This is a genomic window from Leptolyngbya sp. FACHB-671, from assembly GCF_014695745.1.
In the GTDB taxonomy this organism is placed as follows: Bacteria; Cyanobacteriota; Cyanobacteriia; order Elainellales; family Elainellaceae; genus JAAUTN01.
Genome location: NZ_JACJOV010000171.1, coordinates 1 through 51328, shown reverse-complemented (window position 1 = coordinate 51328; position 51328 = coordinate 1). Strand labels below are relative to the sequence as shown.

General features: G+C 47.7%; 32 protein-coding genes, 1 tRNA gene and 1 pseudogene. 15 read left to right on the top strand and 19 right to left on the bottom strand.

Translation table 11 applies throughout. The annotated features are described in order from the left end of the window. The first annotated feature begins 519 nt into the window (after window positions 1-519). A complete protein-coding gene (locus H6F93_RS33175; RefSeq protein WP_190641089.1) occupies window positions 520-927 on the top strand; it encodes a response regulator in 408 nt (135 codons plus the stop codon). A gap of 506 nt (window positions 928-1433) precedes the next feature. Here the strand turns inward: H6F93_RS33175 and H6F93_RS33165 are convergent. Continuing rightward, on the bottom strand, window positions 1434-2186 hold the full coding sequence (locus H6F93_RS33165) for a Rad52/Rad22 family DNA repair protein (RefSeq protein WP_190690580.1): 753 nt from the start codon (window positions 2184-2186) through the stop codon (window positions 1434-1436). A 285-nt stretch (window positions 2187-2471) separates the two neighbouring features. Between H6F93_RS33165 and H6F93_RS34435 the strand changes: the two are divergent. The 3 genes and pseudogenes from H6F93_RS34435 to H6F93_RS33150 all read left to right on the top strand — a co-directional run. Continuing rightward, window positions 2472-2564: pseudogene (locus H6F93_RS34435) on the top strand (IS6 family transposase); the annotation flags it as partial. A gap of 440 nt (window positions 2565-3004) precedes the next feature. Beyond that, window positions 3005-4780 carry a hypothetical protein gene (locus H6F93_RS33155; protein WP_190690575.1) on the top strand — a complete coding sequence of 592 codons (1776 nt, stop codon included), beginning with the start codon at window positions 3005-3007 and terminating at the stop codon, window positions 4778-4780. A gap of 566 nt (window positions 4781-5346) precedes the next feature. Beyond that, complete coding sequence (locus tag H6F93_RS33150; RefSeq protein ID WP_190690572.1) at window positions 5347-6459, top strand: GGDEF domain-containing protein; 1113 nt, start codon at window positions 5347-5349, stop codon at window positions 6457-6459. A gap of 145 nt (window positions 6460-6604) precedes the next feature. Here the strand turns inward: H6F93_RS33150 and H6F93_RS33145 are convergent. Both H6F93_RS33145 and glgX read right to left on the bottom strand, forming a co-directional pair. Further along, window positions 6605-6678: transfer RNA gene (locus H6F93_RS33145), tRNA-Arg, on the bottom strand. Between the two features lie 66 nt (window positions 6679-6744). Next, window positions 6745-8787 carry a glycogen debranching enzyme GlgX gene (gene glgX / locus H6F93_RS33140; RefSeq protein WP_190690569.1) on the bottom strand — a complete coding sequence of 681 codons (2043 nt, stop codon included), beginning with the start codon at window positions 8785-8787 and terminating at the stop codon, window positions 6745-6747. Window positions 8788-9242: 455 nt separating this feature from the next. Between glgX and H6F93_RS33135 the strand changes: the two genes are divergently transcribed. Next, complete coding sequence (locus tag H6F93_RS33135; protein WP_190641048.1) at window positions 9243-9848, top strand: peroxiredoxin; 606 nt, start codon at window positions 9243-9245, stop codon at window positions 9846-9848. Window positions 9849-10026: 178 nt separating this feature from the next. Here the strand turns inward: H6F93_RS33135 and H6F93_RS33130 are convergent, their stop codons facing one another. From H6F93_RS33130 to H6F93_RS33120, 3 genes are read right to left on the bottom strand one after another with little or no spacing between them, the layout of a single operon-like run. Then, window positions 10027-10503 carry a ribonuclease toxin HepT-like protein gene (locus tag H6F93_RS33130; protein WP_190641047.1) on the bottom strand — a complete coding sequence of 159 codons (477 nt, stop codon included), beginning with the start codon at window positions 10501-10503 and terminating at the stop codon, window positions 10027-10029. Beyond that, complete coding sequence (locus H6F93_RS33125; protein WP_190690566.1) at window positions 10485-10838, bottom strand: nucleotidyltransferase family protein; 354 nt, start codon at window positions 10836-10838, stop codon at window positions 10485-10487. Before H6F93_RS33125 ends, H6F93_RS33130 begins: the two co-directional genes overlap by 19 nt. A gap of 7 nt (window positions 10839-10845) precedes the next feature. Next, on the bottom strand, window positions 10846-11850 hold the full coding sequence (locus H6F93_RS33120; protein ID WP_190641045.1) for a YdcF family protein: 1005 nt from the start codon (window positions 11848-11850) through the stop codon (window positions 10846-10848). A 640-nt stretch (window positions 11851-12490) separates the two neighbouring features. Between H6F93_RS33120 and H6F93_RS33115 the strand changes: the two genes are divergently transcribed. Further along, entirely contained in the window at window positions 12491-12898 is a 408-nt protein-coding gene (locus H6F93_RS33115; protein ID WP_190690563.1) for a hypothetical protein, read from the top strand. A gap of 892 nt (window positions 12899-13790) precedes the next feature. Next, the gene (locus tag H6F93_RS33110) at window positions 13791-14753 is read left to right on the top strand and encodes an aldo/keto reductase (protein ID WP_190690560.1); all 963 of its coding nucleotides are present in this window, start codon (window positions 13791-13793) and stop codon (window positions 14751-14753) included. 242 nt (window positions 14754-14995) lie between these two features. Here the strand turns inward: H6F93_RS33110 and H6F93_RS33105 are convergent, their stop codons facing one another. Continuing rightward, the gene (locus tag H6F93_RS33105) at window positions 14996-16423 is read right to left on the bottom strand and encodes a LuxR C-terminal-related transcriptional regulator (protein ID WP_347277395.1); all 1428 of its coding nucleotides are present in this window, start codon (window positions 16421-16423) and stop codon (window positions 14996-14998) included. Between the two features lie 283 nt (window positions 16424-16706). Then, window positions 16707-17756, bottom strand: coding sequence for a GDSL-type esterase/lipase family protein (locus H6F93_RS33100; protein ID WP_190641042.1), 1050 nt, complete (start codon window positions 17754-17756; stop codon window positions 16707-16709). Between the two features lie 229 nt (window positions 17757-17985). On the opposite strand from H6F93_RS33100, the gene H6F93_RS33095 reads away from it, so the two are divergent. The 3 genes from H6F93_RS33095 (at window position 17986) to H6F93_RS33085 (ending at window position 20925) form a co-directional block, all read left to right on the top strand. Next, the gene (locus H6F93_RS33095; RefSeq protein WP_190690557.1) at window positions 17986-19233 is read left to right on the top strand and encodes a DUF3574 domain-containing protein; all 1248 of its coding nucleotides are present in this window, start codon (window positions 17986-17988) and stop codon (window positions 19231-19233) included. A 29-nt stretch (window positions 19234-19262) separates the two neighbouring features. Then, window positions 19263-20174 (top strand): carbohydrate ABC transporter permease, encoded by a 912-nt coding sequence (locus H6F93_RS33090; protein WP_190690555.1) that lies wholly within the window; start codon window positions 19263-19265, stop codon window positions 20172-20174. 430 nt (window positions 20175-20604) lie between these two features. Next, a complete protein-coding gene (locus tag H6F93_RS33085) occupies window positions 20605-20925 on the top strand; it encodes a hypothetical protein (protein WP_190641039.1) in 321 nt (106 codons plus the stop codon). 414 nt (window positions 20926-21339) lie between these two features. On the opposite strand, the gene H6F93_RS33080 is transcribed toward H6F93_RS33085, so the two are convergent. Further along, a complete protein-coding gene (locus tag H6F93_RS33080; protein ID WP_190690553.1) occupies window positions 21340-21477 on the bottom strand; it encodes a photosystem I reaction center subunit IX in 138 nt (45 codons plus the stop codon). Between the two features lie 95 nt (window positions 21478-21572). Beyond that, window positions 21573-21929, bottom strand: a complete 357-nt coding sequence (locus tag H6F93_RS33075; RefSeq protein WP_199314346.1) for a hypothetical protein — start codon at window positions 21927-21929, stop codon at window positions 21573-21575. Between the two features lie 438 nt (window positions 21930-22367). Between H6F93_RS33075 and H6F93_RS33070 the strand changes: the two genes are divergently transcribed. Further along, window positions 22368-25091 carry a transporter substrate-binding protein gene (locus H6F93_RS33070; protein WP_199314345.1) on the top strand — a complete coding sequence of 908 codons (2724 nt, stop codon included), beginning with the start codon at window positions 22368-22370 and terminating at the stop codon, window positions 25089-25091. Window positions 25092-25306: 215 nt separating this feature from the next. Here H6F93_RS33070 and H6F93_RS33065 read toward each other — a convergent pair whose 3' ends face one another. Then, the gene (locus tag H6F93_RS33065; RefSeq protein ID WP_190690551.1) at window positions 25307-25711 is read right to left on the bottom strand and encodes a response regulator; all 405 of its coding nucleotides are present in this window, start codon (window positions 25709-25711) and stop codon (window positions 25307-25309) included. A gap of 369 nt (window positions 25712-26080) precedes the next feature. Here H6F93_RS33065 and H6F93_RS33060 point away from each other — a divergent pair, with 369 nt between their 5' ends. From H6F93_RS33060 to H6F93_RS33050, 3 genes are all read left to right on the top strand, one after another. After that, window positions 26081-27742 (top strand): cytochrome b5-like heme/steroid binding domain-containing protein, encoded by a 1662-nt coding sequence (locus H6F93_RS33060; protein WP_199314340.1) that lies wholly within the window; start codon window positions 26081-26083, stop codon window positions 27740-27742. Between the two features lie 117 nt (window positions 27743-27859). Next, window positions 27860-29131, top strand: coding sequence for a type III polyketide synthase (locus H6F93_RS33055; protein ID WP_242043744.1), 1272 nt, complete (start codon window positions 27860-27862; stop codon window positions 29129-29131). 40 nt (window positions 29132-29171) lie between these two features. Then, the gene (locus H6F93_RS33050; RefSeq protein ID WP_190690549.1) at window positions 29172-30818 is read left to right on the top strand and encodes a cyclic peptide export ABC transporter; all 1647 of its coding nucleotides are present in this window, start codon (window positions 29172-29174) and stop codon (window positions 30816-30818) included. A 5-nt stretch (window positions 30819-30823) separates the two neighbouring features. Here the strand turns inward: H6F93_RS33050 and H6F93_RS33045 are convergent, their stop codons facing one another. The 4 genes from H6F93_RS33045 to H6F93_RS33030 all read right to left on the bottom strand — a co-directional run bounded on the left by H6F93_RS33045 (window position 30824) and on the right by H6F93_RS33030 (window position 43233). Next, window positions 30824-33550 carry an Ig-like domain-containing protein gene (locus H6F93_RS33045; protein WP_190690547.1) on the bottom strand — a complete coding sequence of 909 codons (2727 nt, stop codon included), beginning with the start codon at window positions 33548-33550 and terminating at the stop codon, window positions 30824-30826. A gap of 53 nt (window positions 33551-33603) precedes the next feature. Further along, entirely contained in the window at window positions 33604-36642 is a 3039-nt protein-coding gene (locus H6F93_RS33040) for an Ig-like domain-containing protein (protein ID WP_190690545.1), read from the bottom strand. A 550-nt stretch (window positions 36643-37192) separates the two neighbouring features. Then, window positions 37193-38935 (bottom strand): ShlB/FhaC/HecB family hemolysin secretion/activation protein, encoded by a 1743-nt coding sequence (locus H6F93_RS33035; RefSeq protein WP_242043743.1) that lies wholly within the window; start codon window positions 38933-38935, stop codon window positions 37193-37195. Between the two features lie 119 nt (window positions 38936-39054). Continuing rightward, a complete protein-coding gene (locus H6F93_RS33030) occupies window positions 39055-43233 on the bottom strand; it encodes a two-partner secretion domain-containing protein (protein ID WP_206755803.1) in 4179 nt (1392 codons plus the stop codon). A 246-nt stretch (window positions 43234-43479) separates the two neighbouring features. Between H6F93_RS33030 and H6F93_RS33025 the strand changes: the two genes are divergently transcribed. Next, window positions 43480-46062, top strand: coding sequence for a CHAT domain-containing protein (locus tag H6F93_RS33025; RefSeq protein ID WP_190690541.1), 2583 nt, complete (start codon window positions 43480-43482; stop codon window positions 46060-46062). A gap of 40 nt (window positions 46063-46102) precedes the next feature. Here the strand turns inward: H6F93_RS33025 and H6F93_RS33020 are convergent, their stop codons facing one another. The 4 genes from H6F93_RS33020 to H6F93_RS33005 all read right to left on the bottom strand — a co-directional run bounded on the left by H6F93_RS33020 (window position 46103) and on the right by H6F93_RS33005 (window position 50900). Then, complete coding sequence (locus H6F93_RS33020; RefSeq protein WP_190690540.1) at window positions 46103-47290, bottom strand: glycosyltransferase; 1188 nt, start codon at window positions 47288-47290, stop codon at window positions 46103-46105. Between the two features lie 10 nt (window positions 47291-47300). Beyond that, a complete protein-coding gene (locus tag H6F93_RS33015) occupies window positions 47301-48440 on the bottom strand; it encodes a glycosyltransferase family 4 protein (RefSeq protein ID WP_242043742.1) in 1140 nt (379 codons plus the stop codon). A gap of 107 nt (window positions 48441-48547) precedes the next feature. Further along, the gene (gene hpsE / locus H6F93_RS33010; protein ID WP_190690536.1) at window positions 48548-49522 is read right to left on the bottom strand and encodes a hormogonium polysaccharide biosynthesis glycosyltransferase HpsE; all 975 of its coding nucleotides are present in this window, start codon (window positions 49520-49522) and stop codon (window positions 48548-48550) included. 568 nt (window positions 49523-50090) lie between these two features. Beyond that, window positions 50091-50900 (bottom strand): DUF928 domain-containing protein, encoded by an 810-nt coding sequence (locus H6F93_RS33005; RefSeq protein ID WP_190690534.1) that lies wholly within the window; start codon window positions 50898-50900, stop codon window positions 50091-50093. Window positions 50901-51328: the final 428 nt, after the last annotated feature.

Sequence of the window (51328 nt, the reverse complement as noted above, 5' to 3'; positions counted from 1 at the left end):
GACTTACATTGGTTCTGAGCAAGATAAGAGTGATGTGGTTGCCGTGTTCCAGGATGTCTCGACTCAATTTGTCAACAACGCTTCAGGCTATCTCAACAACCCTAACGTGTTTATCTTCTTAGGCTAAGCCGAATAGTCCAGGTACTGTTGTTTAAATAGAGAGAGGGCTGTGGTTTTGACTACAGCCCTCTTTTCAGCTAGAAGTTGAATGTGCTGAATCAAGGTATGAAACGAGGTAAGACAGGGACATCTCCGAACTTGAGGTAGTGCAGTAACAGCAGAGCAAGTTAGAGCGGTGTTGGAGGGCCTATCAGAGGGCGATCGCCCAATACTGCCAATCCTGAGTACTGGCTGGACATCGAAAAGTGCAGAGCACGAGATTCTGTCATTCCTGCAAAGTGATCGGCTTAACCTTGGAGAAGTTGCTTCCCTTCAGTTGGTTGAGCAAAACAACGAAAAGCAAAGCTTTTTGTGGGAATATCAAATTTCCCCTACAAATTTCATTAAGGTTTCTGATCCATGTCCTCCGATGCTGATCTTAGGCTGGATGGTTTGAAGGTGCTGCTCGTAGATGATGATGTTGATAATCTCCAATTTCTCGCTTTCCTATTCGAGGTTTACGGTGCAGAGGTAGCAGCAGTTATCTCTGCTGATTATGCATTCCAATCAGTTCTGGAATGGCGACCAGACGTTTTAGTTAGTGACGTGAGTATGCCTGGCGAAGATGGTTACATGTTAATCCGTCGAGTTAGAGCCTTGACAGTTGAGCAAGGAGGGCAGGTGCCAGCGATCGCCCTAACAGCTAATGTTAGAGAATCAGATCGAGAGCAAGCGTTTGCGGCAGGTTACCAGCAGCATTTGGCTAAGCCTGTTGAGCAAGATGTGTTACTACAAGCTGTGCTGGAAATGGCTGCCAGTAGAATTTGATGGCAGCAAACAATCGTTGGGTAAAGTTGGTCAAACGGTCAATCTTTCACGGGAATGGCTTCGCAAGCGGGAGAGCAATGACTTTCAGCCCGATGGCGAAGCTGGGCTGAAAGTCATTGTTGATTCGTGAGCAAATTGCTAAAACAGTTCTAGATTGCACACGCATCAAAAAATGAACGGATACCAAGCATTGCTCGAAAAACTCACCTCCCTCCAGTCGTAGCAGGCAGGGATTAGAGCACAGGACGATGTGTTGCTGGATTGCTCAGTCAAAGCCGTCTGGAACTGCCAGAACTGACCATGCATATGGCAGTTAAGGAGCCGTAAAGCCCAGTTTGGTGGGAAGAAATCTAAGTATCTAAAGGCTTCTGAGGTGGGGCAGTATGAGGAGGCGATCGACAGCATTGAGGAGGACTTCAAGAGATATGGAGGACAGCATACAAAAAACCAGCGGGACGCTAAATAGTTCCCGCTGGTTGATGTGATACAAAAGAAGCCTGCGTGCACTATGAGGCTTGTGACTCCTGGTTGTAAATAGCTGCCGTGCCAGGGTCGCTAGCCCTCAAGCAAATCTCGCTGTACTTATCGACCGTGATTGACCTGGAGCTGGCAAAGCCACACCCCTCAATCAGTCGCTTAAAGCCAGCCTCGGTGTATCCGCCATTGTTAGTGGCGATCGCCCACAACCGCTTGCGCTGCGATTCTGTGATGACAGACTTGGTGCTGGGTGCGGGCTGTCCAAAGGGACGCCTGGGAGGGTCAACACGTTTTGGCGCAGGCGGCTCACCTCGCTCTAGGCGTTGGTTTTCCTGATAGTTAACTACTGCCTTACCGTTGCCATGCTTCTGCATATAGCGAACAAAGTCAGCCTTGGTCTTGTCATCAACCTGTTCATCCAGGTAGGCAGCAATGCCAAAAGCCTCAGCAGCATTTTTGAAGGCATCGGCGATCGCCCGTTCAATAGGCGTTCCACGCGACATATCCTTGCCCTTGCTGCTAATTAGCTCGATTGGGGCATTGCCGATTGCCTGCCTACTTACGCCGCAAATAGTAATAGTGCAGGAGATGACGCAGTACTTGTCCAGATAGATAGGCTCACCGTAACTGACCTGCCAATCAGGACACACTTCATCCAGCCTCGCTCTAATCGATTGCCAGGGGACGTAGTACCAACGTCCACCGCCTGGGAGGTCGCGTTCTTTGTGGTCTGCGGCGGGAAACCACGCTTTGAGTTGGGGGAGAATTTCTGAGAGGTTCATACTTCAATTTTAAGAAATTAAGCGATGGACCACCAGACAACATCTACAGCGATTGCAATACTTTCAAGCGCCATTTTTACGTAAGCGTCCGCAGAGCCTTTGTCAGCAACCTGATGGAATGGTGCAGCAAAAAATGCTTTTACGCCTGGAGAGCATTGGTCTAAGTCTCTTTTTAGAGAGTCGTGCGACACGTTCAGAATTAAACCTTGGTGTTCGTCGTCATGCGCTACAAGCTTACTCTTGGTTGTGGAAGGGGTAGTTGAAGCGTTGAAAGCCGAGACAGAATTACGACAGAACCAGTATTTGAACCATGTCATTGAGCAAGACCATCGCAATGTGAAGCGCAGTGTAAAACCGATGATGGGAGTTAGATCGTTCTTTTGCATCTATTCATCCGACTGTGGCTCAGCCAAAACGCAGATCACAGCTGCATCTTTCCTAAACGGACTGTCGGTAAATGCATCAACTTGAACAATTGCCTGTCCCATCAGTTTTAGTGGCAAACAACAGCAGTTAGATTAACGCGATCGCTCAAACTACAGAAGGTACAAATAGGGGGCAATTCTGCTAAAACACTGCTGCTCAGTCTTCGAAAATAGAAAACTCTTTTGCAACACATTTGGTACAACAAAGACCAAAAGTTGTCAAGAATTCAGATGTGATTTCAAATTCAGATGTGATTTCAAATCGTCTAGGCAATGGGTCGATGCTCTACTAGAGTAGTAAGGGCAATCAAAATTGTGCGAATTCGACTACTAGCGTTACGTTCATATCGATCGCATCAGCATTGAAAACTCCTTGCATCAGAGCATCAGATAATGTCCAAATATCCGCTCAATCTTAAAGTGCTAAATCGCCAACAAGCTTTTAACGGGTTTGTCTTTTTGCTTTTAGCGCTGATTATTTGGGTTGCTTACTTTCAGAACTTTCAGCAGTTTTCGATATATCGAGAAGATTTCACCAGAGTTCCGCTGATGATGCAGTGGAAGTGGACGCAAGTTTGGCAATATTGGCTGCCAATTTTTGAGGTTATAGCAGTCGAAGAAGGACGACCACTGCACACCGGACTGATTTATGTGTTTGCTCGTTTAGGCGTTCAATTCGGTGGTCTACCCGCCATGTATGTAATTGCCTATTTCGTTTATCTAGTTCATGTTTTATTGTTTCACAGGCTGATGCAGCGAACGACGCAAAACGCTTTTTTTGCACTCACTAGCGCTTTGGCTTTCGCCTTATTTCCTGCCAATACAAATCATGCTTGGCTGACAAGCGCTTTTGGCATCTTACCCGCATCTATCCTATTTCTGGTTGCCTCACACTTATATTTATCAGGTGACAGAAGAAATCGCATTTTTTCATATTTACTAATTTTTATTTCATTGTTCTGCTATGAAAAATTTCTACCGCTATTTTGGATTGCTCCACTGCTGAAGCCGACCTGGAAATGGAATGGGCGATCGCGGCAAGAGTTATTTAGACATGCTGCGATTCTAATCGCATTGATGCTCGTTGTTTTGCTGCTTCGTACACTGGTTGGTGAATCGCGTATCGGTCGGCTGATTCAGATTAATGATGATAAGAATAGTGTCTTACAGGTGCTGCTTTCAATTACAGCAGGACCAGTTGTATCGATCGCTGCTTTTATCATGAAACCCATTCAGGCTTTCATGGCTCTAGAGGTACAATGGATTATTCCACTGAGTTTGCTGTTATTGGCAATTGCTTACGGCTTGCATTTTTCGGGACTGAATCACCAGACAAAGCGACCACCAACTGAAGAAGCATCAAAGCATTTTCAGCGCCAGTTTTCCAGTCTGTGGCGATTGCTGACTACCGGATTTGTCGCGCTGGTGTTAGCGTATGTTCTCACCCTCACTGGTGATGAGGACAACATTTATCTAGTAAATGGTAGAGCTTCGCTTGTGCATCTTGCTGCTGCTTTTGGAGCTGCAATTTTGTGTGGTTGCGCCTGCTGTGCGATCCAGTTTGCGGTGAGCCACAGCCGAAAAAAATCAATTGCTACAGTGGGGCTAGCCTTGTTTTTTACGCTGCTGATTGCGAGTGGATTTAGAGTTCAGCAAGAGTTTGTGGCGATCGCGCAGTATCAGCGAACATTTTGGACAGATATTGCGCAACTCTGCCCCGATATGACCAGCAGAAGCATTATTTTAATTGACTTCAATCAAGATCCAGTAGGACTAGAGCGAGTGCAAAGTTTCAACAGCCGATTTCCGCGTTTGTTGAGCTTGATTTACAAATTTCCGCTGAGCTGGATCAATGATGAAGATCCGAATCTATCGATTCAGCCGAAGGCGTATCGGTTAGATGATGACTGGCAAGAGTATATTGCACTTGAGGATAATTTTCTACAAATCGATCGAGAGGTTGCGCTCGATCGAAGAGAGTTGCCAGGAAAAGTTGGCAGCGATCGCGTCATTTTCCTGCGATCGCATGAAGAACGATTATCTCGACAATTTGAGCCGCTCGTGGTGGGCGATCGAACTTTCCCTTTGAAGCAGAATCAAACGCAACTCAAAGAGCCACCGTTCCGTCCCAACCTATTATTTGATCTGCTGATGTCTCCGTCTAATTAACGTGAGTCTCCAACGGAGGGACTGCAAGAAGGAGGAAAAAAACGGAAGTTAAAAGATAGGAGAACGAGCATCATCTAACAGTGGGGCAATCTTTATGAGCTAAAAACGCAAGAATGCTGGTGCGGGCTGGCCCGTTGTGAGTCTAGCTCTGAAATCTCAAGCGCAAGACGGTGGTGAAAAGGGGCAACTCTTTATCCCGTTTAGGAGAATTTACCGAGTGCTACCTTTACCCCAATTAGTGTAGTGAGATCTCATAGATGTAAACACTAATTGACAGTTACTGCAAGCTGTGGGTCTGCTGAAATCTAATGGGCTAGAAACAATTTTATGTAAAGATGGTTGTTCTATTTCTGAGAGTTTGTGGCTTGAAGCTTCAACTGCAAAAGCTTATATACAGTTAACTCTAATAGAAATTTCTACTCAATCTCAGCAAATTCCGCATTCCCAAATCTACTAGGGTCTTTATACTCAGCTTACAAAGCCTATCTAAAGATAGATAGCCTAAATCCTCTTCTTCTGCCTGCTATTTCTCTGCGCCTCTTGATCCTGAGTAAGCCGGTCCTTCAATGAATCTCTCTATTCAAACTACTAAACCAACTGTCGCTGAACCGCATTCGCTATCGCACTTACAGTCCATGAGACGGCTAATTACGGTTGTGCAAAAGCCTTCTCTTGCCCGTAGCCTAGAAACCATCATGACGATTGTGCAAGTAGCCGCGCGCGAATTGACTCATGCTGATGGTGCCAGTTTTGTTTTGCGCGACCAGGATCAATGTTTTTATGCGGATGAAGATGCGATTGCACCCCTGTGGAAAGGGCAACGGTTTCCGCTGAAAATCTGTATTGGGGGATGGACGATGCAGAACCGTCAACCCGTCATTATTGAAGATGTTTATGAAGATGAACGGATTCCCTTTGCTGCTTACCAACCCACTTTTGTTAAGAGCTTAGCAATGGTACCCATTCGGGCCCTTGCTCCCATTGGAGCCATTGGGGTGTACTGGGCGCAATGTCATCAACCCACTGCATCAGAGGTTGAGCTACTCCAAGCATTAGCAGATACAACATCCGTTGCGTTAGAAAATGTTCAAATATATGCCGAGCTTGAGCAACGGGTAAAAGACCGCACGCTTGAATTAGAATTTGCGAACGCCCAACTGCGTGAAGAAGTGAAAGAACGAAAAAAAGCAGAAGAAGCCGTTCAGCAACTGTCGATCACAGATGAACTAACCAAGCTAAATAATCGACGTGGCTTTCTCCTACTAGCGGAGCAACAACTTAAACTAGCCCATCGCGTCAATACGTCTGTTTGTCTGCTATTCATTGATCTGGATGGATTGAAGCGGGTGAATGATACGTTAGGGCATGAAATGGGCGATCGCTTGATTATAGACGCAGCTAAAGTATTGAAACAAACCTTTCGTGAATCAGATGTAGTAGCTCGCTTGGGCGGAGATGAATTTGCCGTATTCGTATCAAGCTGTGGAGCAAAAGATGGTGTTGTATCTCGTTTGCAACGGAATATAACCCTCTTCAACGAAACAAGGAAGAATCCCTATCATCTATCCATGAGTATTGGTTTAGCTATTTGCCAGGTCGATGTAAAGACTTCATTGGAACAGATGATGATCCAAGCTGATCAACAGATGTATGCCAATAAACGGATTAAACGCACGTAAAGATTGCAGGAACAACAATTCTGGATAGAGGAAAACAAGATAATTCTGCTGGAATTGTTTTTGTAAAATTACTCAAAGAAAAGAATCGGTTCAGAATTCCCACAAAACCCTGCTGGTAGAGCCTCAAACCCTTGTAAAACCTGGACGGGACTGGGCGGATTCGAACCGCCGACCTAGCGCTTAGGAGGCGCTTGCTCTATCCATCTGAGCCACAGCCCCAAGTTCATAGCAATGATAGCAAGAGATGTAGGACAGTTAGGCGGGTTTGACAAAAAGCTCTACCTTCTAACGTTGAATTTCATCCCAATGGCGAATTAGCTCAGCAACTGACCAGGCTTGTGCGATCGCTCCTTGAGGTTGGTGCGGCGAATCACCATCAAAGATTTCTGAAATCGAGCCAAGGCAAGCCTGCTGCTGGAAATGGTCCAATAGTGGCTCCCAGCTAAAGGGAAGCGGTTCAGCCTCATAAAATCTGCGCCATGACCGGACGAAAGGACCAATCAGCCAACTCCAGACGGTGCCGCGATGGTAGGCGCAATCGCGCTGCCAGAGATTGCCTTCATACCTGCCAATATAGTCTCTGTCTGTTGGTGAAAGTGACCGTAAACCATAGGGGGTGAGCAGGCGATCGCGAGCCACCTGCAACACCCGCCGCCCCTGATGTTCTGGAAAGCCGCAGTGATAGAGCGAGAGCGCAATAACCGCATTTGGACGAATTTGAGGATCGGGGCGATCCGTTGGTTCGATCACGTCATACAGATAGCCCTGATGTGGATTCCAAAACTTTTGTAGTGAGGCTTTGACTTGCTCCGCCTGCTGAGCATAGCGCTTCGCCTGGTTAGTGAGGCTCACCGAGTCTGCGGTTGATACCTGGCGCAGACGTTCTGCCCACTGGTGGGCCCAGCACAGGGCTGAATACCACAGCGCGTTAATTTCGATAGCTTTGCCCTGTCGAGGTGTAACAGGCTGCCCATCTATTACTGCATCCATCCAGGTTAGCGCCACACCGGGAGCCTCCCACGACACTAAACTGTCAAACGCATCCACCTGAATGTTGTGTATAGTGCCTGCTACAAAAGCTTTGTAGATGCGCCGCACGATAGGATATTGCTTTGCCAGAAAATCCCAGTCTTGAGTAGCTTCTAGATACAGGCCCAGCGTTTCAATCCACCACAGGGCTGCGTCAATGCTGTTATAGAAAGGTCTTGCCCCCGCATCGGGAAACGCATTGGGAATTAGACCGTCTGCACAATAATGCCCAAATGTTTCGAGTAGCCCTCGTGCTAAAGAAAATCGTCGCGTTGCCAGTGCCAAACCGGGCAGCGCAATCAGCGTATCGCGTCCCCAGTCGTTAAACCAGTGGTAGCCCGCAATCACGGTCGGACCTGAAATCGAAGCACGATAAGCAATGAATTGATCGCCCGCATGGAGAAGCTGCCGCCAGAGCGCAGCTTTCTCTTTAGAAGTGGTGATCGCATCTTGATAAAGTTCTTTGAAATGGTGATCGAGCCGATAGTATTTTGCGTGAATCGTTCGCTCAAAGGTCTGAGAATCTAGCTGGACAGCAGACTGAATCGTGTCAGGTAAACAAACGCTGGCTGCCAGCGTTAGCGTCTCTTCAGGTTGAAGCTCGACCGTCAAATAGCCAGGACTGTAGAGGTCTTCACAATCGCCCAAGCCCCGTTTCGTTTCCTCGGTGTAGCGGTAGCTCCAGTACCACACGCCGTTGGGCTGGTAGGTTCCGTGTGACCAGCAAAGCTGCCACGGTGTTCCTACCCAGTCAGGGCGCAAAGCCTGAATTAATACGCGATGTGGCTCAATCAGTTGAGAGAAATTTAGGTTGGGGTCTTCTTGTTGCTGGTGGTGAAAGTTGCGATCGCCTACCAGGGGACGCAGCTTGACTATCGCAGGTTCTTCTCCCTGATAGCGATAGCGAATCAACACCTGATTGCGAAACGAGGGGGGGTCCAGATTCTGCTCAGGCGGCAGCAACCCATGGGGCAGAATGATTTGACGCGAAAGCTGCCAGTCAGCTTGACCCCACACCCAAGTTGGCACTGGCTCAAGCTGAAAAGATTGCAGCAGTTGATAGCCTGAGGGGGCGATCGCCCCACTCATCCAAAAATTGGTGCCCAGGTCAAAGCGTCGTCCCGGTAGCTCAAGGGTTGCGTCAATCCGAGACAGCAACAGGGTCCGCTGTCCAGGTGGGTCGAGTGCCGCAACCAGCCAGCCATGATAAGTGCGCGTGTGGGCATCGCAAACTGTCCCGCTGGCAAAGCTGCCCAGCCCATTTGTCAGCAGCCATTCTCTCGTATCTAATTCACCCATGCCCACATCACTAATAGACCAACACCCGAAACCAGCAAGGTTGAGATCGCCTGGCAAGAGATGCTTAAAGTGTAAAACCGAAGACTCTAGCCTCAAAGCATCCTCAGATCCAACAGCTTCAAAGATCAACGAAGTCCAAAGGCTTCCCAGACTTAAACTATCTTGATACTGGCAGTTTAAACCGACTCCCTGTTCTACAGGTTGCTATCGCTACAGGATTCACTATAAATTTGCACAGCAAAAAAATTGATAGTTTTCAGTGAAGTCTTACCGTTTCCTTTCGAGGTTGCTAGGATGGCGTTGTTACTCAAAATCGTTATGACTATGATATAGTCGTAACAGTTCGTAAATAAAGCGGTCGTTGCCCAGTGGGCGACTGTCTGACTAGCTTCTTATACAAACGAACAAGATACAAACGAACGTAGACGCATGTTCATTTTAAGGAGAGTAAATTCATGACTTATCAGACAGAAGGATGCCTCCGGGTCGGTCAATCTGCACCCGACTTCACTGCAACCGCTGTGGTCGATCAAGAATTCAAGACCATTAAGCTGTCTGACTATCGCGGCAAGTATGTCGTATTGTTTTTCTACCCACTCGACTTTACCTTTGTTTGCCCCACTGAAATCACTGCTTTTAGCGATCGCTTTGATGAGTTTAAGCAGATTGGCACCGAGGTATTGGGTGTTTCTGTTGACAGTGAGTTTTCTCACCTTGCCTGGATTCAAACCGACCGCAAATCAGGTGGTGTAGGCGACCTCAACTATCCTCTGGTTTCTGATATCAAGAAAGAGATCAGCATCGCTTACAACGTATTGGAGCCCGAAGCAGGAGTCGCGCTACGTGGACTGTTCATCATCGACAAAGATGGTGTAATTCAGCACTCCACCATCAACAACCTCTCGTTTGGACGGAGTGTTGATGAGACGCTACGGACTCTGCAGGCGATTCAGTACGTACAATCTCACCCCGATGAAGTTTGCCCCGCTGGTTGGAAGCCTGGTGATGCAACCATGAATCCCGACCCCGTTAAGTCCAAAAACTTCTTTGCAGCCGTATAACTGTATAGACGTTTTTAGGGTCACTTACAGCCATTTTCAGATGGGTAAGCCCTAGCGTAGGGGCGGTTCGCGAACCGCCCTACAGAGGTTTGTGGTTTATACAAGTGGAAATTGCTGTAAGTTAAAAAAAATGGAAGAGCTAAGCTCTTCCATTTTTTTGATGTAAATAGTGAAACTTTCAATTGCTTAAGCCTCTAAGATCTTGCAAAAAACACTTCAAATCTCTGTCAAGCAGCGGTTTAAGCTGCTGTGCCTTAGTTAAATTGCTCTGAAGCTGAGCAAAATCAATTGGAACGCCATAGGCATGACGAAAAAAATGTCGAAACGCTCTCAAAGCATTCAGCAAGGCGTAGCTCTCCGTTGAGATAGCCGCAGGGCGAACTCCCTCCACCGCTTGTGTCATTCGCAGTAACAGCAGGCTATGCCATCGCGCTGTGTCTGAAACGTTATTTTCAAAATAAGTTGCAACGATCTTGAGTAACTCTTCGATCGCGCCATAGAAGTTGTGAAGCTGATAGGCAACGCTCTCTAAGCGCTCAGGGTAATCAGGCTTAAGCCCCTCCGCCCGCTGCTCTAACATTGCAAATACTCGCTCAATAGCTTGCTGTTGAGCTGTAATATCTGCCGTGAAAACTGCTAAGTTTCTCGCCTCCATACCATTCCCTGCTGACGAATACGATGGGCAAAATGGCATTTGGATAAGTCTACCAAATCTATGTCGCGCTCCAATGTTTCAGACAGTGCAGCCATTGCAACAAAGAAATCTTCTGGGTTGAACTGCTCTACTGCAACATCTACATCAGAGTTATCGGTGAACCGATAGGGACGAGTTACTGAACCAAACAGATAAGCCTCGTTGATTCCATATTGCTCTCCCTCCGTTTCTAACCAGTGGATTGCCTGTTCTATTGTTGCAAGTCGCTGTGCCTCGTTGTCTTCTCGACGACGAGTTAAAGCTGCATCCAGTAAATTTGTCTCAAAGGGAACCATAGTTCCTCTACTCTATCTTGGGGAGCTGGCATTTTCGCCGTTCTATATCTTGCAATGTTTTTGCAGGAGGTTGTTTCAAATTACTGGACTGTTGGTTAAAGCGGCCCAGAAGTGCATAGCTCAATAGTCCTGGATATTCTCGCAATGCCAGCAGGGAACGTTCCACCGAACTCATCGCAGCAGGAAGTGGTGTAGTGTGAGGTGTGACGCTGAAGCCCATGCCTCTAAAGGTAAGGAGCGATCGCAACATGTGAGGCGGGTCGGTCACTAAGATGATGTGTTCAACCCCTTGTGGACCTAAAATTGCTGCGGTTAAAACGGCTTCATCATAAGTTGTCATAACACAGTTAGTGCCGCTGAGAATCTGTGTAGGGATTTGCCTTTGCTGCAACAGTTCTGCCGTGTGGATAAAATTCTCTTGCGAAGTGACGAAGATTTGTGAGGCTCGCTGGTCTTGCCAAAGCTGTGCGGCGGCTTCATAGCGCTGCCCATTGGCGGTTTCACCCCGACCTAAGACAACGATCGCATCAGCCAATGCACCAGAGTCAGATGGAACAAACCAAGTCAAACTGGCTGTAGTTAAAGAAGACAGCGTTGGTGAAATGAGAAATAGATAGGCTAGAAGCGCGATCGCAGCAATTCGACTGAGCCAAACTTGCCAATTTAACGGATGTCCCCACAGGATAGCTGCGACTTGCTTCGTAACCTGAGCAGGGTATCGAGGAAGGTCGATCAATAGTGGAAAAACAATGGTCAGTACCAGTGGCGCAATAACCCAGGAAGGGCGAGTGAGCCAATTAAATAATGGCCAACTGATGAGATGAGTCCAAAAATGAGTAACTTCTGCTTTAGCAAACCACTTTTGAGCCGCATAGACCAAAATTAGGGTTAACGCACCAAAGCTTAAAAAGCTGGAAATTGAACGCCGAGTACGGTTCTGAGGCTGAGCAACTGGATTTTCAGCACGAGTCAGGCGATGCTGATTGGCGATCGCACCCTTTTTCTTATTCATAGTGGTAGCCGGATCGAAGTGGGTAGATGTCAGTCAAGCAGCCGCAGTAGAAAACGGTTGCAGCAGGCAGATCGATTCCGTTCGCACCCCTAAAGATTTCCGTTGCATATCTTAATCAAATTGGTGAAGAGATGCGATCGCCTCAGTTCGGCTTCATCAAAAATTCGTAGAAGGGGCTTAAGGGAGAGCTTCCTCTAGCCGTTCTAGGAGCTTAGCAAAAGTTCAAGAATTTAAGCGTTTTGGCCGATGTAGACGACCGTTCGTCTACTAAATAATTTAGGGACTTACGCCTTTTGGCCGATGTAGACGACCGTTCGTCTACTAAAGAAGAGATGGAATTATTCATTTTCATTACTTAATTGGAAATTAGATCTCTTCCAGATATCGACTTTACATCTTTAACTAACAAAATCTTGAAAACCGCATTTCAAGGTCGTTCTAACGCAAATAAGCTTTGGCTTAAAACTTTAATTCAGAGCCAAAAACCGCAAAACTGAAGGCTTATTTGGAAAACCTAAAATTTTTGAAAAAACTGTTTGCTTGTATTGCAATCGTGTTGCTTAGTGTTATCTTAGATCGCATGGCGTGTCTACCTACTTACGGTCATGGGTTTGTCAAGTAAAATACTTAATTTTTAACCATGGAAGACACGTTTTACAGGTTGGCTTGCCGCATCAAGTCCAGCGGAGCGATCGCTAGAAGCGCTGATTACCATGATTTACAGACGATTCAAAGTCAGGTAACGGCACTAAATACCGAACGGGGCGAGACTTGCGAATATTTTGTTGAGAGTGTGAAGCTAAATGCCTTGTTGCCCTGGGAAGTCCTGAGTTTGGCAGAACAAAACTTAATTACGCTGGATCAGCTAGAACGCTATTCAAGCAAGAGCGATGATTACCGATATGTCAACACGATCAAAGAGTTGATTCAAAAGAAGCAGAGTAGAGTTCAGTTGGTACAGCCACAGCACAACTCTTTGTCAGGAGTTGCGCATTTACCTTTGGAAAAGAGGGTTTCAGTCTCCTTTGTGAGCGCAGAAACGGCCTGAATCCTATTCAGTTGGATAGGTCACTTTTGCGGCAGGTCTGTGCGGTTTAAGCCTATGACTTCAAAAGTTCAGCTAGCGTTAATCTGGGGAATAACGCTAGCTTTCACCCCACCTGCAAAGTAGTTGGGATCAAAGTGATTCAAGTTCTTTTCCCCAGATACCATTATCTGATTTGCGGCTCCTTGAAAAATACTCACGGAACAATCATTAGGAAATTTGAATTGATTGGCGGAATGCAGATAGGTAATGTTAGGGCGCGATCGCACCCACCTCACTGTTTTGCTATCTAAAAACAGCGGGATTTCGTTGTGTCAATAAAATTCTGCATTCTGCTCAACTACAAAAGAGTTGACGGACACAATACAGGAGGGACGAAACTCACTGTACTCAAACAGCAAGTTAATTTTGTTGAGTCCAAATGTGTAAGTTCCCTTTAAAAGAGACAGGTCGTTTTCTCAAATTGTTCTGGGGAATTCATGCGTAGGCGGCAATGTTGGCAGGGGCTGCCGACTGCGTGAACGGGAACAAGCACAACCTGTCTCTAGAAGTTGCTGGAGCCAGTTCAAACACTACTCAGCCAGCAGTTAAAACTAGCTGAGCAATACTTGGCACTACTCAAGTTAACTCAAATACTGCTTGAGCAGATTCTGAGACTAGTCGAGCAGTGTTTGAAACTAGTCGAGCAGTGTTTGAAACTAATCGAGTAGTGTTTGAAACTGGTTGAGCAATGTTTGAGACTAGTCGAGTAGTATTTGGGACTAGTTAAGCAATGTTTGGAGCGGCTTGGCTAGTGTTTGGGAAAGTTGCAAGTGACGAAAATCTTTCTTGAGTATCTGGGCTATGCCGACAGAATGTTTGAGCATGGGGTCAGCCGTTAAATAAGGAAATCAGCATGGCAAGATTGCTTGGCACCTCAGGAATCGAAATTACCCCAATCATTGTGGGTACCTGGCAGGCAGGCAAGAGCGGTTGGGTTGGCATTGAAGATGCAGAAGTGATTCAAGCTTTGAGAGCAGCTTTTGATGCAGGAATTACGACGTTTGACACTGCAGAGGTGTATGGCAAGGGCTACTCCGAGCAAATTGTGGGACAGGCGCTTGCAGAAGTGCGCGATCGCGCCGTAATCGCAACTAAAGTCTTTGCAAATCATTTGAAATATCAGCAGGTGTTTGATGCTTGTGAAGGCTCGTTAAAAAATCTGAAGACAGACTACATTGACCTGTACCAAATTCACTGGCCCGCAGGAGCCTTTAACAGCGAAATCGTCCCGATTGAGGAAACGATGCAAGCGCTGAATGACTTGAAACAGCAGGGCAAAATTCGGGCGATCGGGGTGTCAAACTTCTCTTGCGCTCAATTAGCCGAAGCTGCCCAGTACGGTAGAATCGACAGCCTTCAGCCCCCTTACAATCTGTTTTGGCGCGGCATTGAGCAAGATGCGATGCCCTGCTGTGTGGAGAATAATATTTCTATCCTTGCCTACTCACCTCTGGCACAGGGTTTGCTGACAGGTAAGTTTGGTGCAGATCACCAGTTTGAAGAGGGCGATATTCGCAATAAAAATAAGCTGTTTCAGGGGGAGCATTACCAGCGGGCACAGCAGGCATTAGCAAAACTGCGTCCCATTGCCGATCGCAACCAGTGCAGTATGGCTCAGTTGGCTCTCGCCTGGACGATCGCCCAACCTCAAGTGAATGCGATCGCTGGGGCACGCAATTCTGACCAAGCTGTGCAAAATGCAAAAGCGGCTGAGATTCAGCTTTCAGAAAGTGACCTGGCAGAAATTGATGCGATCGGTCGCACTGTTACTGACCATCTGGACGATAACCCCGTCATGTGGAATTTTGCGGCTTGAGCTTACGCACAAAGCTACGCACTGCCCTGTCGAGCAAGGGGCTTAAGCCTAATGATATTGACTTACAGCCCCTTTCAGATGGGTAATAAGTAGCGTAGGGGCGTTTTGCGAAACGCCTCTACAGGGATTCGTAATTTATACAAGTGGAAATTGCTGTAAGCCCTGAACTCAACCTCTTGTTCTACCTCAAGTCCTAGTTTTTCCTAGTTCCTAAACTCCAGCTTGGGAACGAACAAATTCCATCAAGCAGACGCAACCCAACCTTGACGGATCGCTTCATGGAGTGCCTGAACGCGAGTATTAGCATTGAGTTTGGTAATCAGATTATTAATATGGAATTTGACGGTGCGTTCACTGATGTAGAGTTTGTTGGCAATGTCGCGATCGCGCAAACCCTGCGCCAACAACATTAAAATTTCCTGTTCTCGTCCCGAAAGAAACTGTTTATCTGAGTGATCCGCATCAACGCCCCAGGTTTCACCTTGACTGACCGCTTCTACAGCCGCTTGCAGTTGCTCAGGTGAAATGGACAAGTCAACTCTAGCCTTGACATTTGGCGGAGTGGGTTGGGTACTCGTAGCAATCCAAATAGCGGCAGGGTGAGAGGTCGCTCGCGCAGGTTGGTCAGTCAACAGCGGAACGGATGCATCCAGATCAGGACAAACGGTTAGCCCTGCCAGATAGGCCATTTGGGTCAGGGCAATCTGTAACAACGGTGATTGACAACACACTCCAACGGCTGATTGACTGGATGGAGAGCGATTTGGAGTTTTTAGGAATAACTCAGTCACTCCTGGTCTTTCTCCTTTGCGGATTTGCAGCATTCCACCCAGGCAAGTAAATGCAAAGGCAAACTCTTCAAATACTGAGGCAATGGGTTGGGCTGGACAAGCGGAATTGTGGGGCGATCGCGGAATGACTGCCTCCAAACTCACCGTTTCGTCCACCGCATAGGTGAGACGGCAGTAAGCACAGCCCAAAGTGCGTAAACGTTCAGCCACTTGCAGGAGCAGATGGGCGATTGCCGGAGTAAGCTGCTGTTCCGTCCCCATTAAGACAAACCGGGCATCTTGCAGCAAGTTTGCCAGTTGCTCAGAGAGTGGACTTTGACTAAGCGGTGTGCTGGAGTGGCTGAGGCTTTGCCAATTTTGCTTTTCCCGCTGATAGAGCAAGGCATTTTCGAGCGCAACGGCAATGGGCGTGCAAAGCAGTTGCAGCACTTCGATAAATTCAGCAGGCATAGGCTGATAGCTAAATGCTGCCAAAACGCCAATGACTCGTCCGTTGATCACCAGAGGATATCCAGCAAATCCGCAAATGCCTTTGGCGATCGCCCATTCTCGATCTTTCACCCAGGTCTCTTCTGCCAACCGATTGCTGAGAAAGGGAATGCAGTTTTGGGCAATTTTGCCAATTTTGAATGCTCCCATTGGCACACGAGCAAAAGAACCATCGGTGCGAGGATAAAGCCCTGCCGAGGCAATCATTCGCAACGATTGACGGTCTGGCTCAACGATCCAGATGCGGGCAAAGGCGCAGCCAAACTTTTCAACCAGACCTGCTGTAGCTTTTTGGGCGATCGCCTCAGGAGCCAGACAACTGGCAAAGCTCTCCACAATCTGGTTGACCTGTTGCAAATCAAAAAGCAGCCGAGTTGAGTCTAGCAGCACAGAGGGAGCAGGATTGCAGAACGGGGGTTAGGGGTTAGGGGTTGAGCAATGATGAATAACTGAGCGACCAAGGACAGTTTCTTCCAGTCCTTGCGTTCTACCGAAAACTTCCCCGATTCCTAGCCATTATTGAGCAATCTGCCAGGGGGAAAAGTGACCTGTAGTACAGCTTGAAGAGTTAGAAAGATATGAATTGACCCATCTCAACCAGAAGGGCGAACAGCTGTTCGCCCCTACAGCAACCTTCTTACGCAATCCCTAACCCCTAATCCCCAACCCCCACTTACCGAATCGCTGCCTGCAACACAGCGTAACCGCTGCGACTCAGGTGCAGTCCATCGGTGGTCAATTCGCGCCGCAAAATGCCATCTGATCCGATGAATTCGGGCTGTAAGTCCAGATAGTTGACGTTTTCCTGGTGAGCGGTCGCCGCTATGTTCTGATTCAGACGATAAATCCGCTCAGTGGGCAGGGCTGCGAGACGAGTCGGCAGAATGGAGTGAACGATTACCTGGGCGTGGGGATGGTTTTGCCGAAGCTGCCGCATGATTTGCCGCAGGTTATTGAGTACGGTCGCATCCGTTGCCCCTTGTCGCAGGTCATTGATGCCTGCCATAACGTGAATGGTGTCGGGTCGAGCTTGAGAAAATGCCGATAGTCGCCTGAGAATGCCTGCGGTAGTGTCACCGGAAATGCCTTGATTGAGCCAGAGGCGATCGCCAGATAGCTGCTCTGGCGGATACCACAACAGCAAAGAATCTCCCACCAATACGGTCAACCGATTGCTTCCCTGCCCGTAGGCGATCGCCCGTGCTTCTTGCCCTAGCAGGCTAGTCCACTGCTCATAAGTCGGCTGCCGGGTGGCATTAATCCAACTTTCATAAAAGCTATCTACTGGTAATCGAGTGTAGGTTCTACCTGCGCTCAAGGCAGCTAACCGCTGCTGATAAAGTTGGCTTCCAGAGCTAGGGCGTCGTCCAGTACGAAGGGGTCGAGTCTGTGGCGTTTCTGGAATCAGCTCTGGCGCTATCGGAACTGGGTAAGGAAACTGGGGTAAGGGTGGAGCCGACTCCGGCAGAAATCGCAGCGGGGAATAGGCTCGCGTTAAGGGTCGCGTTGATGCCGAGCGGCTGAACTCGGGCTGATGTGTTTCTGTAACCGCAATCGTGCCTTTGGTCAGGGTGGGCTGGCAGTTGGGAGAGGGGGCGGTTCCTGCGGAGTTGCGCGGAGCGCTAATCGCCTCCTCAAAATCGAGCGGCTGCGGCAGTTCAGGGGTTCCCGGAAGCTGTCCCTGATTCAACAAGCTGACAGCCAACAGGCAAAGATCACTCATGGGTAGGCTACTCCACTGTCCACTTTTCTTTTGACAGCGATCGCCAACCCAATCAGGAAATTTTTTAAAGCAGTTCTGACTATTTCAGACTTTCTCCCACCGACAGAGATAAATCAATTGCTTAGGCTTGTGGCTGTAGTAAAAGAATTCGTTTTGAAGAGAAGCGATCGCCTTTCTCATTACGTTTCATCACTTCATTACTTCTGATTAATAGCCGGAGTTGAACCTTATGAAGAATGGATTATCTAAGTTTAGAACTGCTGCAATCACAGCCACACTATCGATTGCGATCGCAGTAATTCCCAAAGCAGAGGCTTCTACCTTGATTCAGAAGGAGCTGTTTTTTGGACGCAACATTGCGAATGGTGAGCAGGTTTCGGAAGAAGAATTTCAAGCTTTTGTGGATTCCGTCATCACCCCTCTTTTCCCAGAAGGGCTAACTGTTTTTGATTCTGAAGGACAATTTTTGAGCAGCACAGGAACCCTGATTGAAGAACCCTCTAAAGTTGTGACTCTGTTTGTTGAAGATACGGCTGAAACTGAAGCCGAAATCAACCAAATCGTGACTGCCTACACTAAGCAATTTGATCAGGAAAGCGTACTACAAACAACCAATGAGGATGAACTTAAAGTTGGATTTGGAGCAGGTGAAAACTTGATTGACAATGATCCAGTACCAGAATTTATCCAAGCGGATCTATTTTTTGGGCGCAACATACCGGGTGGTGGTGAGGTATCTGAAGCGCAATTCGAGACTTTTTTAGATGAAGTAATTACCGCTCGTTTCCCAGCTGGCTTAACCGTGTTTGAAGCAGAGGGGCAGTTTCAGGACAGCACCGGTACCATCATCGAAGAACAGTCAAAAGTTGTCCGATTACTGTTAGACGATACGGTAGAAAATGAAGCAGCGATCGACGAAATTATTAATGCTTACATTCAACGATTCAATCAAGAAAGCGTTTTGTTAGCAGTTAACGAAGACATCGCGGTTGGCTTTGACACAGGTGAGAACATCATTGACAATGATCCTATTCCTGAACTGATTCAAACAGACCTATTTTTCGGGCGCAACATACTGGGTGGTGGCGAGGTATCCGAAGCGCAATTTCAAGCCTTTTTAGATGAAGTGATTACCGCTCGTTTTCCGGCTGGCTTGACGGTATTTGAAGCAGATGGGCAATTTCAAGACAGCACCGGCACCATCATTGAGGAACGGTCGAAAGTTGTCCGATTACTGTTAGACGACACGGTAGAAAGTGAAGCGGCAATTGACGAAATCATTACCGCATACACCCAACGGTTTAATCAAGAAAGTGTTTTGATTGTGGTTGACGAAGATATCGAAATTGCTTTTGATGCCGAATCGCCGACCGACGTGCCTGAACCTGGGGCGGGATTAGGACTATTGGCGATTGCCCTTCTGGTTACCGGAACCTTGCTGAAAAACAGAACCCACACTCTATCCCTGAAACGCTGAAGAAGCCATACAATAGTCATCTCGTTAGGATGACAAATGAGCAAGGACGCTTTGTGGTGAATGCAACGAAACCCCATTCGCAATCCTCAAATTTGAATGCGTGGCAGCGGCGACGCAATTCATTTGCCTGGAGGTACGCCTGGACGTACCTGGCACTGGGGGCGATCGCCATCGTCATGCTATTGCCGCTGGTCTGGCTCACCAGCACCGCCTTTAAGGCACCCACAGAAGATATTTTCCAGTTTCCGCCCCGGTTTCTGCCCAGCCAGCCAACCTTGCAAAACTTTGTCACCGTCTGGCAAACCAATCCGTTTGGGCGCTATTTGTTTAACAGCACTCTGGTGGCGATCCTGACCGTGGGGCTAAATCTGCTGCTCTGTTCGCTGGCAGCTTACCCGCTGGCCCGACTGGAGTTTCGGGGGCGCGACCTGATCTTTAGCCTGGTTGTCTCAACCATCTTGATTCCGTTTCAGGTTGTGATGATTCCGCTATTTATCCTGATCGTGCAGCTTGGCTTGCGAAATACCTATCTAGGGCTGATTTTTCCGGCGATCGCCTCTGCCTTTGGCATCTTCCTGCTGCGACAAGCCTTTCAAGGCGTACCCAAAGAATTGGAAGAAGCCGCTCGAATTGATGGCTGCTCTGAATTGGGCATCTGGTGGTTTGTCATGCTGCCCTCAATTCGTCCAGCCTTGGTGACCCTAGCAATCTTCGTGTTTATCGGTTCCTGGAGCGATTTCCTATGGCCCCTGATCATCCTCGACCAGCAGGAATACTACACGCTACCGCTGGGAGTTGCCAAGCTAGCAGGCGCGTTCTCGCTCGACTGGCGCTTGATTGCAGCAGGTTCAGTCATTTCAATTGCCCCAATCTTGCTGTTTTTTGTGCTGATGCAGAACTACATCGTTCCGACTGAGACAGCCAGTGGGGTAAAAGGTTGACCCGAGTGTGCCACTTTAATCCAGGTGAATGGACACTGGAGAAATCGTCACATGGGTCAGCCAAATCAACTTAAAGCTCAAACACACTGAACTTAGCGTTTAACTGTCCTTTTGCCTCGCGGTCCCTAGCTGTGGGGCAATTTTATTTTTAAATCTACTGTCCAAATCTACTGTCCAACATTTTCCTTAGATTGCCGATTCAAGTGATTCAGAAGACGCTTAAAGCTAACATCACGTCGGAATACCCAAAGGAGATTGAGAAATATTGCGGTTTATACGGCAGTTGCCATATTTTGTAGGTTAAGTTGGCAGGAATTGTAGGTGCAATGTGCAAGTCACGCACCGTCACGTCCTTGCTGTTATACAAGTCGCGAACATCTACCAAAGCCTTCCATTATTCTGAAGGCATTGGATGCTCTAGAGGTGGTGAATGAAAATTGTCTGGGAGCCAAGTGTATATATCGGCAACGCACCCGTCTTCTGCACAATCTGCGGTCGTCGAGCCTACCCACTTCGAACTAGGGGCAACCAGCTTTTGCTGGCAGTCATTTACGATCGCCAAGACGTTGTTAAAGGTGAAGCTTGCCGAGATTGCGTTGCATCCGGTCCATCCGGCATCAAGGCTCGACTGCAAGAGCGAATTCAGGCACTTCAAGCTCAAATGTCTGAACTTCAAGAAATGACCCAGGAAGACATGCAAACTCCTTCTCTAGAGCAAGAGTTTCAGGTTCACCGTCAAGAACTGCCTTGAACTAGAAGCTTGAACTAGAAATAGGATGGATTGAACCTGCTCAAGTTCCAGGAAGCTTTTACCGTTTGCGAGTGGTGAAGACAGTCGTAAACATCATCAAGAATGCAGCAATAACCAGGGCGATAGCCAATCCCCCTATTGTTAAACTCATCCAATCGGTTTCCATAACGCTTCTCGTAACGGTACTACGCTAAGAATATCAGCATCGAAGGTTGGGTTGAGGCACAAAATCTAGTGCCTTGAGGGTTGTACCGCGCTAACCCGCTCTACGAGTCAGGGGAGTTGTCATGCTCAAAACACTTAAGCGTGGAGGCAGTCCCCCACGCTTAAAATTGTTTTCAGATTCAAGATGTTTGGAAGATCTGATTTGTTACCTTGCCCGTCGGCAATATTTCTCCTAGAAATCACCCAGTCTTAAGGAGAAGGCACGAATAGGCGATCGGGAACGAAGTAGATGAAGTTGCTGAGCAGTACAGCAATTACAACCAGCGTAATGGTTGCCAATACGGGAGCGAGAGAAAGATAACGAAGTAAACCTTTTGTTCCGTCCATTTAAGCTTCTCCAGTTTGTCAAAAGGATCAGACAACTAAACCTAGCAAGAAGCTCTCAAAATTTAATCTGACTTAAGGCTGAGAAAATGCTGTTTTTAGGTAGAAGGCGAAGGTCGGCTGGCAAAGAAACTACCGCGAGGTTTGGCTCGTCTATAGCTGGCATAGGCGATCGCCCCCAGATTGGTACACAGACACATTGCCCCTAAGCCAAACAAGATAAAAGTCTGCATCATTACCACGCCGATGATGAGCCAGGTCATGACGTGCAGCACCATCACCAGCGCACAGAGGCTGGCGATCGCCGCCATCAGCCACACTTGCCTCAGAGGGCGACGAAACCACAACAGCAGCAGAGTTTGTGAGGTCGCCAGCAGATTGGCTGGAACCAGAACTGCACAGATAGCAACACAGTTAGTGCGTGAAAATTCAAACAGTGGATTCAGATCAATCATTCATTAAAAAGACTAGAGTTTCACCTAGCATAGCCGCTGGCGATCGGCTTCATCGAAAGTCAAAGCTTCTCTTCTTATTTCGCTAAAACCTTTATCTACGAAGCTTCAAGGCTAACCTCAAACTTCATCATGTTCCCCCTGAACCGCAGGTATGTCTAAAAAACGTTAAGAGCAGGCTCCGTCATGGGTAGTCTATGGGATGTGGATGAGGTGACATTGAAATTGCTGCCCTAGAAGATAAGCATCTAGCCAAAAACTAAACCCACCGCATCCGCAAAGTGGGCTTAGTCACCTGCAATCTCTTAAGAATTGCCGGTTTGCACAGAAATTCAACAGAACGAAGGCTAAAGTGGGCACATATCCGCTAATCAGGGAATCATCTGACTCAATACACTTGAAACTCAGCATTTATCTTTGAACCCAAAGGGTAAAACGTCAGTGATAAGCGCGATCGCAGGCTCTACAGTAAAAGTCGGGATACTCCATTCTCTCGCTGGCCCTTGGGCAATCGGTGAAATTGCGCTGAAAGATGCAGAGATGATGGCGATCGCCGAAATCAATCAATCTGGCGGAGTATTGGGGAAACAAATCGAGCCGATTGTTGCCGACGGTGCATCGGAACCCGTAATTTTTGAGCAACAGGCCCGCAAGCTGATTGAACAGGATCAGGTCGTTACTATCTTTGGTTGCTGGACTTCCACAGTTCGTAAGTTCATCGTGCCAACTCTGGAGCGCCTAAACGCCCTACTCTGGTATCCCGTTCAGTATGAAGGGCTGGAGTGTTCTAAAAGCATCTTCTACACTGCCGTTTGTCCCAATCAGCAGATCGAGCCAGCTGTTCAGTGGCTCCTGCAAAATAAGGGCAAGCGGTTTTACCTGGTAGGGTCTGACATCGTCTTTTCTCGAACTGCCAGTAAGATTATTCGGGCAAGGCTAAAGCAGCAGGGCGGCACCGTCCTGGGAGAAGATTACGTTCCAGTCGGCGGCATGGACTTCAGGCAAATTATCGCCAACATCAAGCGAACCAAGCCTGATGTCGTCTTTAGCACGGTTAACACTGACAGCAACCTGGGATTTTATCCGCAATACCGCGAAGCAGGAATCGATGCTGAAGATATTCCCATTCTGGCCGTAAGCGTCACCGAAGAAGAAATTCAACAGCTTGGGGTGGAGTCAGCAGTCGGTCATTACGCTGCCCATAGCTACTTTCAGAGCCTGAAGAACCTCAGAAATCAAACCTTCGTAAAAAACTTCAAGGCAACTTACGGGGCAGATCGAGTCACAAGCGACTCGGTTGAGTCAGCGTATGTTCAGGTTTATCTATGGAAACAGGCTGTCGAGCAGGCACAGTCGTTTGAGGTCGATCACGTCCGGCTAGCGGCTTATGGTCAAGCAATGCAAACTCCTGGTGGCATGGTGCGAGTGGAGCAAAACCATCACCTCTGGAAACCCTGCCGAATTGGCAAGGTACGACCAAATGGACAGTTTGACCTGGTGCAGGTAGATGACGAACTGATCAAACCGCAGCCTTGGCTGGGCATGGATGACGTTAAGTTTGATGCCTCCACGCTAGTCACAGATATGTTGGCAGAGGCAGCTCAAGCTATTTTGTATAACTGTCAGCTTGAGCAAAAATCACGGGAACTGATCGAGGCAAACGATCGCCTGCAAAAGTTAACCCAACGCGCAGAGCTATTCAAGCGCAGTTTGTCTAGTCAGATCCGCAATTCTCTAGAGTTAGATACCATTCTGACTACCGCAGTCACTGAGATCCGTAACCTACTGCAAATCGATCGCTGCAAATTTCTCTGGTACTTACCCAACACTGACCCTGCTCGATTTGATCTGAGCCACGAAGCCTGCGACCAAGACTTGCTGCCCAATCTGGCTCATTATCCAGTAAGGGATAGTGAGGTTTTAAGAGAAGTCATTTTGCGCTCCAGCATTTTGCAGGTTGATGATGTTGCAACTACGACTCGGCTTGATGCAACGGGTCGGAGCCAGCTTGCCAACTTAGGCTTTAAGTCGCTTTTAACAGTCGTCGTGCAAACCCGGTCGGGTCGGTTGGGTGTAATTGTGTGTGAGCATGTCAAGCAGGCTCGTCCTTGGCGCGACCATGAAGTGGAACTGCTGCGAGATGTGGCGGATCAGTTGGCGATCGCCATTGACCAAGCAGAACTTTATTCTCAGACTCGTACCGCCGCACTTCAAGCACAGATTCAGGCACAGCAGCTTCAGCAAGCGCTGTATGACCTCCAGGCAACTCAGGCGCAGCTTGTACAAACCGAAAAAATGTCTAGCCTAGGGCAGCTCGTAGCTGGAATTGCTCACGAAATCAACAACCCCGTCAGCTTCATTTACGGCAATATTGACCACGCTAGCGACTACACACAAGATTTGCTCAACCTGGTTAAGCTTTACCGACAGCACTATCCCAACCCAGTACCCGAAATTCAAACTGAAGTAGAAACAATCGATTTCGATTTTCTCGTCACAGATTTGCCTAAAATCTTGACCTCTATGCGGGTTGGGTCAGAGCGCATTCGGCAAATCGTGCTATCTCTTCGCAGCTTTTCTCGCCTAGACGAAGCCGAAATGAAGCCCGTCGATATTCACGAAGGCATTGACAATACTCTTCTAATTTTGCAAAACCGTCTAAGAACTGATGCAAAATCGGCAGGCATTAAAATTATTAAACGCTACGATGACCTGCCGCTGATTGACTGCTATGCCGGACAGATGAATCAGGTGTTTATGAATCTGCTGGTGAATGCGATTGATGCACTAGAAATGGTCGGAGAATGTGCTGAAGTCTATCAGCGCTCCACGACTGCCGAATATTCCTCACCTGCGATCGAAATTCAGACACAAATGCATGATCCAGACTGGGTCTCTATTCGCATTGCCGACAACGGACCAGGCATTCCAGAAATCTTTCAGCAACGATTGTTTGACCCCTTCTTTACAACTAAACCAATTGGCAAAGGAACGGGACTCGGTTTAGCAATCAGCCACCGGATTGTGATCGAGAAACATCAAGGACGGCTCTATTATTCGTCTAACCCAGGGAGAGGAACCGAATTCTTCATTGAGATCCCGGTTAGACAGCTCAAGGATAAGGAGAATATGTCGCTAACGGCTGAGCTAAGCGACAGAAGATAACTTTAGATATTAGCAAGCCTCCGAAAGGGCGTAGCCTTCGCTAAACAACCTCTTAGCTCAAGGGAAGGTCTTCGCCCGAATGCTGCGCCCCTACGTTGAACCTTTTTCTCGCCCCTGGATAGTTAACCCAGTCAAGCAGCTTTCTAGTGGTCAGGTAGTTCTGGTAGATGAAGGACAGGGCTGCTACAACACCGTTTATTTAATAAGCAATTCACCTACGACTGTTTATCCATTAAATCGGATACCACCGCAACCAATTCTTCTGGGTCAAATGGTTTTGCAAGATATCTTTGAAATCCTGCTGCGAAGGTCTCATATTGAGCAATTCCCGTGACTGCTGCGGTGATGGCGATCGCAAGGACACTTCCGCCGTGTTCAGCATCAAGACTTCTTACCTTACGAATGAGAGAATAGCCATCTTCATCTGGCATCGCAATATCACTAATTAAGACATCAGGATGCAGACTTGCCACTGCTTCCAAACCTGCTGGTGCCGAGTTAACAGAGGTTACTTCAATGCCATATAAGTTGAGCATGAGCGTCAATAATTCGCAGGTATCCCGATCATCATCGACCAACAATACCTTCAACCCATTCGTCATCAACTTGGAATTAAGCATAGGTCTACTCGCTCTTCGCTTTCCACCTTCTGAGGTGTAGCTATTATAAAAAGTTTGTAGATTCAGTATTTAAAAAGACAGAATTCTTTAGCTGACCGTTAAGTTTCTTTTCTAAGGAAACTTACTTGTGGGAAATCTTACCTCTATCTAAAGTTAGAGAGGGAAACAAGTATCTTCAATACTTCATTTCACTTTTCTGCAAGCAAGACAGCAATAAACATCCACTGACTTCGCTGATTCGTACAGCCACTCTGGATTAAACCTGTAACACCTGCACTCACTTGAACTCCTACTATCAACGTAAGCGAATGGATGGGGGAGCTTCTCCAAACCCACCAGGACAAAAGCTTTTAAGGAGTTCAAGGAGTTATGGATGTATTATCAGAAGTTTTGGAGTCTGTACAACTCATCGATCGCCCAGGAAATGAGCGAGATTATGGAGAATCTGGCGCGACTGGAGCAGCAAGTTCAGCAGCAGATCTTGTCTACCCAGGTGAGTCAGAACCGTTGTCCCATGTCAGCGAATTTAGACCAGAAGTGAAAGCTCGGACTGCGTTGACTGCGCTGCCAGAAGTGGTGAGAACCCCAGAGGCGATCGCCGCTATGCAAGGACCACCAGAGGTTGCCAGCAAGCAAATGTCAAATGTCTGGATCTATGACGGTGAGGTTTATGACTTGTCAGATTTTGTTAAAAAGCATCCTGGTGGTGAGTTTTTTATTGGACGGTTAAGAAACCGAGATATCACCACATTGGTGAATGTGTTGCATCGCAACCCAGCAAAAGTCAAGAAAGTCCTAAAGAAGTACGCTTTGGGTAGAAAAGCCACTCCTGATGACTTTCACCCCAAATACAATGCTCCACCTTTTCTCTTTCGAGATGGATTTGACGGCTGGCGAGACACGCCTCAATTTGACTTTCACAAAGATGATCAGTTGCTCAACAGAATCAGAACGCGGCTGAATCAACCAGAGATGAAAGCCAAAATTGCCAGAATGGATACCCTTTTTGATGTCACGACTGTTGTTTTGACGATCGCCTACATTCTGGTGCAGGTATTGCGGCTAACCGCTCCACAGTTCATGCCAGTGTACCTGTTTGCACCCATCATGATGGCGTTGAGGATTTCGCTGGCAGGTGCAGGGCACTATTTGATTCACCGTGCCCAGGTTGGTTTCAACAAGTTTTTCTCTCATGTTTTTGATATCAACTACGTGCCTATGGCGTTTGTGGTAATTGATGGTCACACATTGATGCACCATCCCCATACCCAGAGTGAAGTCGATGTCAAACGCAATGTGTTCACCGCAATGATGGATCTGCCGCGCTATTACCGGATTCCGTTACACACGCTGCATAAGTTGGGACATGTGTTTCCAGGGATGTTTGTTCGCAGTTTTGAGATGTGTTCCTATGCGGTCAAGCATGGTGTAAAGGACTTTTACGGCTCCTGGCAACGAGGACTGCCTCACTATCTGGGGATGTTGGTAATGCGGTTTTTGCTGCTGGGTGAACTGGTGCTGTTTTGGATGCAGGGTGATCTGAATGCATGGCTGATTCAGTTTTGTCTCACTCTTTGGATTAGCACCTTCATGATTGTCGCTAGTCACGATTTTGAGGAAGAGGAGTCTACTGCGGATTTGAGCCAGGGTCAGGATTGGGCAACTTTTCAGATCAAGAATTCCTATGACCTGACGATGATTGGCAACAAATATGTGGACTGTTTTCTGTCGGCTGGATTGAGCCCGCATCGAGTCCATCATGTCTTGCCTTTCCAAAGAAGTGGATTTGCCAACATTGCCGGTGAAGCAATTGTTCGGGATGAAGCAGAAAAGATGGGAATTGAGTGGTTGCAGCCTAAGAATTTCTTTGGCGATCGCCTCCCCATCATGGCAAAACACTATCTGTTCAGTCCGTCCCGTTTGGCAAAAGAGAACAATTTGAATGTATTGGCAGAACATGTTAATCCTCAGGCTTTACGAACTTCTGTGCAATACATCATCAAAGGTGTAATTGGTATCGGTTCAATCTAGTCCTAAACCGCTGAATGTGAGTAATTGAAAGTTCAGATGCGAAAGCAATCAGCCCAGAAATGTGAGTTCAAGATTACGTGTTAGTGAGTGATTCATTTTTAACCAGGAGCAAATGTCATGAGTACCGCCACTATCCAAGTTAACCCTGTTTCCACAAATTCTTTTGCCAATATCACTTTTGCACCAAACATGGTGAGTTTGAGGCAAGTCTTACCCACCATTGAAAGCATTGCAACCGGAACACCAGAACACACTATCCGGCAATCTGATGCGGCGCAACTGGTCGCTCAACTGCCTAACCTAGAGCAAAACCGATCGCTAATTGAAAAGCTCTATCACAATACTCGGATTGATACTCGGCATCTGGCAATTAATTTGCTGTCACAGGATGCGATCGCTACACTCAACGCTAGCAGCATCAAAGACCGGATGCGACTCTATCAAGAACACGCAGTTCCTCTAGCAGAGCGGGTTGCAGAACGGGCGATCGCCGCCGCTTCAGCCCCAAAAGTAAACCTTCCTGGATACACAACCGTTGATATCAGGAGTAACATTCGTCAGATTGTGTTTGTTTCTAGCACGGGATTTGTGGCACCGGGAGTAGATGCAGCTTTGATTGAGCGGTTGGGTCTGCGGCGAGACATTGCGCGAGTAACAATCAATTTCATGGGCTGTGCCGCTGCCATGAATGGGCTGCGAGTTGCCTCTGACTATGTGAGAGCAAATCCGACGCACAAGTCCCTCGTTGTTTGTCTGGAGCTCAGTTCTATCAATGCTGTCTTTGAAGACGACCTGAATGACGTGATCATTCACAGCATTTTTGGAGATGGATGTGCTGCCGTAGTGATTGGTGCTTGCACGGAAGCAGAATGCTTAGGACAGGGGCATGTTGTTATCCGCGATCACTTGAGCTATTTGGCAGAAAACACTCAAGACGGAATTGCTCTAGGTATTCAAGATAGCGGCATTACCTGCAAACTTTCGCGTCAATTACCTGACTACATTGAGGCCGGAGTGGGTGGAATTATTGAACGGTATTTGGCAGATCACCAGTTGACCAAGCAAGACATTAATCTGTGGGCAGTGCATCCTGGTGGAACTCGGATTATTCAGAAGGTGCAACGATCGCTTGACCTAACCGATGATCAGGTGGCTGACAGTTGGGAAGTCTTACGGCAGTATGGCAACATGTTGAGTCCTTCTGTGCTGTTTGTGATGGAGCGAATGCTAAATCGATTGGAGCAGTTTCGCTATCCTGAAAGCGCTTTTCATACCCCAATTGACCCCGGTACGGGATGGCAAGATACAGCGCAACAGTCATTAACAGGGCTTGCCTTTTCATTTTCACCGGGTGTTGGGGTAGAAGGCATTCTGTTTCAAACGCTCTAGACAACGATTTCGGTAAAGCTTTTGTAGAGGACAGCGTGAGATGAAATTTATCCAATTTTTGCTAAAGACATCGTGGCTCAACATTGCGATTGCTGCGGTTGCGGGTTTGGTGAGTGGGGGAGTTAATGCAAAGCTAATCTGGCTAATTAATCAGGCAGTCGGTCAAGCTGCTGTTTCTTACTCACTGCTTTACTTTTTGGGGCTGGTAACGGCAACCCTTTTGACCAGTACTTTCTCTCAGTTTATGCTAATCAGCCTTTCCCAGAATGCAATTTATCAGCTGCGGCTGCGGCTGAGTGAAAACATTCTAGCTGCACCCCTGCAACATCTGGAAATGCTGGGCAGTAATCGACTACTGGCGACTCTCACAGATGATGTACGCGTTCTCTCTCACACGGTTTCTGTCATTCCTAATGTCTGCACCGACCTCGCTACTATTGTCGGCTGTTTAACTTATCTAGTTTGGCTTTCAAGCGATGTGTTTATTGTCATTTTTGCTATTACGGCGATCGCCGTTTGGTGTACTCACTCCACGTTAGGCAAAGCCCAACAACTGTTTGCGATCGCTCGTGAAGAAGAGGATCATTTGTTCAAGCACTTTCAGGCGATCGCCACTGGTACAAAAGAATTAAAACTGCACCGCTCGCGCCGAGAAGAGTTTTTGACAGAGGAGCTACAGGGCAGTGCTGCCACGATGCGGCAGAAAAACATTGCAGCAATGCGAATCTTTGCGCTAGCAGATGGTTTAGGGCAGTTCTCGCTCTTCGCTATCCTCGGTTTCACCCTGTTTATCTTGCCTCGATTCGTTGAAACATCGCCTGCAATGCTGGCATCCTATGCGCTCACGACCACTTATCTAGCAATTCCAATTCAAAATCTGCTGCACCGACTGCCTGACTTCTTGCGCGGCAATGTGGCGTTGCGGAAAATTGAACGGATGAAGTTAGCCCTGGCTCAGGAAGCCGAACTCGATATCCCCGAAACTCACAGAATTACTCCTCAAAACGTGAGTCAGCACTGTCAGATTGAGCTTGAGCAGGTGACGTACACCTATCATCCTGACGGAGATGAACATGGGTTTACTTTGGGCCCTGTCAGCCTGTCTTTGCAGCCCGGACAAGTGACTTATCTAGTTGGCGGCAACGGTAGCGGTAAATCGACTTTAGCTAAACTGATTACGGGATTGTATCCGGCGATGACAGGTAAGGTTTCGATTGATGGCGTGGCGATCGCTGACCACAACCGAGAATGGTATCGACAGCATTTCTCCGCTATCTTTTCGGACTTTCACCTGTTCGAGCGCTGTTTAGGATGCGATCGCCCTAATCTGGATCATGAAGCAAAACATTACCTGAAGCAGTTGCAGCTAGACCACAAAGTGAGTGTGAGAAATGGCGTGTTTTCAACGATTCATCTCTCTCAAGGACAACGAAAGCGGCTTGCACTTCTGACTGCATATTTAGAAGATCGTCCCATCTACCTATTTGATGAATGGGCTTCTGACCAAGATCCGCTGTTTAGAGAGCTATTTTATCGAGAAATTCTTGTCCGGCTAAAAGAGCAAGGCAAAACCATTCTGGTGATTACTCATGACGATCGCTACTTCCACTTGGCTGACCAAATCATTAAGCTAGAGTATGGTCAAACTGAGTCTCAACTATCGATGACAGTGGGTGCTAGAGGCTAGACGCTTTATACAAACCTTAGGTTATGGCTTCTCAAATTCAAGCTTTGCTGATTTTCGATCACAGCGATTAACTCCTGTTGTCCGTCTCCTGTGTGGTAAATTCCCAGTCCTCTACTGTTCGTTGAAGGAGCTGCTCCAATGCGGTAATCATCAGCTTCCCCATGCAGATAAATTCTATCTCCTTGACTGAGGTTGAAGTCTTTAATCAAAGCGTAATCTCTAAGTCCTGGGTCGTTTGCTTTGCCATCGTTGTAGAAGACGTGAGATTGATCTCCTAACTGAAAACGGTCAGCACCTTTGCCTCCAATTAAGATATCTCTCTCGTTTCGTCCTGGAGTTGAGCTTCTTGTTTCTGCCCCTACCAAGACATCATTTCCTCGCCCTCCATCCAAAAAGTCATTTCCCTCGCCACCCCGCAACACATCTGCATTTTTCGGCATTGTTCGAGCGTTTGTAGTGCTTTTACCAGTGCCATTCGGTCGCTGTTTGACAGGGGTAAACTGAATGTAGTCGAATCGAGCAAACTCTCCTTTATCCAATCGAGCCGAAATCTCAATGCGATCGCCTGTCTTGAGCGCGACGGACGAGTGAGTGGTAACCACTGCTTTAGCATCGTGCATAGCAGAGTCAGAGAGCAGGTCTTTATCAAGCTTGAAGTTCTTACGCTGACCTGCAACGGTAACTGTAGCGGAGGATTGACCATCGTTTTCGTCGTAGTAGCCAACTCGGATTTGATAAGTGCCTGCTGCACCTCGAAACACACCGCTGGCACTCCCAGAGGTTTCGCCAGTGCTGCGTAGGGAGATGTAGCGTTTTGCGGATGCTTGGGAGTTATCCAAGGACTCAACTTTGTAGTTGTTGAGGCTCATCTGCTCCGCTTCATAACGCAGAGTTCTAAGGGGTGTGGGGGACGATGGGGGTTGGGAAGGAGCTGTAGGAGGCTGGGTAGGAGATTGGGGCGCGATCGCCACTCTCACTACTGCTGTAGCGGATGTACCGTTACCCGTGCTGATTTGATAGGTAAAACTATCTCGCCCTGTAATGTTGTTTTTGGGTGTGTAGAGAACGAAGTCGTCGGAGGTATTTTGCGGAGTACCATTATTGTTGATTTGAATACGACCGCGTGTGGGACGGTTAGCAATATTGAGAGTGAAGGGGCGATCGTTCGGGAGGGAGTCGTTTTCCAGGAGATTGATGCGAACTGGGGTATTTTGACGTGTGGTAGCGGAGTCCGCTCTGGCGATTAGAGAAGGCGTATTAGGAAGAGGGGGCGTACTACCTGGATCTGGGATACTCGGGATGGGATTACCTACGACAGGAATGTTGCTGCCCACGTCTCTCAGATCACTGGGAGTCGGGTCAACCAGTCTAACGTTTACCGTAACATTCACATCGGTGGAGTCATTTGGGTTTTTGGGAGGCCATTGGATGTTGCCACCGCGATCGCTAAATTGAGTTCCCGTATGATTCTTGATGTCCCAATTATTTCCGCCATTGTTTGCAACATTATCAACGAACACAGAATCCTTAACAGTCGTGGACGAGCCACCACCCCAGAACCCTCCACCTTGAAAACCAGCGTAGTTATCAGAAACGAGAGTATTAACAATATCAACAGGATTAGAGCCATTGGCTAGGGTGATTGCTCCTCCCAGACCTTCTTTCTGATCAGCGCTCTCGGCCCGATTACCCGAAAAGGTGCTGTCAATGATGGTGCCTGGAGACTTTTCTCCTATCCATAAGCCACCACCCTGGTCAAGCGCTTTATTATTTGTAAATGTAGTGTTTTTGATCGTAAATTCAGCATTGCCGAGTCGAAGACCACCGCCCAGAGCATCTCCCTTCGCATCTTCAACGACCTTGTTCTTCGTGATAATTGTGTTTTCAACAATTACCTTGTCTGGAGGATAAGCAAATAGAAAAAGTCCTCCTCCTTGTCCAGCCCCAGTATTACTTTCAAATCGACTACTGCGAATTGTAATGACACCCCCTTGAGGTCCGGGTGTAGCATTCGGTCCAGAGGCATTGGCTCCATCGGTGTAAATGGCACCTCCATAACCTTTGGTATGAGGTCCTAATGGTCCACCTGCGGTTGAGTCATTATTGAGAAAAGTAGAGTTTTCAACCGTGAGTCCGCTTAAAAGACTGTTGATTGCACCACCATTAGTTCCCTTATTATTGGTAAACTGACTGTTCTTAACAGTGAGACTGCTTTTGCTCTTGACTGAGATAGCACCGCCACCTCGTTCCCCTTGACCTGATGTGCCATCATTGCCATTAAATGTGCTGTTAAGAATAGTATTGGTGCTGTTGTAACCTGCCCAGATAGCACCGCCACCCTCACCAGAAGAAGCATTATTTTGAAAGGTGCTATTTTCGACAATCAGTTGACCACCGCCAGCGGTTCGGATGGCACCTCCGGCACCTGCTTCTCCCGTACCATTGGCTCTTCCATTGATCAGGGTGAGATTTCGCAGTGTGAACCTTGAACCGGATGCGGTTACATCAAAGATTCGACTGGTGTTATTACCACTAATCTTTACACCTACAGCACCTGAACCATCAATGGTCAAACCTTTGTTGATTTCAAGCTGCCCGCTGGTGAGGGTAATCGTTTGCCCTGCCAAAGTAGAGCTAAATTTAATGGTATCTCCAGACTGTGCGTTGGCGATCGCCTCTCTCAGAGAACCTGCTCCACTATTGGCGATGCTTGTAACAGTAATAATAGCCATGTTGTTTCTCTCATGAATCATCAACCGGCAAGCACCCTATAACCTCTCAAACCCTATGCAAACTTAAAGCTATTGCTGCTCAAGCTAAGTTGCACCTCTTCTACCACGGCAATTAATTCATCTCGTTCACCCGTGGTGTGGAAGATACTCGTTCCTGTGCCCACTCTCGGAGGGGCTGCTCCTAATCGATAGTCCTCTGCTTTGCCGTGTAGGTAAATTTTGTCCCCTTCACTGGCATTGAAGTCCTGAATTCGAGCATAATCTCCTACCCCGGCCCTGTCAGACCTGCCATCGTTATAGTAAATCTTGGATTGATCGCCCAAGTAGAAGCGGTCTGCGCCTTCTCCACCCACCAGGTCATCCTTCTCGTTGCGTCCTGGATTTGGATCTCTGGCATCTACTCCAATCAGCACATCGTTTCCTGCTTTTCCGTCAAGGGAATCACTGCCCTTGCCACCGTACAGTTTGTTGGGAGCGCTGGAGCCAATCAGAGTGTCGTTGCTCGCTCGACCTTGAATCACTGTTCTGGATGTCTCAGTGCGTCCAGTTACAGGTCTGCTCCTTTGATTTACAGGAACAAACTCGATATAGTCGAATCGAGCGAACTCTCCTTTATCTAATCGAGCCGAAATCTCAAAGCGATCGCCTGTTTTCAAAGTGACAGCAGAATGAGTCGTGACTACGGCTTTAGCATCGTGCATGGCAGAGTCAGAAAGCAGGTCTTTGTCGAGCTTGAAGTTCTTACGCTGACCTGCAACGGTCACGCTGGCAGAAGACTGACCATCGTTTTCATCGTAGTAGCCGACTCGGACTTGATAAGTACCTGCTGTACCTCGAAACACACCGTTAGCACTCCCCGAGGTTTCGCCAGTGCTGCGGAGTGAGATGTAGCGGTCTGCTGATGCCCGGGAGCCGTCCAGTCCCTCCACCTTATAGGTGTTGAGGTTCATCTGCTCTGCTTCATAGCGGAGTGTTTTGAGCGCAGGAGTGGGAGCTGAAGGGGGTCGAGGGTTGGGGGTTGGAGTCGGGGCCGCAGGAGGTTGAGGTATCGCAGAAGTTTTGGAACCGATCGTTACTCTCACAACACCTGTATTAGAAGCAGCACCGTCACCCGTGTTGATTTGATAGGTGAAAGAGTCTTTACCTATGGCATTGTTCTTGGGTGTGTAGATGATGAAGTCATCAGTTACATTTCCAGGTGTATTGTTGTCGTACACCTCAACCTTGCCTTGGGTAGGACGTCTGGAGATATTTAAGGTAAGAGGGCGATCGCTTCCTACAGAATCATTAGAGAGCGGATCAATCCGAATTGGAGTATTTTTTGCTGTGGAGATAGTATCTGCTCTGGCAACAAGAGGTAAAGGAGTGCCAGGAGTTGTCGGAGTTCCACCTGTACCGGGAGTTGTCGGAGTTCCACCGGTGCCAGGAGTTACTGGATCGGTAGGAGTCGTTGGAGTTCCGCCCGTACCAGGAGTTGTCGGAGTTCCACCAGTACCGGGAGTTACCGGATCGGTAGGCGTTGGAGTTCCACCTGTACCGGGAGTTGTGGGAGTTCCACCGGTGCCAGGAGTTACGGGATTGGTAGGCGTTGGAGTTCCACCGGTGCCGGGAGTTACTGGATCGGTAGGAGTCGTTGGAGTTCCACCTGTACCAGGAATTGTCGGAATTCCACCTGTGCCAGAGGCAACTCCTATTCCGTTGGTGTTTAAGTCACTTGCGGTGGGTTGAGCTATGGTGATTCGAGCCGTTGCGTTGTAATCATTCCAGTTGTTGGTACGCTTTGGTGGCCACTGAGTATTTCCACCTTTGTCAGTTAATTCACTGCTGGTGTGTTGCTGAATGCCCCAGTTGTTGGTGCCGTTGTCAGCCGTGTTGTTGTAAAAGACAGTGTCTTTAACCGTAACGGGAAACTTATCACTAGCAGAAATACCACCGCCAACCCAGCCTGCTTTGTTGTTAAGAATTTTGGTATCTACAATATCGGTAGGACTGTAGAGAGCCATCGCTCCGCCTACATTGCTGTAGGTTGTCCCCAGAGTTTTGTTGCCCGAGAAAAGACTGCCGTTGATGGTAGTTGGGGAATCCATCGTCCAAAGTCCACCCCCTTGACCGGCGGCAGTATTGTCTGTAAAGGCAGTATCACGGATGGTCAGACCCTTGTTAAGCCCGTTGCTCATCACCACCAGTCCACCGCCATTGCCACCATTGCCGCCATTAGGTAGTGCCAAGACCTCATTTTTCTTAAAATCGGTAGACTCGATAGTGACTTTGTCTTGAGTGCCGGTGTAAAGATAGGCAGCTCCGCCTTCACCTCGTCCCTTATTTCCCTCAAATACGCTGTTTTTGATTTGAATCGTGCCAGATGCCTCATTTGTAGAACTGGCGCGATCGGTATAGACAGCGCCCCCAAAGCCACGCAAGAAGGGATTTGCTTTGCCTGTATCGTATTTGGCAGCAGTCGTATCGTTGTTAGTAAACTTGGAATTTTCGATGGTGAGTTTACCGTTGAGGCTGTTGATAGCTCCACCATTGATGCCGCGATTGTTGGTGAACTCACTATTTCGAACTACAAAGTTACCAGAGCTGAGGAAGGCGATCGCTCCTGCTCCTCTTTCGTCATTACCTTTAGTCGCTTGATTTCGGTCAAATTTGCTATTGGTGACCGTTAGATTGGTTTCCCATTCGGTGTAGATTGCGCCACCGCCCTTGTCAGCAACATTATTGTTGAAGCGAACATTTTCTACTGCGACGTTTCCTTTGTGGGTTGCAAGAATACCACCTCCCCGGTCGGCTGTATAGGTATCGGCAACCGCCAGGTTCTTGACGGTTAAACTCGTCGGAAAATCTTGATTAGAGTTGACGTAAAAAGCGCGGGAAGTCTTGTTGCCGCTAATCGTTAAGCCTGCCGCATCCGCCCCATCAATGGTTAGATTTTTACCAGGACTAACTTCGAGCTGACTTCTAAGTGTAATCGTCTGCCCTGCCAAGTTGGGGGCAAATTTGATCGTATCTCCTGCTTTAGCGTTGGCGATCGCTTGTCTTAACGAACCTGCACCGTCATTTGCGGTACTGCTAACCGTGAGAACAGCCATGATTTTCCTCTTGAGTAACATCAACTGGCAGATGTCCTGAGTTACTCACCGTTGGATCAGATGTTTCAGACTGGAGCAGGCATGAATATTTTTGCAGTGCTAAATACTTTTGCACTACTGATCTTTTGGGGTTTATCTACTAGTAATTGCCAACCCAGTAATTACTGTGATTAAAATTTAAAAGCCCTGGTTATCCTATCTTGATGTATCTCAATACATCTTTTGCGGTAGTAAAATCAGGGGTTCAACTGTATGTTCCTTTTAAGTAAGCTACTGAATGGTTGACAGTCGAAATAACAAACAGAATTCGGTAGATTCCCAAACGTTTTAGTACAGGGACGTTGAATTGCTTGATAAGTTCCACACTTTTAGCAATTTTCAAACATGGTTTCTCAAGAAAATTTCTTAGAAGAAGTTTTTTGGGAGAAACTCATTTCTGGCATTGCTCCATTTAAGTTAACGCCATTTGGTGAGTTAATGACTCACTTTACAAAGTCTTTAATTAGTTTCAGCTTCAAAAGGTACAGTTTTAACCGTGGAATACGCGGATCTACCAGGGGAAATATTGTACGGACAAATAAATACCATTGTCCTGCAAAGAATCACCTTCAGAGTCAACGCCAATCAGCGGTAAGCCATAGTCTACTCGCAGATTTAGCCCGCGTAATGCTTCCCAGCGTAAGCCTAAGCCTGCTCCAACCAAGAAATCGGGGTCAGGGTCGGGGAGGTCGCTGTTCCAAGCATGACCTGCTTCTAGGAAAGGAATTAACTCTAGACGATTGGAGCGATTTAACGGCAGGCGAAGTTCTACTGAAGTCCAGATGGCGTTGTCTGCCACGAGCTGGTTTTGAGCATAGCCCCGAATGGTGTCTTGTCCGCCCAATCCAATTTTCTCTAATGAGAGAAGTGAGTCGGGTGTGAGTTGGGCATTGAGGCGAGTAACCAGGAGCGATCGCTCTTCAATTTGCCGTACCCACTGAAACTGCCCCAGCCACTTAAAAAACTCTGCATCGGTGCCAGTATCGTTAATCGTGGCATCCAATGCATCCAGCCCAATGCTGAACTGAGAACGAGCCGCCAACACCTGAGTTCTGCCCCGGTTCACCCAATCCTGGGAAAACCGCAGCACTGTGACTCTAGACTCACCTTCATCGGCTCCAGCCGAAAACGAAAAAGGAATGTCATCTAAAATGTAAGTTTGGCTGCGGCGCAGGTCAAGCGCCAATCCCAGCGCAAACTCCTCTGTAACGCTACGAGAAAGGGGCTGACGAAATTCTAATGACCAGCTTTCTGCCTCGCTGCGAATGCCTAAGTCTTCAACTGCATCTTCAATGATGCGGCTGTCATTGGTGTTATAGCGCAACGTGAGCGAGCCATCACGAGGGTTTACAGGTAGGGAGTAGCTGATGTCATACAAATCTAAACCACTGGTGCGTCCGTATTGAGCAGAGAGGCGATCGCCAATTCCCATCACATTTGTATAGCTAGCTGCAACCGTGAGTTGAGCAGAACCGATGCTGGTCGGCTGGTAGTTGTTGGTGCCAAGGCTGGCGGTCAGTAGCGGAGCTTCTTGCAAATCAACCTGAAGAATGCTGAGTCCGGGAGCACTGCCTGCGGTTAGTTCAGCATTCACCTGCCGCAGAAGTGGATCAACCTGAAGCAGTTGTAGAGCACGTTCCAGGTTTTGTTGGTTGAGCGGTCTACGTCCTGCCAAAGTGAGCCGCGATCGCACGTAACTTGAGTTAAGCCGCTCCAGTCCCTCTACATTAACTGCTTCTAACTCACCTTCCACCACCTGAATTTGCACCACACCATCCGAAAGATCCTGATTGTTGGGCAAAAATGCACCAGAAGTAATGTATCCCTGGCTGGTATAAAGTGCTGTAATCGCAGATCGCAAAGCAATCAACTGGTCAAAGGAAACCTCGCGTCCTAACAAAGGCTGAATTAACTGATCAATCTCCTGTTCAAAAATGCTGTTGCCTCGCACTTCAATAGAGTTCACTCGAATCTGTACTGGAGCTAAGTTGGGTACCCCTGGTGCCTCCACGGTGGACGGTTCCAGAATTGGGGAAGGGAGCGAGGTTGGAGGCTCTAGGGGCAGTGGTTCCTCACTGGGCGATCGCGGCGTAATTTGGTCAATGGTGTTTGGAATATCAGATTCAGCCGGGTCAGGGAGGTCATCAGGAAGATTCATAGGCGGGGTCTGGGCGGTCACTCCCAAAGTCATACTTACAGTTAGAGTTAAATAGAGGGCGATCGCCTCCAAAACACCAGAACCTCTCCGCCTCAATGCTCTAATCCACACAGCCCAACAATAAGAACTCAACGAACCCACTATCCTATCACTTCTTATCCCTCACCCTTCCTCCCTCACCCTTCCTCCGTCACCCTTCCTCCGTCATTCTTCCTCTACTCACACTCCCGACTCAACACCACTCGCCCATCTGCAAGCTGATAGAGGTTTTGAGGTTCCACAACGGGATTGCCAGACTGCCAGACTGTTTCATCAGAAGTCTCCTGGAGGATTGAACGAACCTCTCCCGTTGGATAAGACGGCACGACCGTATCACCCGGACGTTGAGGCAGTCCACCCGTCCCAGTCACCAAAAACGTGCCGCTTTCCTGGCTACGGACGATGCAGCTATTTGCAAGTAGCTGATTGACATTCACAGAGGTGTCAGGCAAATCAGCCAGACTGTTCTGCACTGTGGTCGTGTCAGTGGTGACAATCTGCCCTGACTCCAGTGCGCCTGCCGCGCTTACATCAACCTGGTCATTCCGATCAAAGTCTTCTGCACTGCCAGGAGGATTGGTTTCACTAAAGAAAGTACTTAACGTGATATCGCCACCCCGTGCTTCACTGGAGCGGCTAATAATATCGCTGTCATCAAAGGCAATCACCCCAGTTCCACCGATGGCGATGTTGCCGCCATCACCGCTGCTGTTGGTGGTAATGTCGCTGTCTGCTTCTAGAGTGACAATACCTCGATCCGCCAGTCTGACTTCGCCATTATTTTCTCTAATTGCGTTGATTAGAATGTCTCCACCCGAGGAGTTGAGCGCACTGGTGACAATATCACTGTTGTTTAGACGAAGGCGATCGCCCGTTGTGATAAAGATATTTCCAGCAAATCCACTCCCGTCACTTCGAGCTGTAATGGTTGCCCCATCTGTAAGAGTTAGGTCGGTGCTATTTGCCGTAATTTGACCGCCTCTGCCCGTTGAGCCAGAACGAGTGTTTGCAAAAATGCCGCTATTGGCTCCTTCATTTGTGATGATGTCGTCAACTTGCTCAAACTGCCCTTCAGAGGTGGGAATAAATTGCTCGACTCGCTGCTGGCGATCGCCAAAATTAGCATCAAATCCAGATAGCTGAATTGAATCGGTGATATTGAGTTGAATACCTCCAGCATTTCCACCACCGCGAGCCGAAGTGACAACCTGCGCTCCACCCGTTACCTCTAACGTGTTGGCATCAATGTAGATATCACCTCCGGGACTGGCATTAAAAGTACTGGCAACTACAATTGCCCCATCTGCAATCTGCAACTCACCAGTATCAATATAGATATCACCTGCCCTTCCCGATGCCCCCCTTTCGGTGAGTGAGGAAAAGCCGCTGGAGAATCCGTTGTTGCTGGTTCCGGTCAGTGTAATTGATTCAGATGCATGAATGCGAAGCGTACCACCACTTCCCTGCCCAGCCGGAATGACATTTCCCTGGCTATTCCGCTGCTGTCGATTGACAAAGGCGCTAATCTGAGAGCCATCTGTTAGGGTAATGGAGCGAGATTCAACTTCAATATCTCCGCCATCTCCAATTCCTCGACTTCCAACTGAACTGGTGATGGAGCTACCGAGGGAAAGCTGAATATCATCAATGGTGATAAACAAATCCCCAGCATCTCCCCGTCCAAACGTGGCAGAACTAATAAACGCTTCATCCGTCATCAAAAGTCGATTAGCGGTGATATCAATTTCACCTCCATCTCCAATCGCCGTTCCAGAAGAATCTACCGCAGAGCTAATTTGGTTTGGAACGATGATGTTGATATCGTCTGCGCTAGGGCCTTGACCTGTGAGGATAATGGCATCAGTAACATCAAGCGTGATATTTCCAGCATCACCTTGGTTTTCAGTATCAGCGAGGAGAGCAGAGCCATTTACCAATTCTAGAGAGCCATCCGTTATGGTGAGAGCGATATCTCCTCCACTACCAACACCACCTTCGTTCGACACCTCAGAAATAATGATGGAGTTGAGGAAGTGGACGCGATCGCTTGCATAAATCGTGATATCTCCTGCATTGCCACGACCACTCGTCGAGCTAGAAAACTGTGCCCGGTTTGTGATGAACAGTGAACCAGCTGTAACCTCTATCGTGCCACCATCGCCTATAGCATTTTGTTCTACTGTGCTAAAGATACCAGAAGGAAATATCCCCTCTCTCCTGCCATCGAAGGTCACTCTTCCGCCACGAGCATCCACGTTAATATTTCCAGCATCTCCTCGTCCATAAGTACTGGAACCAATTTGCGCTCCATTCAGCATGGTGATGGAGTTGGCTGTAATTCCAATATTGCCTCCACTTCCCCGCCCGAATGTTTCAGAAGTAATTCGAGCTGCGTTGAAGGCAATGGAGCCGGTTTGCAGCCTGATATTTCCTGCATCACCCAGTGTGCCAGCTCCAACTGAGGTAAACACACCACTGCTAAATCCATTGCGATCTAATCCTCTGGCAGCAAAAACATCCCTCGTGGTAATGGCAATATTACCTGTCCTGCCTTGCGCTCCGGGGGTGTTACTGGTTGAATCTTCTTCACGAAGAATCGACTGAATTTGAGAACCATTCAGCAGAGAAAGTGATTCGGCGTTGATGAAAATATTGCCACCGATGCCGACTGCTCCTGCTTCTACATTGCTGTCAATATAAGTTCCATTATTTAGAGTTAGCGGACCATTTTCTACCGTGATAGTGATGTTTCCGGCTCTACGGGTTCGGAATGCGTTAGCGGCGGGATTGACCGAAGCAAAAATGATGCTTCTGTTCCCTAAAGAATCAGCCCCGTTTAGCAAAACACGGTCATTTGCTTGAATGTCAATTCTGCCTGCATTACCCGTTCCATTCGTTGCCGTTGAGATTCGTGAACCACTAGACAAAATGACCTGATCGGTTGACTCAATTAAGATATTTCCAGCACTTCCACGACCGCTTGTTTCAGTCTCTAAGCGAGAAAGATTGGTTAACCGTAAAATATCAGTTGCCCTTATTCGCAGGTTTCCGGCATTACCTTGAGCGAAAATGTTGGTGGATGAAATGGAAGCCCTATCGTCTAACAAAACTCGCCTGGCTTGAATGTTGACATCACCACCATTACCTATACCTACAAATTCATCGTCAGAACCAACTACGCTTGTTATGTTGCTAGCAGCATTATTGGGTGCCTGTCCAGACAGGGAGACGGTATCTGCAATATCTACATTTACATCTCCGGCATCTCCTCGTCCAGCACTGAGAGATCCAATGATAGAACCGTTGATTAGGAAGAGATTTTGACCTGTCACTTGGATATTTCCGCTGCGGCCTGTTGCACCTAGAACACCACTAGCCACCCCACTTCTATTAGAAAAAGTGATATCTCCGGTTGCATGAATGGTGATGTCTCCTGCTTGAGCAGCCTCAAACCCTGGTGTAGGGGTTATTCCTGAAATAATATTGCTGTTGTTGGTGAGATTCAAATCATGAGCGTTGACTACAAGCTCTCCATCTACCAGTAGTCCGATCGCCGACCCATTCAACAAAGAAACATTTGCCCTGGGTGTATTTGTTGGAAAATTCAGCCGAAAGATTCCATTACTAGAATTGATTCCAACGGTTCCCCGTCCGGCAACGCCACCAAGCTCTAACCGGTTGCGTAGAGCAGCAATGTTGCTGTTGTTTAATAAAATGTCTCCACCCAGCAAGATTCCACTACGTCCAGGAATCAACAGATTGCGTGCAGTACTTTGGATGGGTGCTGCGGTTAGCTGATTGAAGAAAAATACCGATGGGTTAACCGTTAGGAGTTCAGAAGGGAGTTCAGGGTTAGTCGCACTAAAGGAGCCGCGATCGCCAAACCCAATGGCATCTGCTGTCGTACTGACAAACGAGCCTTGTACATTCAGAATCACGTCTGGGCCGAACAGGATACCGTTAGGGTTGATCAAAAACAGGTTGGCATCATCGAGGTTGAGTTCCGGGTCAATCACGCCTACAGTGCCGAGCAGATCAGAGGGATCAGTTCCCGTGACGCGACTGAAGATGTTTTCTATGCCGTTGGGGGCTTCAAAGTAGACACCCCGACCTTCTCTCACATTGAATTCTTCAAAACTATGAAATAGGTTGATGCCATCGGCAGGACGCGCCCCGCCCTGAATGATATCGATTTCAGCGCTAGCAGGAGTGACGATAGTGTTAGTGGTGCGATCGCCAGCAGTATCGGGCGTGAGTTCTAGCTGAGCCTCAGCAGAGAGGGGAATGAGTGTGCCACTCATGATCAAGGCTCCCAGGCTCAACCGCGCTATGCAGAGATTAACCTGTATACTCACTTGCCACATCTGCTATGTCTCCTAACGTACCAAGAAAGATTTGTTAAAGCGAATTGAAGGTTGCCTGAGGTCAGGATATTCTGACAGCTAATCTCCCATAAATTAATTTCCTGTGGGAGCCTTTGAGGTATTTTTTAATACTGGGCTATGAGTAAGTAGCGTTAAGCATTAGTTTATGGTTTTAGGGTTGAGTAGATGCGTAGGCTGCTGTTTATAGGGCTGTTTTGTCTGAGTTTGGTTTTCAGTGTGCTGACCAGCCACCTTGCAGTGGTAGCTAGGGAACCTGCGGTTGATGTAACGGCTCAGGTACAACAAGGCGTGGAGCTTTATCAGCAGGGTGACTTTCAGGGCGCGATCGCCCCCTGGGAGGCGGCTTTAGACTATTACGAACAGCACCCAAATCTAGCTAATGAAGCAACCGTGCTGGAGAATCTAGCCCGTGCTCACCAGTCTTTAGGGCAGGCAACGGAGGCGATCGCCCTTTGGCAGAACGTGATCGACCGTTACCATCAGCTTCAGTCCAGTTCATCGGTTCAGCACCCTGAATATATACAGCAATTAGGGCGATCGCTCACCGAACAGGCGCAGATCTACAGCCGTATTGGGCAGTCGCGCAAAGCGGTTATGCTGCTGTGTGGCAGTTTTGATGGACAGAGTAGCTGTGTAGCGGGAAGTGCACTGGCGATCGCTCAAACTTCAGCAGACCCGTTAGGCGAAACGGCAGCGCTAGGCAGCTTGGGGCAGGCACACCGACTCATGGGAGATTATAATCTCGCCAGGGAATATCTTGATGCAGCTTTAGCCATTGCTCAGCAAGCAGATAATCCACTGCTGGAAGCTTCACTTCATGCGGATCTGGGAGCGACGGCTGCAAGTCAAGCAGTGGTGCGCTATCGCCAGTATGCTTCAGCAGAGTTGCTGGGCGATACCGACAGAGCCTTGGATTTGAGGAATGAGGGACAAACCTTTGACCAAATGGCTTTACAGCAGTTTCAGCAAAGTTTATCTCGCCCAACCCTACCGCTGAATCAATTGCGGGTGGTGCTGGCGGCAATTCCAGCCTACGATCGCACCGGATCGACGACCGCTGCTCAACAGTCCCGCCAGCAGGCAGAAGCTTTGCTTAACCAGCTTCCTGATATGCAGGAGAAAGCACTAGCAGCAATTGACCTGGCGCTGTTACAGGTACCTGCAACGGTTGATCAGCCACGACCCAGCAACCAGTGTGCTGCGGAGGAAGCGATCGCCCCCACCGCAGCACTGTTACAGCAAGCAATTCAAATTGCTGAACAAATTGGCGATCGGCGATCGCAGTCCTTTGCATTAGGCGCTTTGGGACGGCTCTATGAATGCCAGGGGCGTATAGCTGAAGCGCTCAGGCAAACCCAACAGGCACGGGCAGCAGCCGAATATGATTTTGACAGTCGCTATCTGTGGGAATGGCAGGCAGGGCGGATTCTGCAAGCTCAAAACCAGACTGACGCTGCAATTCAGGCATACGAGCAGTCGGCTACAACATTAGAAACGATCCGAGATGACATTCTGATTGCCAGTCGAGACGTGCAGTTTGACTTTCGCGATGCGATCGAGCCAATTTACCGCCAACTGATGAGCCTGCGGCTCAAGCAAAGCCCACCCTCGACCCTGTTTCCTGCTTTGCCCGAGGATCAGCCTAACGATCTGAGTCGTGTTCTGACCACGCTCGACTCACTCAAACTGGCAGAACTGCAAAATTACTTTGGCAATGACTGTGTATTGATAGCCCGTAACCTGGACTTGACGAAGCCAGAACAACTGTTAACCCGGGGCGATCGCGCTGCCCTACTGAGTACAGTAATTCTGGATGACCAAACCGCTATCATCTTGACGCTACCGGATGGTCGCCGCCAGTACGAATGGATTCCGCTCTCTCGCTCAGCAATCACTACAGCCGTCAATGACTACCGCTTGGGGTTAGAAACTGCCTTTCGTCGCTATAACTTAGAGCCAGCCCAAAGGCTCTATGAGCAGTTGATTCGCCCGTTTGAAGCAACCCTGGCAACTGCCCAGGTTGAAACACTGGTGTTTGTGCAAGATGACATTTTACGCAGTGTCCCAATGGCTGCTCTGCACGATGGGGAAAAGTTTTTGATTCAACGGTATGCGATCGCCTACACCCCCAGCCTGCAACTCACCGACCTGAACCCGCTCGACCGGGAAAACCTGCGAGCATTAGCTGCCGGACTTACGATGGAAACTCCTGCAAACAGCGAAGCTGGCTTCTACGCTGCCCTGAGCAATGTAGATCAGGAAATTTCCGCAATCAAAGCAGAGTTACCCGAAAGCGTCACCCTAACCAATTCAGACTTTCGCCTGGAGCGGATTGAGGAGAACCTGACTTCGGCAGAGTTTCCAATTCTACATATCGCCACTCATGGTGAATTTGGCACCGAGTCAGAAGATACATTTTTGGTAACGGGTGATGTGCCCGATAATAAACTCACCTTGACCAGTCTGGATCGACTGCTGAGACAAGTAGAAAGCGATCGCCCCGTTGAGCTATTAGTACTAACCGCTTGCACCACTGCCGTAGGGGACAACCGTGCTGCGCTAGGATTAGCGGGAGCCGCAGCCCAAGCAGGTGTTCGCAGCGTGTTAGCTTCCCTCTGGTTTGTGAATGACCAGGCAACTGCCGACCTGGTCGAAACTTTTTACGCCAACCTGAAAATTCCGCAGTCCAGCAAAGCAGAGGCACTTCAACAGGCGCAAATTAGGCTAATTGAAACAGGAGAAGAATTCTCTCATCCTGCTTACTGGGCACCCTTTGTATTGATTGGCAGTTGGCTCTAGCACCAAGTATTTGCGGCAGAACTCATTTCTCTAGTTCAACCTATCTACGACTGTAATACTCCAAAGCAGCTTGAGAATAACAGGTTTCTAACTTAGCAGTATTGTGCTTTAAATTAAACTGTTGCTCTACTCGATTACGAGCGGCGATCGCAAATTGGTTGTGCAACTCTCGGTTCTGCAACAAAATCAGGATGTTTTGTGCCAAAGTTTGCCAATCTTTTTCAGAAGATAAAAATCCTGTTTCCGCATGGGCGATCGCTTCTGGAATGCCCGCATGAAATGAGCTAACAACCGGTAACTGCATCGCCATCGCTTCTAAAACAACGATTGGCAACCCCTCAGATTCCCCAGTCTCTGTGGTCAAACTGGGAGCACACAACACCGACGCTCGATTCATCCACTCTCGCACTACTATAGGCGGTTGCACTCCCAAAAAACGATAGCGCTTCAACGTGTTTTTTGCTAACTCTTCTAACCTGGATTTCAAAGGTCCGTTGCCAATCATGACTAACTCTACCTCAGGCATAACAGCTTGCACTCGACTCATCGCTTGAATCAAATACTGACAGCCTTTCTTTTCAACAAATCGTCCCACAAACAGCACTACAGATTCTCGTTCGACCCTTGAGTTGGGAACAAATTGATCAATGTCAATGCCGATGTAATGAACTTGAATTTTGTCAGCTGGATATCCTTTAGCAATAAGCTGTGAGCGAATAAAATCAGAAACCGCAATGCCACAGTGAGCGTTTTGAAACAGGCGATCGCGCCTTCTTGCATACAGCTCACGGAAAAATTTGCCGCGCTGTTTGAAGAAATCAGATGCGAATGTGAGATTAGGGCTAAGTTGAATATCCGCAGTTGCAAAGTAGCCATGAAATGTGACTATCAGCGGAATCTGCAGCCGTTGTGCAAGCGGTAAAGCGAATACTCCATCTAACCCAAAGTGAGCATGAATTAAGCGAGGAGAAAGTTCCTTTAAAGCATTCAACCAACCGGGATGAATGACCCCTGCCAGTTTAAAGGCTGTTTTCCATACTGCTGGAGATGACACGAAATCACTTAAAACAATACTCTTTTCAGCAGGAATTAATGCATCTGCTTGTGTCGTTCGGGTTGTTCCTACATAAACCCCTCTGTAGGTTGAGTAGTGCTCAACCTGCGCTGGAATAAAGGTTTCAGAGTAAGGTAACAACTCATCGCGATAGACAACAACGGGAGTTGACATAGCTCATCCTTTAACTAGAGCGCTGGCTCGAATTCGTTGCACTTAGCGCTCCTACTTGTGAACATAAGTCCTGAAATGCAGCTAAAAAGCGAGCTTGATTGTGGGTTTGCTCAACCCATTCCCGTCCTGCCTTACCCAATTGAGTTCGTAGTTCTGAGTCTTTAAGCAGTCGGTTTAAGCCGTCAATAAAGGCTGACAACCCTTCCATGCCTGAGCCATCCCAACGTCCTGTATAAATCCCAAAACGGGATACAACAGTCTCAGGATCTTGACAGCTTAAAATTGGGGTTTCGCATATCAGGGCTTCCAAAAAACTGACTGCCAATCCTTCATGGATGGAGGTATTAATTAAAGCCCAAGCTGACGAAAGAAGTTTGTTTTTTTCATCGCCATCCACATGTCCCATAAACTTAATGTTGCTTGGTAGGTTCTCTGCTTCCCAAGCCCCTCGTCCTTTGAAATGTGCTTTTCCTAAAAATATAAACTCTACTTCTGGGAAGTAATGGGCAAGCTCTATAAATATCCACGGACGTTTATAAGGATCAAGCCGAGCTAGGAAAACAACAGTCGGGCGATCGCTCTTCTCGATCTGCCCAGGATCAAGGTCGATAATATTTGGTAGAAAGTGAACTTTAGATGGCTTTACGCCATAGGTTCCAGGGACCTTGGCATCTAGGAAAGAAGCGGTAGTAGCAAATCTCACTGGGCGATTAAACCATTTAGAACCTTGCACAACTTGAGCTAACGATGTGCAATCAATAGGATCAATTCCTTTAGGGCGAATATCCTCTGCACCTGGAATTTTCAAGGTATTAATTTTATCGACATCTTCTGGAGGTCTGGGATCACGGACCCAGACCAGGATAGGAGTAAGTGGTAGTGCCCAGAAAATAGAGCGATAACTCGGTCGGTAGTCGATCGCCAATAGGCAATCAAACTGTTCAGCCCATAGCCGTTGACAATATGCAAGACGGTTTCGTTGTCGCAGTATTAATCGACGACCGTGAATTAACCGTTCTGGTTGCCCAGGTGTTTCGTACAATTCACCTGCTAGGAATACAACTTCAACTCCAAGTTCAGAGTTTGTATTAAAGCAGGTAGAAACTTGACGGGTTGCCCAACCAAACCCACCCATTCTGCTAGTTGACAAATCAAAGAATTCGTTCGCAACAACTCCTAATTTAAATTTCTTTTTTCGCTTACTCTGAAAAGAAATAGAATTTATATTAGGAATGGTTTGGTATTGAATCTGTGATGTCATGACGAATGAATTCCTTTCCCTAAAAAATACTTTTTACAGGCATGAAAGGGGCTAATAAAGCTGCTCAGAAATAGTTCCATTTCACAGGCTAAAACTATGTCTGTGATTAGCTGTCTACGATATTTGGCAATGTGTAAAATGACCTTTAACAAGTCATTTGTCATGTATAGCGGCAATATTAAGGGTCGCTGCCAAAAACTCCATCCCAACATACGGGTGTAGTAGCGACTGAAGCCAATCCCTCGAAAGAATTGGAGCAAATAATCCTTTTCAAAACGATGCTTAGGAATTTGATGATAAATGTGCATTTCTGGGTTAAACCAAACCTCCCAACCTGCTCTACTGAGATAAAGTAATGCTTCAATATCTTCTCCTTTAGCAGATAGAGAATTTCCCACTGGTCCTTTCAAACTTAAATTTTCAGGAACGTTTTCGAGCCAGGCTGTCTTCCGAATAACTAACCCTGCTCCTGGAGGTAAAACTTTTTTATTAGGATATTTTGAAGTGAAACAAATGACTTCTTGCCGTTCAATAACCGGGAAAAAATGAGCAATCCGTCCAAAGTTATGAGGTGGTTCAACTTCAAAACTTCCATGAATTTGCCCTCCATATGCTCCTGCCTTGGGGTACGATTGAGCAAATGTATAAGCATTCTTAACCCAGTCTAAAGCAGGAACATTATCATCATCTAGAAAGCCAATTAATTCTCCTTGAGCCTCTTGAATGCTTCGTCTCCGCGCAAATGAAGCACCTTGTTTAAGTTCAACAACATATCTCAACGGACATGATGAAGTCCAATTAGCTTGATAATCTTGAACAGTTTTAGCAGTATGATCCGTGCTATTATTATCTACTACTACGACCTCCCATTGAATACCTTCAGTTCCGATTTGCGATCGCAATCGATCTAAAATCAGAGACAGTAAATCCGCTCGGTTGTACGTTCTAATTGCAACAGTAAAGTCAACCATTTATCCCCTCGTAGATTTACAGCAAGAACCCTTGAGCGAAACTGTTGATTAAATGTGAAATAATCAACAGCTTGCTCACTCTGCTAAGCTCTATTGGATGGTTTATAAATCGAAGATGGCTATTATTACAGGGGATATTGTCCTCAACAGGAATTAAAAGAATTTACTGCGCCAGTTGTGGTTGAAGACTTTGAAAGATATCACTGTTGTAACCTAAAACAGATTTATCATCTATTCTAAAGCTAAAAATCGTTGAAATTTATGATTCTTTTATGGAAGTTTACTGAAACTTTATCTTATTCAAACTAGAACGCCTCAAATTGTATTGTTTCTTACAGTCTAAACTGTAGAAACATTAGGCACGTTGTGAGACTAATAATGAGTTTGTAAGTTATTGAACAGTGTAAGAATTCGGCAGATTGAAGTCATCTCAAACAAGCTGTGAGAGGAGCATCTCAACGGAATGCACCTCTCACAATCTACTCATTTCAGTATTGATTTAGACCTGCTATAGATTGTTCATGATGCATAGAAGCATTCGCAATAGAAACACTTGAAGTAAGGCAATTTAATACCGCTCTGTATCAATCATGCTGCGGAGATTCTGGGCACGGTGAGCGTTAGTACTTTCTTCCATCTGAGCTAGATCTTGTAGTAGCTCTAGACGTAGCGATCGCCCCTGTTCCCCGTTCGGATCGCTCAGCGTTAGTGCCAGCGCATCATACCAAAAGCCTGCTGCAACCATCTGGTTTACATGAATAGCAGAGTCATTAGAAGTAGCTGTCGTGACCGGTGACACAGCAACAACAAATTGGGCTTCGTCGATTACTGAGAGAGAGGGACGATTGGGGTTGCAAATTAAGATGACTCGCCAGCGATAGGTTTCACCCGTAGTTAACTCTGGCGCATCAGCAGGCAAGGTCCAACTCATGACGCCTGCTTGGCTAGTCATTTCCACATCATAAAGCGGCTCTGCTGCATCGCCCTGAAATAGCTGAAACACCAGATCATAAGCCGTTTCCTCTGGCACAAACCAGGCTAGCGTTGGGCGAGACGTCGCAAAAGTTTGTTCTACGCTAGATGGTGCAAGTGCTAGCAGTGGTAGACCAGACTGCCTGCTGCATTGTCCTCTCACACCGCCTGTCGTGCCGCCCGAAGAAGTCCGATCGACGGGTGGGGGTGGGGTGTACCCGCGTGGTGGAGTTTGAGCAATTGAGGTGCCCCAGGTAACGGAGGGTGACGAGTTAATACGGGCAGTAGATGGGTGAGCGAGAGTAGCTGGAGCGATCGCCAGCCCAATTCCTACTGCAATAACGGTTAAGAGCAATGTCATTCCGGGTTTGGGGGACTGTGAATTTGGAGTTGTGAGGCGAGTCATAGAGTTATGTCCCTCCTGCATCCTGTTACTTTAACTACTACCTTACTAAAGAATTTTACTGCCGCCTATGAAGACTTCGGTAAGGTTAATGGTTAGAAAGGGTAAGGGCGATCGCTCAAATCTGTCTGCTCAGTTGCAGAAAACAGCAAGCTCTAATTGCCATAGCGGTTATCGCCATATTTAAGCGCCATATCGACCAAGAGGTATTTCTACAGCACATTCAACTTCTAGCTGAAAAGAGGGCTGTAGTCAAAACCACAGCCCTCCCTTTAGTTAAACAACCGGACCCGGACTATTCGGCTTAGCCTAAGAAGATAAACACGTTAGGGTTGTTGAGATAGCCTGAAGCGTTGTTGACAAATTGAGTCGAGACATCCTGGAACACGGCAACCACATCACTCTTATCTTGCTCAGAACCAATGTAAGTC

What these genes read in the sequence shown, in the direction of transcription:
- glgX (WP_190690569.1), bottom strand. Translation starts at nt 8,787, where the DNA reads ATGGGTGAATTAGATACGAGAGAATGGCTGCTGACAAATGGGCTGGGC.
- H6F93_RS33155 (WP_190690575.1), top strand. Translation starts at nt 3,005, where the DNA reads ATGTCCAAATATCCGCTCAATCTTAAAGTGCTAAATCGCCAACAAGCT.
- H6F93_RS33130 (WP_190641047.1), bottom strand. Translation starts at nt 10,503, where the DNA reads ATGGAGGCGAGAAACTTAGCAGTTTTCACGGCAGATATTACAGCTCAA.
- H6F93_RS33115 (WP_190690563.1), top strand. Translation starts at nt 12,491, where the DNA reads ATGGAAGACACGTTTTACAGGTTGGCTTGCCGCATCAAGTCCAGCGGA.
- H6F93_RS33080 (WP_190690553.1), bottom strand. Translation starts at nt 21,477, where the DNA reads ATGGACGGAACAAAAGGTTTACTTCGTTATCTTTCTCTCGCTCCCGTA.
- H6F93_RS33045 (WP_190690547.1), bottom strand. Translation starts at nt 33,550, where the DNA reads ATGGCTATTATTACTGTTACAAGCATCGCCAATAGTGGAGCAGGTTCT.
- H6F93_RS33050 (WP_190690549.1), top strand. Translation starts at nt 29,172, where the DNA reads ATGAAATTTATCCAATTTTTGCTAAAGACATCGTGGCTCAACATTGCG.
- H6F93_RS33175 (WP_190641089.1), top strand. Translation starts at nt 520, where the DNA reads ATGTCCTCCGATGCTGATCTTAGGCTGGATGGTTTGAAGGTGCTGCTC.
- H6F93_RS33135 (WP_190641048.1), top strand. Translation starts at nt 9,243, where the DNA reads ATGACTTATCAGACAGAAGGATGCCTCCGGGTCGGTCAATCTGCACCC.
- H6F93_RS33020 (WP_190690540.1), bottom strand. Translation starts at nt 47,290, where the DNA reads ATGTCAACTCCCGTTGTTGTCTATCGCGATGAGTTGTTACCTTACTCT.
- H6F93_RS33150 (WP_190690572.1), top strand. Translation starts at nt 5,347, where the DNA reads ATGAATCTCTCTATTCAAACTACTAAACCAACTGTCGCTGAACCGCAT.
- H6F93_RS33005 (WP_190690534.1), bottom strand. Translation starts at nt 50,900, where the DNA reads ATGACTCGCCTCACAACTCCAAATTCACAGTCCCCCAAACCCGGAATG.
- H6F93_RS33090 (WP_190690555.1), top strand. Translation starts at nt 19,263, where the DNA reads ATGACAAATGAGCAAGGACGCTTTGTGGTGAATGCAACGAAACCCCAT.
- hpsE (WP_190690536.1), bottom strand. Translation starts at nt 49,522, where the DNA reads ATGGTTGACTTTACTGTTGCAATTAGAACGTACAACCGAGCGGATTTA.
- H6F93_RS33095 (WP_190690557.1), top strand. Translation starts at nt 17,986, where the DNA reads ATGAAGAATGGATTATCTAAGTTTAGAACTGCTGCAATCACAGCCACA.
- H6F93_RS33120 (WP_190641045.1), bottom strand. Translation starts at nt 11,850, where the DNA reads ATGAATAAGAAAAAGGGTGCGATCGCCAATCAGCATCGCCTGACTCGT.
- H6F93_RS33110 (WP_190690560.1), top strand. Translation starts at nt 13,791, where the DNA reads ATGGCAAGATTGCTTGGCACCTCAGGAATCGAAATTACCCCAATCATT.
- H6F93_RS33125 (WP_190690566.1), bottom strand. Translation starts at nt 10,838, where the DNA reads ATGGTTCCCTTTGAGACAAATTTACTGGATGCAGCTTTAACTCGTCGT.
- H6F93_RS33060 (WP_199314340.1), top strand. Translation starts at nt 26,081, where the DNA reads ATGGATGTATTATCAGAAGTTTTGGAGTCTGTACAACTCATCGATCGC.
- H6F93_RS33040 (WP_190690545.1), bottom strand. Translation starts at nt 36,642, where the DNA reads ATGGCTGTTCTCACGGTTAGCAGTACCGCAAATGACGGTGCAGGTTCG.
- H6F93_RS33100 (WP_190641042.1), bottom strand. Translation starts at nt 17,756, where the DNA reads ATGAGTGATCTTTGCCTGTTGGCTGTCAGCTTGTTGAATCAGGGACAG.
- H6F93_RS33055 (WP_242043744.1), top strand. Translation starts at nt 27,860, where the DNA reads ATGAGTACCGCCACTATCCAAGTTAACCCTGTTTCCACAAATTCTTTT.
- H6F93_RS33075 (WP_199314346.1), bottom strand. Translation starts at nt 21,929, where the DNA reads ATGATTGATCTGAATCCACTGTTTGAATTTTCACGCACTAACTGTGTT.
- H6F93_RS33085 (WP_190641039.1), top strand. Translation starts at nt 20,605, where the DNA reads ATGAAAATTGTCTGGGAGCCAAGTGTATATATCGGCAACGCACCCGTC.
- H6F93_RS33165 (WP_190690580.1), bottom strand. Translation starts at nt 2,186, where the DNA reads ATGAACCTCTCAGAAATTCTCCCCCAACTCAAAGCGTGGTTTCCCGCC.
- H6F93_RS33065 (WP_190690551.1), bottom strand. Translation starts at nt 25,711, where the DNA reads ATGCTTAATTCCAAGTTGATGACGAATGGGTTGAAGGTATTGTTGGTC.